This window comes from Pseudomonas sp. CFBP2511 (assembly GCF_030209255.1).
Lineage (GTDB): Bacteria > Pseudomonadota > Gammaproteobacteria > Pseudomonadales > Pseudomonadaceae > Aquipseudomonas > Aquipseudomonas avellanae.
In genome coordinates this window covers 57,672-114,918 of the sequence record NZ_JARVSI010000020.1, presented here as the reverse complement: position 1 = coordinate 114,918, position 57,247 = coordinate 57,672, and the positions used below count along the sequence as shown (strand labels likewise).

52 protein-coding genes and 1 tRNA gene (1 of these 53 running past the window's edge) are annotated in these 57,247 nt (G+C 58.8%); 17 read left to right on the top strand and 36 right to left on the bottom strand.

The annotated features are described in order from the left end of the window. Positions 1-602 carry the 3' portion of an AI-2E family transporter gene (locus tag QRN38_RS17120; protein ID WP_003380104.1) on the top strand. The gene continues 463 nt to the left of window position 1, outside the view, so 602 of the gene's 1,065 nt are visible here — the last part of the coding sequence; its start codon lies off the left edge, out of view; it ends in the stop codon at positions 600-602. Between the two features lie 56 nt (positions 603-658). Here QRN38_RS17120 and nuoN read toward each other — a convergent pair whose 3' ends face one another. The 23 genes from nuoN to QRN38_RS17005 all read right to left on the bottom strand — a co-directional run bounded on the left by nuoN (position 659) and on the right by QRN38_RS17005 (position 27,302). Further along, positions 659-2,128 carry an NADH-quinone oxidoreductase subunit NuoN gene (gene nuoN / locus QRN38_RS17115; protein ID WP_003380105.1) on the bottom strand — a complete coding sequence of 490 codons (1,470 nt, stop codon included), beginning with the start codon at positions 2,126-2,128 and terminating at the stop codon, positions 659-661. Positions 2,129-2,135: 7 nt separating this feature from the next. Next, on the bottom strand, positions 2,136-3,668 hold the full coding sequence (gene nuoM, locus QRN38_RS17110) for an NADH-quinone oxidoreductase subunit M (RefSeq protein ID WP_057419081.1): 1,533 nt from the start codon (positions 3,666-3,668) through the stop codon (positions 2,136-2,138). A gap of 39 nt (positions 3,669-3,707) precedes the next feature. Next, positions 3,708-5,561 carry an NADH-quinone oxidoreductase subunit L gene (nuoL, locus tag QRN38_RS17105; protein WP_005619065.1) on the bottom strand — a complete coding sequence of 618 codons (1,854 nt, stop codon included), beginning with the start codon at positions 5,559-5,561 and terminating at the stop codon, positions 3,708-3,710. Further along, positions 5,558-5,866 carry an NADH-quinone oxidoreductase subunit NuoK gene (gene nuoK, locus QRN38_RS17100; RefSeq protein WP_003380111.1) on the bottom strand — a complete coding sequence of 103 codons (309 nt, stop codon included), beginning with the start codon at positions 5,864-5,866 and terminating at the stop codon, positions 5,558-5,560. The genes nuoL and nuoK overlap by 4 nt, the downstream gene beginning before the upstream one ends. After that, positions 5,863-6,372 carry an NADH-quinone oxidoreductase subunit J gene (nuoJ, locus tag QRN38_RS17095; RefSeq protein ID WP_003380113.1) on the bottom strand — a complete coding sequence of 170 codons (510 nt, stop codon included), beginning with the start codon at positions 6,370-6,372 and terminating at the stop codon, positions 5,863-5,865. Before nuoJ ends, nuoK begins: the two co-directional genes overlap by 4 nt. A gap of 10 nt (positions 6,373-6,382) precedes the next feature. Continuing rightward, positions 6,383-6,931, bottom strand: a complete 549-nt coding sequence (gene nuoI, locus QRN38_RS17090; protein WP_057419080.1) for an NADH-quinone oxidoreductase subunit NuoI — start codon at positions 6,929-6,931, stop codon at positions 6,383-6,385. Between the two features lie 11 nt (positions 6,932-6,942). Continuing rightward, positions 6,943-7,950 carry an NADH-quinone oxidoreductase subunit NuoH gene (gene nuoH, locus QRN38_RS17085; protein ID WP_003411662.1) on the bottom strand — a complete coding sequence of 336 codons (1,008 nt, stop codon included), beginning with the start codon at positions 7,948-7,950 and terminating at the stop codon, positions 6,943-6,945. Continuing rightward, entirely contained in the window at positions 7,947-10,664 is a 2,718-nt protein-coding gene (nuoG, locus tag QRN38_RS17080) for an NADH-quinone oxidoreductase subunit NuoG (protein ID WP_057419079.1), read from the bottom strand. The genes nuoH and nuoG overlap by 4 nt, the downstream gene beginning before the upstream one ends. A 137-nt stretch (positions 10,665-10,801) precedes the next feature. After that, positions 10,802-12,160, bottom strand: coding sequence for an NADH-quinone oxidoreductase subunit NuoF (gene nuoF / locus QRN38_RS17075; RefSeq protein ID WP_011104514.1), 1,359 nt, complete (start codon positions 12,158-12,160; stop codon positions 10,802-10,804). Next, entirely contained in the window at positions 12,157-12,654 is a 498-nt protein-coding gene (gene nuoE / locus QRN38_RS17070; RefSeq protein WP_003380120.1) for an NADH-quinone oxidoreductase subunit NuoE, read from the bottom strand. Before nuoE ends, nuoF begins: the two co-directional genes overlap by 4 nt. A 2-nt stretch (positions 12,655-12,656) precedes the next feature. Then, positions 12,657-14,438: an NADH-quinone oxidoreductase subunit C/D gene (gene nuoC / locus QRN38_RS17065; protein ID WP_057419078.1), complete on the bottom strand. Its 1,782-nt coding sequence runs from the start codon at positions 14,436-14,438 to the stop codon at positions 12,657-12,659. Between the two features lie 74 nt (positions 14,439-14,512). Continuing rightward, positions 14,513-15,187 (bottom strand): NuoB/complex I 20 kDa subunit family protein, encoded by a 675-nt coding sequence (locus QRN38_RS17060; RefSeq protein ID WP_002554012.1) that lies wholly within the window; start codon positions 15,185-15,187, stop codon positions 14,513-14,515. 10 nt (positions 15,188-15,197) lie between these two features. Beyond that, entirely contained in the window at positions 15,198-15,611 is a 414-nt protein-coding gene (locus tag QRN38_RS17055) for an NADH-quinone oxidoreductase subunit A (RefSeq protein WP_002554011.1), read from the bottom strand. A 474-nt stretch (positions 15,612-16,085) separates the two neighbouring features. Continuing rightward, entirely contained in the window at positions 16,086-17,411 is a 1,326-nt protein-coding gene (gene aceA, locus QRN38_RS17050) for an isocitrate lyase (protein ID WP_005619058.1), read from the bottom strand. Between the two features lie 276 nt (positions 17,412-17,687). Continuing rightward, positions 17,688-18,434, bottom strand: coding sequence for a secretin N-terminal domain-containing protein (locus tag QRN38_RS17045; RefSeq protein WP_057419076.1), 747 nt, complete (start codon positions 18,432-18,434; stop codon positions 17,688-17,690). Positions 18,435-18,611: 177 nt separating this feature from the next. After that, positions 18,612-19,043: a GNAT family N-acetyltransferase gene (locus QRN38_RS17040; RefSeq protein ID WP_005767420.1), complete on the bottom strand. Its 432-nt coding sequence runs from the start codon at positions 19,041-19,043 to the stop codon at positions 18,612-18,614. Beyond that, positions 19,036-20,202, bottom strand: coding sequence for a ribosomal protein uL16 3-hydroxylase (locus QRN38_RS17035; protein WP_007246030.1), 1,167 nt, complete (start codon positions 20,200-20,202; stop codon positions 19,036-19,038). The genes QRN38_RS17040 and QRN38_RS17035 overlap by 8 nt, the downstream gene beginning before the upstream one ends. Before the next feature lie 60 nt (positions 20,203-20,262). Further along, positions 20,263-21,633 (bottom strand): adenylosuccinate lyase, encoded by a 1,371-nt coding sequence (purB, locus tag QRN38_RS17030; protein ID WP_003380132.1) that lies wholly within the window; start codon positions 21,631-21,633, stop codon positions 20,263-20,265. 131 nt (positions 21,634-21,764) lie between these two features. Further along, complete coding sequence (gene hflD / locus QRN38_RS17025) at positions 21,765-22,385, bottom strand: high frequency lysogenization protein HflD (protein WP_005767416.1); 621 nt, start codon at positions 22,383-22,385, stop codon at positions 21,765-21,767. After that, positions 22,385-23,515 (bottom strand): tRNA 2-thiouridine(34) synthase MnmA, encoded by a 1,131-nt coding sequence (mnmA, locus tag QRN38_RS17020; protein ID WP_007246032.1) that lies wholly within the window; start codon positions 23,513-23,515, stop codon positions 22,385-22,387. Before mnmA ends, hflD begins: the two co-directional genes overlap by 1 nt. A 60-nt stretch (positions 23,516-23,575) precedes the next feature. Next, positions 23,576-24,022 (bottom strand): NUDIX hydrolase, encoded by a 447-nt coding sequence (locus tag QRN38_RS17015; RefSeq protein WP_007246033.1) that lies wholly within the window; start codon positions 24,020-24,022, stop codon positions 23,576-23,578. A 125-nt stretch (positions 24,023-24,147) separates the two neighbouring features. Beyond that, complete coding sequence (locus QRN38_RS17010; RefSeq protein WP_005767410.1) at positions 24,148-26,379, bottom strand: NADP-dependent isocitrate dehydrogenase; 2,232 nt, start codon at positions 26,377-26,379, stop codon at positions 24,148-24,150. 632 nt (positions 26,380-27,011) lie between these two features. Continuing rightward, complete coding sequence (locus QRN38_RS17005) at positions 27,012-27,302, bottom strand: cold shock domain-containing protein (protein ID WP_057417638.1); 291 nt, start codon at positions 27,300-27,302, stop codon at positions 27,012-27,014. Positions 27,303-27,516: 214 nt separating this feature from the next. Between QRN38_RS17005 and clpS the strand changes: the two genes are divergently transcribed. Together clpS and clpA are read left to right on the top strand one after the other, a co-directional pair. Next, positions 27,517-27,879, top strand: a complete 363-nt coding sequence (gene clpS / locus QRN38_RS17000) for an ATP-dependent Clp protease adapter ClpS (protein ID WP_003380148.1) — start codon at positions 27,517-27,519, stop codon at positions 27,877-27,879. 30 nt (positions 27,880-27,909) lie between these two features. Further along, the gene (clpA, locus tag QRN38_RS16995) at positions 27,910-30,183 is read left to right on the top strand and encodes an ATP-dependent Clp protease ATP-binding subunit ClpA (RefSeq protein WP_003380149.1); all 2,274 of its coding nucleotides are present in this window, start codon (positions 27,910-27,912) and stop codon (positions 30,181-30,183) included. Between the two features lie 116 nt (positions 30,184-30,299). Here clpA and infA read toward each other — a convergent pair whose 3' ends face one another. The 3 genes from infA to aat all read right to left on the bottom strand — a co-directional run bounded on the left by infA (position 30,300) and on the right by aat (position 32,077). After that, positions 30,300-30,518 (bottom strand): translation initiation factor IF-1, encoded by a 219-nt coding sequence (infA, locus tag QRN38_RS16990; protein ID WP_002553999.1) that lies wholly within the window; start codon positions 30,516-30,518, stop codon positions 30,300-30,302. A gap of 101 nt (positions 30,519-30,619) precedes the next feature. After that, positions 30,620-31,327 carry an arginyltransferase gene (locus QRN38_RS16985; protein ID WP_005767401.1) on the bottom strand — a complete coding sequence of 236 codons (708 nt, stop codon included), beginning with the start codon at positions 31,325-31,327 and terminating at the stop codon, positions 30,620-30,622. Positions 31,328-31,387: 60 nt separating this feature from the next. Beyond that, on the bottom strand, positions 31,388-32,077 hold the full coding sequence (gene aat / locus QRN38_RS16980) for a leucyl/phenylalanyl-tRNA--protein transferase (protein ID WP_024667416.1): 690 nt from the start codon (positions 32,075-32,077) through the stop codon (positions 31,388-31,390). A 477-nt stretch (positions 32,078-32,554) separates the two neighbouring features. Here aat and ftsK point away from each other — a divergent pair, with 477 nt between their 5' ends. The 6 genes from ftsK (at position 32,555) to cysG (ending at position 40,066) form a co-directional block, all read left to right on the top strand. Continuing rightward, positions 32,555-34,960, top strand: a complete 2,406-nt coding sequence (ftsK, locus tag QRN38_RS16975) for a DNA translocase FtsK (RefSeq protein WP_010200894.1) — start codon at positions 32,555-32,557, stop codon at positions 34,958-34,960. Between the two features lie 76 nt (positions 34,961-35,036). Next, positions 35,037-35,660 carry an outer membrane lipoprotein periplasmic chaperone LolA gene (gene lolA, locus QRN38_RS16970; RefSeq protein WP_005767395.1) on the top strand — a complete coding sequence of 208 codons (624 nt, stop codon included), beginning with the start codon at positions 35,037-35,039 and terminating at the stop codon, positions 35,658-35,660. Positions 35,661-35,677: 17 nt separating this feature from the next. Further along, on the top strand, positions 35,678-37,000 hold the full coding sequence (locus QRN38_RS16965) for a replication-associated recombination protein A (RefSeq protein WP_007246036.1): 1,323 nt from the start codon (positions 35,678-35,680) through the stop codon (positions 36,998-37,000). Next, complete coding sequence (crcB, locus tag QRN38_RS16960; RefSeq protein WP_057417639.1) at positions 37,000-37,374, top strand: fluoride efflux transporter CrcB; 375 nt, start codon at positions 37,000-37,002, stop codon at positions 37,372-37,374. Before QRN38_RS16965 ends, crcB begins: the two co-directional genes overlap by 1 nt. A gap of 16 nt (positions 37,375-37,390) precedes the next feature. After that, positions 37,391-38,671 (top strand): serine--tRNA ligase, encoded by a 1,281-nt coding sequence (serS, locus tag QRN38_RS16955; RefSeq protein ID WP_007246037.1) that lies wholly within the window; start codon positions 37,391-37,393, stop codon positions 38,669-38,671. Next, complete coding sequence (cysG, locus tag QRN38_RS16950) at positions 38,672-40,066, top strand: siroheme synthase CysG (protein WP_005618952.1); 1,395 nt, start codon at positions 38,672-38,674, stop codon at positions 40,064-40,066. 51 nt (positions 40,067-40,117) lie between these two features. Here cysG and QRN38_RS16945 read toward each other — a convergent pair whose 3' ends face one another. The 7 genes from QRN38_RS16945 to QRN38_RS16915 all read right to left on the bottom strand — a co-directional run bounded on the left by QRN38_RS16945 (position 40,118) and on the right by QRN38_RS16915 (position 44,320). Further along, positions 40,118-41,116, bottom strand: a complete 999-nt coding sequence (locus QRN38_RS16945; RefSeq protein ID WP_005767387.1) for a glutathione S-transferase family protein — start codon at positions 41,114-41,116, stop codon at positions 40,118-40,120. A gap of 108 nt (positions 41,117-41,224) precedes the next feature. Further along, on the bottom strand, positions 41,225-42,226 hold the full coding sequence (locus QRN38_RS16940) for a glycosyl transferase family protein (RefSeq protein WP_057417640.1): 1,002 nt from the start codon (positions 42,224-42,226) through the stop codon (positions 41,225-41,227). Next, positions 42,223-42,558 (bottom strand): TusE/DsrC/DsvC family sulfur relay protein, encoded by a 336-nt coding sequence (locus QRN38_RS16935; RefSeq protein ID WP_005767383.1) that lies wholly within the window; start codon positions 42,556-42,558, stop codon positions 42,223-42,225. The genes QRN38_RS16940 and QRN38_RS16935 overlap by 4 nt, the downstream gene beginning before the upstream one ends. After that, positions 42,555-42,854, bottom strand: a complete 300-nt coding sequence (gene tusB / locus QRN38_RS16930; RefSeq protein WP_057417641.1) for a sulfurtransferase complex subunit TusB — start codon at positions 42,852-42,854, stop codon at positions 42,555-42,557. The genes QRN38_RS16935 and tusB overlap by 4 nt, the downstream gene beginning before the upstream one ends. Beyond that, entirely contained in the window at positions 42,854-43,216 is a 363-nt protein-coding gene (gene tusC, locus QRN38_RS16925; RefSeq protein ID WP_007246041.1) for a sulfurtransferase complex subunit TusC, read from the bottom strand. Before tusC ends, tusB begins: the two co-directional genes overlap by 1 nt. Position 43,217: 1 nt before the next feature. Next, the gene (tusD, locus tag QRN38_RS16920; RefSeq protein WP_005767378.1) at positions 43,218-43,610 is read right to left on the bottom strand and encodes a sulfurtransferase complex subunit TusD; all 393 of its coding nucleotides are present in this window, start codon (positions 43,608-43,610) and stop codon (positions 43,218-43,220) included. A gap of 122 nt (positions 43,611-43,732) precedes the next feature. Further along, positions 43,733-44,320, bottom strand: a complete 588-nt coding sequence (locus QRN38_RS16915; protein WP_007246043.1) for a hypothetical protein — start codon at positions 44,318-44,320, stop codon at positions 43,733-43,735. Between the two features lie 283 nt (positions 44,321-44,603). Between QRN38_RS16915 and QRN38_RS16910 the strand changes: the two genes are divergently transcribed. Both QRN38_RS16910 and QRN38_RS16905 read left to right on the top strand, forming a co-directional pair. Beyond that, entirely contained in the window at positions 44,604-45,905 is a 1,302-nt protein-coding gene (locus tag QRN38_RS16910) for an MFS transporter (protein ID WP_057417642.1), read from the top strand. A 15-nt stretch (positions 45,906-45,920) separates the two neighbouring features. Continuing rightward, positions 45,921-46,700 carry a substrate-binding domain-containing protein gene (locus QRN38_RS16905; protein ID WP_057417643.1) on the top strand — a complete coding sequence of 260 codons (780 nt, stop codon included), beginning with the start codon at positions 45,921-45,923 and terminating at the stop codon, positions 46,698-46,700. Here the strand turns inward: QRN38_RS16905 and QRN38_RS16900 are convergent. Continuing rightward, the gene (locus QRN38_RS16900) at positions 46,686-47,594 is read right to left on the bottom strand and encodes a LysR family transcriptional regulator (protein ID WP_007246046.1); all 909 of its coding nucleotides are present in this window, start codon (positions 47,592-47,594) and stop codon (positions 46,686-46,688) included. The genes QRN38_RS16905 and QRN38_RS16900 overlap by 15 nt on opposite strands. A gap of 156 nt (positions 47,595-47,750) precedes the next feature. Continuing rightward, positions 47,751-47,838 (bottom strand) — tRNA-Ser (locus QRN38_RS16895). A 121-nt stretch (positions 47,839-47,959) separates the two neighbouring features. On the opposite strand from QRN38_RS16895, the gene QRN38_RS16890 reads away from it, so the two are divergent. The 6 genes from QRN38_RS16890 to QRN38_RS16865 all read left to right on the top strand — a co-directional run bounded on the left by QRN38_RS16890 (position 47,960) and on the right by QRN38_RS16865 (position 55,564). Further along, positions 47,960-48,631 (top strand): Bax inhibitor-1/YccA family protein, encoded by a 672-nt coding sequence (locus QRN38_RS16890; protein ID WP_002553978.1) that lies wholly within the window; start codon positions 47,960-47,962, stop codon positions 48,629-48,631. Between the two features lie 476 nt (positions 48,632-49,107). Next, positions 49,108-50,535, top strand: a complete 1,428-nt coding sequence (locus QRN38_RS16885; RefSeq protein ID WP_054090602.1) for a serralysin family metalloprotease — start codon at positions 49,108-49,110, stop codon at positions 50,533-50,535. Positions 50,536-50,594: 59 nt separating this feature from the next. Further along, positions 50,595-50,978 (top strand): protease inhibitor Inh/omp19 family protein, encoded by a 384-nt coding sequence (locus QRN38_RS16880; protein WP_081025328.1) that lies wholly within the window; start codon positions 50,595-50,597, stop codon positions 50,976-50,978. Between the two features lie 80 nt (positions 50,979-51,058). Beyond that, positions 51,059-52,858, top strand: a complete 1,800-nt coding sequence (locus tag QRN38_RS16875; RefSeq protein WP_057417791.1) for a type I secretion system permease/ATPase — start codon at positions 51,059-51,061, stop codon at positions 52,856-52,858. Further along, positions 52,855-54,192: an HlyD family type I secretion periplasmic adaptor subunit gene (locus QRN38_RS16870; protein WP_054090601.1), complete on the top strand. Its 1,338-nt coding sequence runs from the start codon at positions 52,855-52,857 to the stop codon at positions 54,190-54,192. Before QRN38_RS16875 ends, QRN38_RS16870 begins: the two co-directional genes overlap by 4 nt. Before the next feature lies 1 nt (position 54,193). Further along, complete coding sequence (locus QRN38_RS16865; protein WP_007246049.1) at positions 54,194-55,564, top strand: TolC family outer membrane protein; 1,371 nt, start codon at positions 54,194-54,196, stop codon at positions 55,562-55,564. Here the strand turns inward: QRN38_RS16865 and solA are convergent, their stop codons facing one another. Continuing rightward, positions 55,565-56,740: an N-methyl-L-tryptophan oxidase gene (gene solA / locus QRN38_RS16860; RefSeq protein WP_057417790.1), complete on the bottom strand. Its 1,176-nt coding sequence runs from the start codon at positions 56,738-56,740 to the stop codon at positions 55,565-55,567. Positions 56,741-57,247 lie beyond the last annotated feature (507 nt).

The window sequence follows — 57,247 nt, the reverse complement described above, 5'->3', positions numbered from 1 at the left end:
GGCAGGGTACGTTCGATTTCGTGGTGAGCGTGTTCATCATGCTGTACCTGCTGTACTTCTTCCTGCGCGATGGGCAGGAGCTGGTGCGCAAGATCCGTACTGCTTTCCCGTTGGGCGAGCAGCAGAAGCGTCGTCTTCAGCTCAAGTTCACCCGAGTGGTGCGGGCCACCGTCAAAGGCAACGTAGTGGTTGCCGTGACGCAAGGTGCGCTGGGCGGCTTCATCTTCTGGGCGCTGGATATTCCAAGTGCCTTGCTCTGGGCGGTGATCATGGCTTTCCTGTCCCTGTTGCCGGCAGTCGGTGCAGGGATTGTCTGGGCGCCGGTGGCTCTTTACTTCCTGCTCAGCGGCATGATCTGGCAGGGCGTGGTACTGGGATTGTTCGGGGTGTTCGTGATCGGCCTGGTGGATAACGTGCTGCGTCCGATTCTGGTCGGCAAGGACACCAAGATGCCGGACTATCTGATCCTCATTTCCACCTTGGGCGGCATGTCGGTCTTTGGCCTGAACGGCTTTGTGATCGGCCCTCTGATCGCTGCACTGTTCATTTCCAGTTGGGGATTGTTCAGCGGCGCCAAGAAACCGGTGAAGCTGCCGGGCTAGTTTTCCAGAGGCAAAAAAAACCCTGCTCAATGGCAGGGTTTTTTGTTTCTGGATGATCAGCCTGCTGCGTGCAGACCGGCATTGACCACCAGATCGAGCAGCGGTTGTGGATACACACCCAGTACGAAGGTGAGGATCGCGACCGCCAGCAGCATGACGCCGCCAGTGCGCTGTGCCCAGTTGATCGCTGCGTCGTGACGCGGCAACTTGTTGTCGACCAGGTACATGGTGACCATGACGCGCAGGTAGTAGAAGACGCCAATGGCGCTGCCGATCACCAGGGCTCCGATCAGCCACCACAGTTGTGATTCAACGCCGGTGGCAATGATGTAGAACTTGCCGATGAAGCCTGCAGTGAGCGGAATACCGGCCAGCGACAGCATCATCAGGGTCATGACTGCGGTCAGGTACGGACGACGCCAGAACAGCCCGCGGTATTCGAACATCGCATCGGCATCACGTCCGCTGTAAGGCGAAGACATCATGGTAATCACGCCGAAGCTGCCCAGCGAGGTCAGCACGTAGGTCGCCAGATAGACGCCAATCGCCTCGACTGCCATGCCTTTGCTGGCCACCAGCGCAATCATCAGGTAACCGAAGTGTGCAATGGACGAATAACCCAGCAGACGCTTGAGGTTGGTCTGGGTCAGCGCCAGCAGGTTGCCGACCAGAATCGATGCCACGGCAATCACCGCCAGCACGTCGTGCAATACACCACTGCTGGCCGCCGGAGAAATCTGGAACAGACGCACCAGTACAGCAAACACGGCCACCTTGCTCGCAGTGGCCAGGAACGCTGCGACCGGAGCAGGGGCGCCTTCGTAGACGTCTGGCGTCCACAGGTGGAACGGCACCAGCGACAATTTGAAGGCGAGGCCGACAACCATCATGCCCAGACCGACCGTGGCGATCGGGCTTGGCATGCCGGTAGCAGCGATGGCCTTGCCGATGCCCTCAAAGCTCAGAGAACCTGCTTCTGCGTACAACAACGCCATGCCGAACAGCAGAAATGCCGAGCCAGCGGCCGACAGCACCATGTATTTGATGCCGCCTTCCAGAGAGCGCTTGTTGAAGAAAGCATAAGCCACCAGCCCGTAGACCGGCACCGACAGCAACTCCAGGCCAATGAACAGGCCAGCCAGATGCTGAGCGCTGACCAGCACCAGACCGCCGGCGGCGGCCAGCAGGATCAGCAGATAAAGCTCTTCGCGGTTGCCCGGATAGCCAACCTTGCCATCACCCAGGTAGGCGTGCGCCATGGTCACGCAGGCCAGCGTCGAGGCCAGAATGATCGCCATGTACAGGCAGGCAAAGTTGTCGATGTGCAGCAGCGGTGTCACCACCAGCGGTGCAACTTTGAGGGCCGGGTAAATCGACAGAAGAGCCAGGTTGAGGCCTGCTACTGAAAGCAGGAACGTTTGCGAGTGATTGCGGCGCCATGCAATCGCCAGCATCACCACAACAACGGTGAGGCTGGTAATCAGCAGTGGCGCAAGCGCAATAAAGTGTTGAATCGTCAGGTCCATAGCGCTCTTACCGGGCCGAAGCGAGTTGAGTGAAGGCAGTGCCTAGCCATTGCTGCACGCCGTGCATGGTCGCTGCCGAAGTGTCGAGGAACGGCTGCGGGAAAACCCCCAACACGACCAGCAACACGGCAAGGCCCAGCACCATGATCATTTCCCGTCCGTCCATGCCTTTCAGAACTTCGTCGGACTTTGCCGGGCCGAAGTAGGCGCGGTGGATCATGATCAGCGAGTAGACAGAACCGAACACCAGACCGGAGGTGGCAATCGCCGTGATCCAGGGCGCGCTGGCGAAGCTGCCCAGCAGAATCAGGAACTCGCCGACGAAGTTGCCGGTGCCCGGCAGACCCAGAGAGGCGGCTGCAAAGAACAGGCTGATGGCCGGGATGTAGGCAATGCGTGACCACAGGCCGCCCATTTCGCGCATGTCACGGGTATGCAGGCGCTCGTAGAGCTGGCCGCTGAGGATGAACAGTGCGGCGGCCGACAGACCGTGAGCAATCATCTGGATCAGCACGCCTTGCAGCGCTTGCTGGCTGCCGGAGTAGATACCGATCAGTACAAAGCCCATGTGCGACACGCTGGAGAACGCAATCAGACGCTTTATATCGGTCTGCGCGAAAGCCAGGAATGCACCATAGAAGATACCGACCAGACCCAATGCCATCGCAATTGGCGCAAACTCGGCCGACGCGTTCGGGAACAACGGCAACGCGAAACGCAGCAGGCCGTAGGCAGCGGTCTTCAGCAGAATACCCGCAAGGTCAACGGAGCCGGCAGTAGGTGCCTGAGCATGCGCATCCGGCAGCCAGGAGTGCAGCGGTACGACCGGCAGTTTGACCGCGAAGGCAATGAAGAAGCCCAGCATCAGGATGTATTCAGTACCAGGCGCCAGTTTGGTCTTCAGCAGGTCGGCGTAGGCAAAGGTGATCACGCCGGTCTGATTAAAGTGCACCAGTACCAGACCCAGAATCGCCACCAGCATGATCAGGCCGCTGGCCTGAGTGAAGATGAAGAACTTGGTCGCCGCGTAGATACGTGTCTTTTTGCCGTCCGAGGAGCTATGACCCCAGAGCGCGATGAGGAAATACATCGGCACCAGCATCATTTCCCAGAAGAAGAAGAACATGAACAGGTCGATGGCCAGGAACACGCCAACGACGCCACCCAGAATCCACATCAGGTTAAGGTGGAAGAAACCCACCTTGCGCTGGATTTCCTTCCACGAACACAGCACCGACAACACGCCGAGCAGGCCGGTCAGCAGGACCATCAACAGCGACAGGCCATCGAGTGCCAGATGCACGTCGATACCGAAGCGGGTGATCCATGGGTGGTGAAATTCCAGCGCCCAGGTCGGATCGGCACCAGGCACCGGCGCGTAACCGAAATTACCGGTAGCCCACAGCCACAGGCCGAGGGCCAGTTCAAGGGTCATTGTCAGCAGCGCGATCCAGCGTGGCAGGGTAGAGCCGAAGCGCTCACCCAGCCAGCACAGCAGGCCGCCGATAAAGGGGATCAGGATTAGCCAAGGCAGAATCATGACGGGCTCAATTCCTTTCGCAAATTCGCAAGGTTCATGTCAGACCGCAACCAGAACGACGGCACCGAGTACCAGAACGGCACCCACGGCGATCGAGGCAGCATACCAACGCAGCTGGCCGGTCTCGGTACGGCTCATGGTGTCATGACCGCCTTTGACCAGACGTGGGATCAAGCCGATGGTGCGGTCGAACGGATCGCTACGCAGCACATGACTGATCGCCAGATAGGGTTTGACGAAAAGCTTGTCGTAGATCCAGTCGAAGCCCCAGGCCGCGAACCACCAGGCCGAGAGGAAACGGCCCGGACCGCTGTTGGCGATAGCCGTTGCCAGACGACGCTTGCCGAGAAACAGCAACGCGGCCAGCAGGATACCGGCCAGGGCGATGGCACCCGAGGCTATTTCCAGGCTGTGCTTGGCTTCGCCACCGGCGTGGCCCACGCTTTGTGGCAGAACACCGGCCAGTGGCGGGGTGATCAGCGCACCGATGAACGTCGACAGCACGATCAGCACCGACAGCGGCAACCAGTGGGCAATACCGTGACCGGCGTGCGCTTCGGTTTTGGCTTCACCGTGGAACGCGATGAAGATCAGGCGGAAGGTGTACAGCGAGGTCATGAATGCACCCGCCAGACCGGCATACAGCAAGCCGTTGTTACCGCTGGCAAACGCTTCCCAGAGGATCTCGTCCTTGGAATAGAAACCTGCAGTCAGCAACGGCAGTGCGGACAGGGCAGCACCACCGACGATGAAGCTGGCGTAGGCCAGAGGCAGTTTCTTCCACAGGCCGCCCATCTTGAAGATGTTCTGCTCGTGGTGGCAGGCAACGATGACCGCACCGGACGCAAGGAACAACAGAGCCTTGAAGAAAGCGTGAGTCATCAGGTGGAAGATCGCGCCTTCCCAGGCACCGACGCCCAACGCCAGGAACATGTAACCTATCTGGCTCATGGTCGAGTAGGCGAGGATACGCTTGATATCGGTCTGTACCAGCGCTGCGAAACCTGCCAGCACCAGCGTGACGCCGCCCACGATGCCGACCAGGTGCAGAATGTCCGGTGCCAGCGCGAACAGGCCATGAGTCCGCGCGATCAGATAGACGCCCGCGGTAACCATGGTTGCTGCGTGGATCAGTGCCGAAACCGGGGTCGGACCGGCCATTGCGTCTGCCAGCCAGGTTTGCAGCGGCAACTGTGCAGACTTGCCAACAGCACCACCAAGCAGCATCAGCGTTGCCAGCACGATCCAGAAATCGCCGACCTTGAAGTGTTCTGGTGCCTTGACCAGCAGTTCCTGCACGTTGAGTGTGCCCAACTGCTGGAACAGGATGAACAGGCCTATGGCCATGAACACGTCGCCGATTCGCGTTACGATAAACGCCTTGAGTGCTGCGTTACCGTTGTTGCGGTTGCTGTAATAGAAACCGATCAACAGGTAGCTGCACAGGCCCACGCCTTCCCAACCGAAGTACAGGAACAGCAGGTTGTCGCCCAGAATAAGGAACAGCATGCTGGCAATGAACAGGTTGGTGTAAGCGAAGAAGCGCGAGTAACCGGCCTCGCCGCGCATGTACCAGGACGCAAACAGGTGGATCAGAAAGCCCACGCCAACCACCACGCCCAGCATCGTGACGGACAAACCGTCCAGATACAGCGCAAAGTTGGGCTGGAAGCCATCAACGTCCATCCAGCGCCACAGCACTTGGGTGTAGTGACCACCTTCTGGCGGCGCTACATTGAATTGCCAGATGACCCAGGCCGTGACGATGGCTGACAGGCCGATAGAGCCGACGCCAATCAGCGCCGCGAGGTTTTCCGAGATGCGTCCGCGAGAGAACGACAGCAACAGAAAGCCGATGAGGGGGAATACGAAAGTCAGAAAGAGAAGATTCATCCGCGCATCTCGCTGGCAGCATCGATATCGAGAGTGTGGAAGCGGCGATACAGTTGCATCAAGATCGCCAGGCCGATACTGGCCTCGGCTGCCGCAAGGCTGATCACCAGGATGAACATGACCTGCCCATCCGGTTGCGCCCAGCGACTGCCGGCAACTACAAACGCCAGAGCAGCGGCGTTCATCATGATTTCCAGGCTCATCAACACAAAGAGAATGTTGCGGCGCACCATCAGGCCGACCAGACCCAGGCAGAACAGGACCCCGGCAACCGCCAGACCGTGTTCAAGAGGGATAGCATTCATTGGCTTGGCTCCTTGGCCTCGTTGCGGCCCAGATGGAATGCCGTGATGGCTGCAGCGAGCAGCAGCATCGAGGCGAGTTCCACCACCAGCAGATAAGGCCCGAACAGGCTGATGCCGACCGCCTTGGCGTCGACCGTGGTGTGACCGATGGCAGCGCCGGTCGGATTGGCGAACAGGACGTACAGCAGCTCGGCCAGCAACAGCGTGCCGAGAATCACCGGGCCAATCCATATGCCGGGTTTGAGCCAGGCGCGCTCCTGCTGAACCGAGGCCGGGCCCAGGTTCAGCATCATGACCACGAAGACGAACAGGACCATGATCGCGCCCGCGTAGGCGATGACTTCCAGTACCCCGGCAAATGGCGCGCCGAGGCTGAAAAAGGTCATGGCTACAGCGATCAGCGAAATGATCAGGTAGAGCAGGGCATGCACCGGATTGGTGTTGGTGATCACCCGCAGGGTGGACACAACAGCGATTCCGGATGCGAAGTAGAAAGCGAATTCCATCTTTACTTCCTTAAGGCAGCAAGCTCTTGACGTTGATCGGCTCGGCTTCATTCTGTGCGGCGCCCTTGGGCTTGCCGCCGATGGCCATACCGGCCACGCGATAGAAGTTGTAGTCAGGGTTCTTACCGGGACCGGAGATCAGCAGATCTTCCTTCTCGTAGACCAGATCCTGACGCTTGAAGTCGGCCATCTCGAAGTCCGGCGTAAGCTGGATTGCGGTAGTCGGGCAGGCTTCTTCGCACAGGCCACAGAAAATGCAGCGCGAGAAGTTGATACGGAAAAAGTCCGGATACCAGCGCCCGTCCTCTGTCTCGGCCTTTTGCAGTGAAATACAACCCACCGGGCAGGCCACGGCGCACAGGTTGCAGGCCACGCAGCGTTCTTCTCCGTCAGGGTCGCGAGTCAGAACGATACGGCCACGGTAACGCGGTGGCAGGTAGACCTGTTCTTCGGGGTATTGCAGGGTGTCGCGTCTGCGGAAGCCGTGACCGAACACCATCACCATGCTGCGCAACTGGGTACCAGTACCCTTAACGATGTCGCCAATATATTTGAACATGGGTCAAATCCTCACTGAACCGAGCCTGCCGGTGTGTTCAACAACACAATCGCAGCAGTCACCAGCAAATTGATCAGGGTCAGCGGCAGACAGAACTTCCAGCTGAAATCCATGACCTGGTCATAGCGCGGGCGCGGAATGGAAGCGCGCAGCAAAATGAACAGCATGATGAAGAACGCGGTTTTCAAGGCGAACCAGAAGAACGCAAGCGATGGCAGAATATCGAACGGACCATGCCAGCCACCGAAGAACAGCGTGACCAGCAGCGCCGAGATCAGGATGATCCCGATGTACTCGCCCACGAAGAACATGCCCCATTTCATGCCGGCATATTCAATGTGGTAGCCATCAGCCAGTTCCTGCTCGGCTTCCGGTTGGTCGAACGGGTGACGGTGAGTCACCGCGACGCCTGCGATGAAGAAGGTACAGAAGCCGAAGAACTGCGGAATGATGAACCACAGGTTCTGCGCCTGATACTCAACGATGTCGCGCATGTTGAACGAGCCGACCTGAACCACAATGCCCATCAGCGCCAGGCCCATGAACACTTCGTAGGATACGGTTTGCGCCGAGGCGCGCAAGCTGCCCAGCAGGGCAAACTTGTTGTTGCTCGACCAGCCCGCGAACAGTACGGCATACACCGACAGACCGGCCATGGCGAAGAAGAACAGCAGGCCGATGTTCAGGTCCGCCACGCCCCAGGTCGGGGTGATCGGGATGACCGCAAAGGCGATCAACAAGGCGCTCATGGCAACCACCGGCGCCAGGGTGAAGATCACCTTGTCGGCGAACGGTGGGGTCCAGTCTTCCTTGAAGAACATCTTCAGCATGTCGGCTGCGATCTGGAACATGCCGAACGGACCGACGCGGTTCGGACCATAACGGTCCTGCCACCAGCCCAGCAGACGACGTTCCACAAAGCTCAACAGCGCACCGCAGACCACGACGGCCAGCAACACCACGATGGCCTTGACCACTGCAATGATTGCGTCGATCACATCAGGGGTAAACCAGGTCATTGCGCTGCCTCCTGCAGACCGTCAACGGATTTGCCGAACAGTGCTGGCGGAATGCCAGGCAGTCCTGCCGGCAATGCTACAAGGCCCGCGCCCAGTTCTTCACTGATGCGCAACGGCAAGGTCAGCGTTTCGCCGCCGATGCTCAAGGAGAGCAGGGCTCCGTCGTTGACGCCGAGACGATCGGCTTCGGATTTGGCCACTGCGACATAGGCCTGCGGAATGCGTTCCTGAACCGGCGCGGCCAGGGACGAGGTTTCGTCGCTGCCGAACAGGTGGAAGAACGGCACGACCTGCCAGGTACCGCGCTCTGGAGAGAAGGCGCGTGGCACGCTGGAGAACCACGAGAGGCCATCGCCTTGGCTTTCGATCAGGCGAGTACCCGGGTCGCCGGCACGCAGATGACCACCGACTTCGTCCTGAAACTTGTTCCAGGCCTGCGGCGAGTTCCAGCCCGGCGACCAGGCGAATGGCACCTGTTGACGAGGCTCGGCCGAGCCCGAGTAGCCTTCCATGGAGAACGAGAAAGCTGTGTCGATGTCTTGCGAGGTGCGCGGCTCATGCACGCTGATGTTGGCTCGCATCGCGGTACGGCCGCTATAACGCAGCGGTTCGCGAGCCAGTTTCAGGCCCTTGATACGGAACGAGGCAGACGGCGCAGCGTTGACGATACCGGCCAGTTGCGCAGTGCTGCCGGCGCAGGCTTCGGTGACGTGATCGAGTTGCGTCCAGTCAACAGGCTTGTTCAGCAAAGTCGCGCGCAGGGCATGCAGCCAGCGCCAGCCTTCGTGAACCAGAATGCTGGCATCGAGGTAGGTCGGATCGAACACCTGGAAGAAGCGTTGGGCGCGGCCTTCCTGGCTGACCAGCGTGCCATCGCCTTCGGCGAAGCTGGCAGCCGGTAGAACCAGATGCGCACGATCACTGGTTGGGGTTTTCTGATGGTCGGCGACAATCACGACTTTCGCAGCGCTCAGCGCAGCGTCGACGATTTTGGCGTCTACACGGCGATACAGATCGTTTTCCAGCACCACGATGGCGTCGGCTTTGCCGGAAATCACTGCCTGCAGTGCGGCATCGACGGAATCGCCACCAAACATCGCCAGACCCATGCTGTTGGCTTCCGGCACGATCAGGCTGATAGAGCCTTGCTTGTCACGCAGCTTCAAGGCCTTGGCAATGTTTGCCGCCGCTTCGATCAGCGCTGTCGACCCCAGCGAACTGCCGGAAATGATCAGCGGACGTTTGGCAGCAAGCAGGGCATCGGCAATACGTTGCGCCAGTTCCAGCGCCTCGCTGTCCAGGCCTTCGACGGCCGGTGCGCTGGCATCCAGTGCGTGGGCAACCGCGAAGCCGATGCGCGCGAGGTCATCGGGCGCGGCGTGTACGCATTCTTCTGCGATGTCGTCGAGTCGGGTTTCAGCCAGGCTGGCGATGAACAGCGGGTTCAGTTCATGCTGACCGATGTTCTTCACAGCAGCATCGAGCCACGGCTGGACTTTCATCGCCGCCGCCATGTCTTCTGCCTTGCCCTTGACGGCCTGGCGCAAGCCCAGCGCCATGCGCGCGGCGGTCTGGGTCAGGTCTTCGCCGAGCACGAAAATGGCGTCGTGATCTTCGATGTCACGCAGGGTCGGAATCGGCAGCGGGCTGTCGTTGAGCACCTTGAGGATCAGGCGCACACGTTCCAGCTCACCGGCCTCGATGCCACTGTAAAAGTGTTCGGCCCCGACCAGTTCACGCAGTGCGTAGTTGCTTTCCAGGCTGGCGCGAGGCGAGCCGATGCCGACAATGTTACGACCGCGCAACAGGTCTGCGGCCTTGTCCAGGGCTTCATCCAGGCTCAGTTTGACCTGACCGTCGACCAGCAACGGCTGACGTGGACGGTCGGTGCGGTTGACATAGCCATAGCCAAAACGGCCACGGTCGCACAGGAAGTACTGGTTGACCGAACCGTTGTAGCGGTTTTCGATGCGGCGCAGTTCACCGTAACGTTCGCCCGGGCTGATGTTGCAACCGCTGGAGCAGCCGTGGCAGATGCTCGGCGAAAACTGCATGTCCCATTTGCGGTTGTAGCGCTCGGAGTGAGTCTTGTCGGTAAACACACCGGTCGGACAGACCTCGGTGAGGTTGCCGGAAAACTCGCTTTCCAGCGTGCCGTCCTCGACGCGGCCGAAGTACACGTTGTCGTGCGCGCCGTAAACGCCCAGATCGGTGCCGCCCGCGTAGTCTTTATAGAAGCGCACGCAGCGATAGCAGGCGATGCAGCGGTTCATCTCGTGCGCGATGAACGGCCCCAGTTCCTGATTCTGGTGGGTACGCTTGGTGAAACGATAACGGCGCTCGTTGTGGCCGGTCATCACGGTCATGTCTTGCAGATGGCATTGACCGCCTTCCTCACAGACCGGGCAGTCGTGGGGGTGGTTGGTCATCAGCCATTCGACGACACTGGCACGGAAGGCCTTGGATTCATCATCTTCGATGGAGATCCAGGTGTTGTCGGTGGCTGGCGTCATGCAGGACATGACGATACGACCACGGGTGTCGTTCTCGTCGGTGTACTGCTTGACCGCGCATTGGCGACACGCGCCAACGCTGCCAAGGGCGGGGTGCCAGCAGAAATAAGGGATGTCGAGGCCCAGCGACAGACATGCCTGTAACAGGTTGTCTGCGCCATCGACTTCGAGCGCTTTGCCGTCTACGTGGATAGTAGCCATGGTTCAAAGGTCTTCGTTGGCCCGTTGTCAGCGGGCGTGGCTAATGGAATCTCGGTAGTACCCGTATCGTTCAGCCCGCGAGGGCGTCAGCAGGTACGAGGACGGCGGCCCGAACAGCCGCCGACCGGTGTGTCTTGTTATGCGCCGACCACGGTCGGACTTTTACCCGGAACAAGCATGGCTGCGCTGGCGGGCGCAATACCGGCTTCGAACTCCGAACGGAAATACTTGATCGCACTGCCCAACGGTTCAACGGCACCTGGTGCATGAGCACAGAACGTCTTGCCAGGGCCGAGGAAGTTGACCAGGCCGAGCAGGGTTTCGATATCACCCGGCTGGCCGTGACCGTTCTCGATGGCACGCAGTATTTTCACGCTCCATGGCAGGCCATCGCGACATGGGGTGCAGAAGCCACAGGACTCCTGAGCGAAGAACTCTTCCATGTTGCGCAGCAGCGATACCATGTTGACCGAGTCGTCGACGGCCATTGCCAGGCCGGTGCCCATCCGGGTGCCAACCTTGGCGATACCGCCTGCGTACATCTGCGCGTCCAGATGCTCCGGCAGCAGGAAACCAGTCCCTGCACCTCCGGGCTGCCAGCACTTGAGCGTGAAGCCGTCGCGCATGCCGCCGGCGTAGTCTTCGAACAGTTCGCGGGCCTGAACACCAAACGGCAGCTCCCACAGGCCAGGGTTTTTCACCTTGCCGGAGAAGCCCATCAGCTTGGTGCCGTGATCTTCACTGCCTTCGCGAGCCAGCGACTTGTACCAGTCGTTGCCGTTGTTGACGATGGCCGGCACGTTGCACAGGGTTTCGACGTTGTTGACACAGGTCGGCTTGCCCCACACGCCTACCGCAGCAGGGAAGGGCGGCTTGGAGCGGGGGTTGGCGCGGCGACCTTCGAGCGAGTTGATCAGTGCGGTTTCTTCACCGCAGATGTAACGACCCGCGCCGGTGTGCACGAACAGCTCGAAATCGAAGCCGGTGCCAAGAATGTTCTTGCCCAGCAAACCGGCGGCCTTGGCTTCAGCCACGGCACGGTTCAAGTGCTTCGCTGCCGTCACGTATTCGCCACGCAGGAAGATATAGCCGCGATAGGCTTTCAGGGCGCGGGCACTGATCAGCATGCCCTCAATCAGCAGATGGGGCAGTTGCTCCATCAGCATGCGGTCTTTCCAGGTGTTGGGCTCCATCTCGTCCGCGTTGCATAGCAGGTAGCGGATGTTCATGGATTCGTCTTTGGGCATCAGGCCCCACTTCACGCCGGTGGGGAAGCCCGCACCGCCGCGACCCTTAAGGCCGGAATCCTTGACCGACTGAACGATATCGTCAGGGGCCTGCTGGGTCAGCGCCTTGCGCGCCGCCGCATAGCCGTCTTTGGTCTGGTACTCGTCGAGCCAGACCGGCTCGCCGTCATCGCGCAAACGCCAGGTCAGCGGATGGGTTTCTGCCGTGCGCGCAATGCGGTTGGCAGGGCCGAAGGACGTGATGGTCATAGGTAACCCTCCAGCATTTTGGCAACGGTAGCAGGCTGTACATCGCCGAAAGTGTCGTCATCGACCATGACGGCCGGGGCTTTGTCGCAGTTGCCCAGGCAGCAGACCGGCAGCAGCGTGAAACGACCATCGGCGGTGGTTTGCCCCAGGCCGATGCCCAGTGAGGTCTTGATCTCGTCCACCACGTTTTCGTGGCCGCCGATGAAGCACACCATGCTGTTGCAGACGCGAATGATGTGCCGCCCAACAGGTTGGCGGAAGATCTGACTATAGAAGGTGGCAACGCCTTCGACGTCGCTGGCAGGTATGCCCAGCAGATCGCCAATGGCGTAGATGGCACCGTCGGGTACCCAGCCACGTTCTTTCTGAACGATTTTCAGGGCTTCGATGGACGCCGCACGCGGGTCTTCGTAATGGTGCAGCTCGTGCTCGATGGCCGAGCGCTCGGTTTCGCTCAAGACGAAACGGTCAGTCTGAATCAGCGGGCTATTCATGCTTAGCGGTCCACGTCGGCCATAACGAAATCGATACTACCCAGATACGCGATCAAGTCCGCGACCATGCTGCCCTGGATCACCGAAGGGATCTGCTGCAGGTGCGGGAAACTTGGGGTGCGGATCCGGGTACGGTAGCTCATGGTGCCGCCGTCGCTCGTCAGGTAATAGCTGTTGATACCCTTGGTCGCTTCGATCATCTGGAAGGATTCGTTAGCCGGCATGACCGGACCCCACGAAACCTGCAGGAAGTGCGTGATCAGGGTTTCGATGTGTTGCAGCGTGCGCTCTTTCGGCGGCGGGGTCGTCAGCGGGTGATCCGCCTTGTACGGGCCTTCCGGCATGTTGCGCATGCACTGGTCGATGATCTTGATGCTCTGGCGCATCTCCTCGACGCGGACCATGCAGCGGTCATAGGCATCGCCGTTCGCGGCCAGCGGGACTTCGAACTCGAAATTCTCGTAGCCCGAGTAAGGACGGGCCTTGCGCAGGTCGAAGTCGCAGCCGGTGGAACGCAGGCCAGCACCGGTGACGCCCCATTCCAGGGCCTCTTTGGTGTTGTAGGCAGCGACGCCGACGGTACGGCCTTTGAGAATGCTGTTCTGCAGGGCGGCCTTGGTGTATTCGTCGAGGCGCTTTGGCAGCCAGTCGACGAAGTCCTTGACCAGTTTTTCCCAGCCGCGTGGCAGGTCGTGAGCAACCCCGCCGATGCGATACCAGGCCGGATGCAGGCGGAAGCCGGTGATGGCCTCGATCACGGTGTAGGCTTTCTGGCGGTCGGTGAACGTGAAGAACACCGGCGTCATGGCGCCAACGTCCTGAATGTAGGTGCCCAGGAACAGCAGGTGGCTGGTGATACGGAAGAACTCGGCCATCATGATGCGGATGACGTCGACTTTCTCTGGCACCTTGATGCCCGCCAGCTTTTCGACCGAGAGCACGTACGGCAGGTTGTTCATCACGCCGCCGAGGTAATCGATACGGTCGGTGTACGGGATGAAGCTGTGCCAGGACTGACGCTCGGCCATTTTCTCGGCACCACGGTGGTGGTAACCAATGTCCGGAACGCAGTCGACGATTTCTTCGCCGTCCAGTTGCAGGATGATGCGGAATGCACCGTGAGCAGAAGGGTGGTTCGGCCCCAGGTTGAGGAACATATAGTCCTCGTTCTGGCCGGAGCGCTTCATGCCCCAGTCTTCCGGGCGGAAGCGCGCGGCTTCTTCTTCCAGTTGCTGTTTGGCGAGGGTCAGGCTGTAAGGGTTGAACTCGGTTGCGCGGGCAGGGAAGTCCTTGCGCAGCGGGTGACCTTCCCAGGTAGGCGGCATCATGATGCGGCTCAGGTGCGGGTGGCCCGGGAAGTCGATACCGAACATGTCCCAGACTTCGCGCTCGTACCAGTTGGCATTCGGCCAGATGCTGGTGATGGTCGGCACGCTCAGGTCGCTTTCGGACAGCGCCACCTTGATCATCACGTCGCTGTTTCGCTCGATCGACAGCAGGTGATAGAAAACGGTGAAGTCGGCACCCGGCAGGCCCCGGCGATTAGTGCGCAAACGCTCGTCAACGCCATGCAGGTCGTAGAGCATGGAGTAAGGCTTTGGCACGTTACGCAGGAACGTCAGGATTTCGAACAGTCGGGCGCGCTCGACCCACAGCACAGGCATGCCGGTGCGCGTCGGCTGGGCAGTGAAGGCCTCGGCGCCAAAACGGTTATTCAGTTCAACGACGACATCTTGGTCGTCAGCCTTGTAAGGCGGGATGTACAGAGCGTTGTCTGCAGTCATAGGTCTCAATCACTTCGGTCAACGTACAGAATCAACCCCGGTTCCTGTCTTTTTTATAAGAAGAACGGGCTGTATCAGACTTCGTCGGGGCTGCGCAGGTTGGTCACCTGAATACGCTGTTCGCGGCGCTGTTCCTTTTGCGATGGCATCTCGGCGCGGTATACGCCTTGATCACCGACGACCCAGGAAAGAGGGCGACGCTCCTTGCCGATGGATTCCTGCAGCAGCATCAGGCCTTGCAGAAAAGCTTCGGGGCGGGGCGGGCAGCCGGGCACGTAGACATCCACGGGAAGGAATTTATCCACCCCCTGGACCACTGAGTAGATGTCGTACATGCCACCGGAGTTGGCACACGAACCCATGGAAATGACCCACTTGGGTTCGAGCATTTGCTCGTAGAGACGCTGGATGATCGGCGCCATCTTGATGAAGCAGGTACCGGCAATAACCATAAAGTCCGCCTGCCGTGGCGATGCCCGGATGACTTCGGCACCAAAGCGTGCGATGTCATGGGGCGCCGTGAAGGCGGTGGTCATTTCCACATAGCAGCACGACAGACCGAAGTTGTAGGGCCACAGAGAGTTTTTACGCCCCCAGTTGACCGCACCGTTCAGCACGTCTTCCAGCTTGCCCATGTAGATGTTTTTGTGGACTTGGTCTTCTAACGGATCGGAAACGGTTTCCCGCTTGCCGATGGGGTACTGCTCGTTAGGAGCGTCCGGGTCGATCCTGGTGAGATTATATTGCATCGCCAAAGCCTCATTGTTTCAGCTTCGCTTGCCGATTACGGCGACCTTCAGGAGCCCAGTCAAGAGCGCCAACCCGCCATAGGTAGACAAGACCTGCCAACAGAATTGCTATGAAAACGAGAGCTTCGACGAATCCGGTCCAGCCGCTTTCGCGGACGGACACAGACCAGGCAAAGAGAAAAAGGGCTTCGATGTCAAAGATCACGAAAAGCATCGCGACCAGATAGAATTTTGCGGAGAGCCGCAGACGCGCACTGCCGGTAGGCAGCATGCCGGATTCGAAAGGTTCGTTCTTGCTGCGGCCCCAGGCCTTGCTGCCGAGCAGGCTGGACAGGCCGAGCATGAAGGCGCAGAGGCCGACAACACCCAAAAGGAAAATGGCGAAGCCCCAATTATGGGCAATCAGACCTGTCGATTCGGGCATGCTGGCAGTCCTTATTAGAGAGCAAAGGTCTCTGTGCTTGATAAAGAGTCGAGGCAGTGACGAAATGTCGCAGTGCGGTCAACGAATTGATTTTATGTGCAAACAGTTGGCAAGTAAATTTTCTACATCAAATTTATTCAAGGAATTAATCGCAGGTGGGCCCTTCAAGCCTCTGCAGAGCCTGTGGGGCGGGCATTAGCAGGGTTTTCGTTAATTATGTTTCTGGAGCACGAAAAGGGCCTAAAGGTAATTTGAATGATAATTGATATCATTTGAGCGCCTTTAATAGTTCGTCACGGGAGGGTGGGGTCCTAGTTACAGGCTGCGTTACAAGTGACGACCGTTTAATCATGTGTCATTTGTAGCATCCGGACGCGAACTTCGGGTTGTCTGAAATCAATACAGGCAATATCCGACACAAAAAACAGACCGTCCTTACGGACGGTCTGTTTTTTCAACGCATTGCGCGGTGTGTCAGTGGAATTGCTCTTCTTCTGTGGAGCCAGTCAGCGCGGTGACCGATGACACGCCGCCCTGGATCACGGTGGTCATGTCATCGAAATAGCCGGTGCCCACCTCCTGCTGGTGGGCCACAAAGGTGTAGCCTTTGGCCGCGTCGGCGAACTCCTGTTCCTGTAGCTTCACGTACGCCGTCATGTCGTTGCGGGCGTAGTCATGCGCCAGGTTGAACATGCTGTGCCACATGTTGTGGATGCCTGCCAGGGTGATGAACTGGTGCTTGTAACCCATGGCCGAAAGCTCGCGCTGAAACTTGGCGATGGTCGCGTCATCGAGGTTTTTCTTCCAGTTGAAAGAGGGCGAGCAGTTGTAGGAGAGCAACTGATCCGGGTACTCCTTCTTGATCGCTTCAGCGAAGCGACGCGCCTCGTCCAGATCCGGTTTGGCGGTTTCACACCAGATCAGGTCGGCATAAGGTGCATAGGCCAGGCCGCGAGAAATCGCCTGATCCAGGCCCGCGCGGACCTTGTAGAAGCCCTCGTGAGTGCGCTCGCCGGTCACGAACGCCTTGTCGTAAGGGTCGCAGTCCGAGGTCAGCAGGTCGGCGGCGTTGGCGTCGGTGCGCGCCAGAATAATCGTGGGCACACCGGCGACGTCGGCCGCCAGGCGCGCAGCCACCAGTTTCTGGATCGCCTCCTGAGTCGGAACTAGCACCTTGCCACCCATGTGCCCGCATTTCTTAACCGAGGCCAACTGATCTTCGAAGTGCACACCCGCTGCACCGGCCTCGATCATGTTTTTCATTAGCTCGTACGCATTCAGCACGCCACCAAAGCCTGCCTCGGCATCCGCCACGATGGGTGCGAAGTAGTCGATGTAGCCTTCGTCGCCCGGCGTTTTACCGGCTTTCCATTGAATCTGGTCAGCACGTCGGAATGAGTTGTTGATGCGCTTGACCACCGTCGGCACCGAGTCGACCGGGTACAGCGACTGATCCGGGTACATGGATTCGGCAGAGTTGTTGTCGGCAGCCACTTGCCAGCCGGAAAGGTAAATCGCCTGAATGCCGGCCTTGACCTGCTGCACGGCCTGACCGCCGGTCAGAGCGCCCATGCAGTTGACGAAGTCCTTGTCCGGTCGAAAAGAGGGCCTGGCACCTTGGGTCACCAGATTCCACAGTTTGTCCGCACCCAGTCTTGCGAAGGTGTGCTCGGGTTGAACCGAGCCACGCAAGCGGACTACATCGGCTGCAGAGTAGGTACGGGTGACGTTTTTCCAGCGCGGATTTTCGGCCCAGTCTTTTTCGAGAGCCGCTATTTGTTGTTCGCGTGTCAGTGCCATTTGGATACCCCAAGAAGTAGGTCTTGATCAGAAGTCCTGCTCCGCCAAAAAGCCTCGTTTACCGAAGGCACTGTAGATGGCTGCTCGCTGCTCAGAGAGCGACGATCGAAGGGTTTTTGCGAAGCCTTCGATCAGCGGGAGCGAGGCAATCATGCATCGGGGGGTAGGGGGCGTCAAACGTTTTGTAGTGCTTTTTTACTTTCACTACATAATTGTAGGGCAAGACTGGTGAGTCACTAAAAGTCCCGAAGGTACTGGCTTTCGTGCCAGTCCAGGCTATTCGAGGCTTTCGACCTTCACGCGCAAAATCATGTCGCTGCGACCCTGAGTCGAATAGCGTTGGGCAAAGCCTCTCTGATCGGCAGCGGATTGATCGCTATTGCTCGCCAGTGTGATCCACTCGCCGAGACGGCCGCTCACCTGGCTGTCGGTACTTTGCACCTTGATGGCGTCAGGGCGTTCCTGGCTCATGCGGTCATGGTTGGTGCTGATGGTCAGGTGAACGGTGTCGCCGGTCACGCTGGCCGTGACATAGAACCCTTGGGTGACATTGCGGTATTCAGTGTTGCTCTGTGAGTAGCCGTAGGAGTCTGTGGACGAAGACGTCAGCGGGACGCTCTGTCCGACCTGAATCAATGCCGGCGTACCTTCGCTGGTCTGAACCTGCTGCACGCCGCCGCCGTCGCGGCTCGCGGTGCCGTAATCGATAACGCGTGAGCCATTGCTGCTGCTCGTGGCGTTTTCGCTGGTGTCGACGCTGATCAGCAAGCGCTTTGGCGCGGTATCCAGTTGCGATATCAGGCTGCGAAGTTCTTCGATCTTGCGCGAATCTGCATTGACGATCAACTGATTGCCATAGGCGCTGACTGAACCGTCGGCACCCAGAAAAGATTTGGCCACCGGTAGCAGATCAGCGCTGGTGCGGTAGTTGAGTGGGACCACTTCGGTCGCAGCGAGGGTCTGAGCGCTGAATGCGATCAGTACTGAGGTGAGCACTATGTTAAGCAGGTTACGGATTGACATGTTCATTCTCCGCGGTAAGCGCGTAAAGCATGAGTTAGCCACTGTATCGGCCATAAGGGATCAGGCTGAATGGCCCGCCACAAAAAAGCCCTGCCGTTTTTCGTTTCGACCTTGGCGGCGTCGAGCGGAAGAGGGCAGGGCGATCATTATGTAGTGCCGTGAAAAGCGCCTACATACTCAGTTTTCAGGTGTTTCGCGGCGCATCTCGACGTGCGGTAAACCGGCTTCGAGAAACTCGTCACTGACCACGGTAAAGCCGAAGCGCTGGTAAAACTCGACAGCCTGCACCTGAGCGCTGAGCTTCAACGGCTTGAGCCCGCGTTGCTCGGCTTCGTGAATCACCGCGCTGAGCAATGCCTCGCCGACCTTCAGGCCACGCCAGTCCTTTAGCACAGACAGGCGACCAATTTCACCATCGGGCAGCAGGCGGGCGGTGCCTACTGCGTATTCCCCTTCATATGCGAGAAAGTGCACAGCCCCGGCGTCCTCGGCATCCCATTCCAGTTCGGGTGGCACGGACTGCTCGGCAATAAATACCGAATCGCGTATGCGCCGGATATCGGCGTTGTTCTTCTGCCATTGGGCGACAGCTACAGTGACTTTATTCATCGGCGAATCCCAGGCTTCCTTGTTTTACGAGTTCGCAAAGCAGATTGCGTCCATCGTCATCGGCCAACCATTGGCCGAGGTTTTCACTGTGCAATGCGTCGGCGGCACAGATCAGTTTCAGCAGCTCACGCAGGCTGCCCGGCAACAAACGGCTCTGACCACTGGCAAACAGTAGCAGATCGTCGTCGACTTCAGACCAGGCCAGCCTTGCACTCGGGTTGCGAATCAGTACAGCGCCCTGTTCGAGGCTGTCGAGCAGGTCGGCCTCTTCCAGCTCCGGGCCGGTGACCAGTTCCGGGTAGCGTGGCTCGGTCATGAACTGGCCAAACCAGGTGAGCAGCAGGCGTTCGTCGCTCATGTGCTCGGCCAGCAGCGCTTTGAGGCGGTCGAGTGCGTCGTGCTGGATCTGATGCGGATCGCTGACCGGCTGCGCATCAGCGTCGGTGTAGCGCTCTTCGTCTGGAATGAACTGGCTGAGGAAGTCGGTGAAGTGGGTCAGCACTTCCGCAGCGCCAGGGGCGCGGAAGCCAACCGAATAGGTCAGGCAATCGTCAACAGCGACGCCGCAATGGGCCAGGCGTGGCGGCAGATAAAGCATGTCACCGGGTTCCAGCGTCCACTCTTCGGTTTTTTCGAATTCGGCAAGGATGCGCAGGTCGGCGTGCTGCAGCAACGGGCTTTCGGCATCGCACATCTGGCCGATCTGCCAATGGCGCTTGCCGTGGCCTTGCAGCAGGAACACGTCGTAATTATCAAAATGCGGGCCGACGCCGCCGCCAGGTGCGGCATAGCTGATCATCACATCGTCAATACGCCAGCTTGGCAGAAAACGGAAGTTTTCCAGCAGTTCACTGACTTCCGGAACGAACTGGTCCACGGCCTGCACCAGCAGGGTCCAGTCGCGCTCGGGCAACTTGCTGAATTCGTCTTCGGCGAACGGGCCGCGACGCAGCTCCCAGGGGCGTTCGCCGTTTTCGATGACCAGGCGTGACTCGACTTCTTCTTCCAGAGCCAGGCCGGCCAGTTCGTCTGCATCGATCGGGCTTTGAAAGTCCGGCAAGGCCTGACGGATCAGAAGCGGTTTTTTCTGCCAGTAGTCACGCAGGAAAACGCGTGCACTGATGCCGCCCAGAAATTGAAGAGGAATATCAGGATTCATGTGTAAGCCCTTGAAATGAAAACGCCCGGCACAGCCGGGCGTGTGCAATTTTTTTGCGTGTCAGATGCGCTTGGCCTGGGCTGCCGCATTGCCGATGTAATTGGCTGGCGTGAGCTTCTTCAGCTCTGCCTTGGCTTGGGCAGGCATATCCAGACCGTCAATGAAAGTTTGCAGTGCTTCAGGGCCGATGCCCTTGCCGCGTGTCAGTTCTTTCAATTTTTCATACGGGTTTTCGATGTTGTAACGACGCATTACGGTCTGGATCGGTTCGGCCAGCACTTCCCAGCAGGCGTCCAGATCGGCCGCAATGCGTTGCTCGTTCAATTCCAGCTTGCTGATGCCTTTGAGGCTGGCTTCGTAGGCAATCACGCTGTGTGCAAAGCCAACGCCCAGATTACGCAACACGGTGGAGTCGGTCAGGTCGCGCTGCCAGCGGGAGACAGGCAGCTTGCTCGCCAGGTGCTGGAACAGCGCATTGGCGATACCCAGGTTGCCTTCGGAGTTTTCGAAGTCGATCGGGTTGACCTTGTGCGGCATGGTCGACGAACCGATTTCGCCAGCGATGGTGCGCTGCTTGAAATAGCCCAGGGAGATGTAACCCCAGATATCGCGGTCGAAGTCGATCAGGATGGTATTGAAGCGCGCAACGGCGTCGAACAGCTCGGCAATGTAGTCGTGCGGCTCGATCTGCGTGGTGTAGGGGTTGAAGCCCAGGCCCAGTTCGTCTTCGATGAAGGCGCGTGCATTGGCTTCCCAGTCGATATCGGCATAGGCAGAAAGGTGGGCGTTGTAGTTGCCGACCGCGCCGTTGATCTTGCCCAGCAAAGGCACTGCGGCGATCTGGGTGATCTGGCGTTCCAGGCGGTAAACCACGTTGGCCAGTTCCTTGCCCAGCGTAGTTGGGGAGGCTGGCTGGCCGTGGGTGCGCGAAAGCATCGGCACGTCGGCGAAGCGGATTGCCAGTTCGCGGATTGCGTCGGCAATCTGGCGCATCAGCGGCAGCATCACGGTGTCGCGGCCTTCGCGTAGCATCAGAGCATGGGACAGGTTGTTGATGTCCTCGCTGGTGCAGGCAAAGTGAATGAACTCGCTGACGTTCTCCAGTTCCGGCAGCTTGGCAGCCTGTTCCTTGAGCAGGTATTCCACGGCCTTGACGTCGTGGTTGGTGGTGCGCTCGATTTCCTTGACGCGCTCGGCGTGCTCCACCGAAAAGTCTTCAGCCAGAGTATTGAGAATGGCATTGGCTTGCGCGGAGAAGGCCGGAACTTCGGTGATCTGTGGGTGAGCCGCCAGGCGCTGGAGCCAGCGGACTTCAACCATCACGCGGAAACGGATCAGGCCGTATTCGCTGAAAATAGGGCGCAAGGCTTGGGTTTTGCCGGCGTAGCGGCCGTCAACAGGGGAAACCGCAGTGAGCGAAGAAAGCTGCATGGGATGCTCTCGGACAGTCTGGCAACGAAAAGGGCGCACATCATACATGAAAAGTCAGCAGGACCGGAGTCCGCTGACTCGCGTAGAGCGCGTCGTGCCTGAGGTGGTGAGGGTTACTGGTGCACGGCGGATCAGCCGTGCAGCAACGGATAGAGTTCTTTCAATAGCTTGCGACGGCTGAACACCAGCTGCCAGCGATGACCGCCAACTTGCCGCCACAGCCGCGCAGAGCGAATACCTGCCAGCAGAATGGCACGGATCTTCGACGCGTTGTTCGGTTGCTGCAGGTTGCGCATGTCGCCCTGCACCTGAATACGCTGGCGCAGGGTGCTCAGGGTGTCTTCGTAAAGTGCGCCGGTCGCGGCGATCACGTTTTCGTGAGCGATGCCGAAATGTTCGACCTGCGATTGAATCACCGGGATGCGTTTGCCAATGATTTCGAGCAGGTCGTCGCGCTTGGCCAGTTGTCGCTCCAGGCCGAGCATCGACAGGGCATAGCGCAGCGGCTCGCGCTGCAGTGTCGCCGGGTCGCGCTCCAGAGCGCTGGCCATGGCGCGATAGCCCTCATGCAGATTGAGGTCATCACCGCCGTAGACGTCCAGCGTGTCTTTCGGGTCGACCACCAGCAGGCTGCCGAGCATGCAGCTCAGTGCCGCTTCGCTGACCTGGCCGGTCTTGGCGATCCGATCAACCAGCACGGCGGCTTGAAATACGCCACCCAGAGCGATCAGTTGTTCCTGAATCGGGGTCATCAACGCTTGTCCTTGCTGGTCCAGGGTTCGGCAATTTCGATCACGCCGCCGCCCAGACAGATTTCGCCATCGTAGAACACCACGGACTGGCCGGGCGTTACAGCGCGTTGCGGGTCATCGAATGTGGCCCGGTAGCCGCCAGCGGTTTTTTCCAGCATGCACGGCTGGTCGCTCTGGCGATAACGGACTTTTGCGGTGAGTTTGCGCGGGCTGCTCAGGTCGATCGGGTTGACCCAGTAGATTTCCGAAGACACCAGCGCCCGCGAAAACAGCCACGGATGATCATTGCCCTGGCCAACGATCAGTTCGTTGTTGTCCAGGTCCTTGACCAGCACGTACCACGGGTCGTCGCTGGCGTCCTTGAGGCCGCCAATGCCCAGGCCCTGGCGCTGACCGATGGTGTGGTACATCAGGCCACTGTGGCGACCGATGACTTCGCCTTCGGTGGTCTTGATGTCGCCGGGTTGGGCGGGCAGGTATTGGCGCAGAAAATCGGTGAAGCGGCGCTCGCCAATGAAGCAGATGCCGGTGGAATCCTTCTTCTTGGCCGTCGCCAGGCCGTGTTTCTCGGCAATGGCGCGCACTTGCGGTTTTTCCAGCTCGCCTACCGGGAACAGCGTCCGGGCGATTTGTTCGCCACCGACGGCATGCAGGAAGTAGCTCTGGTCCTTGTTCGGATCCAGGCCCTTGAGCAGCTCGGTACGCCCGTCGATATCGCGACGGCGCACATAGTGGCCGGTTGCAATCAGATCGGCGCCCAGCATCAGGGCATAGTCCAGAAAGGCTTTGAACTTGATTTCCCGGTTGCAGAGGATGTCCGGGTTTGGCGTGCGTCCGGCCTTGTACTCTTCGAGGAAGTGCTCGAAGACGTTGTCCCAGTACTCGGCGGCGAAGTTGGCCGTGTGCAGCTTGATACCGATCCTGTCGCACACAGCCTGGGCGTCTGCCAGGTCTTCGCGGGCGGTGCAATATTCCGTTCCGTCGTCTTCTTCCCAGTTCTTCATGAACAAGCCTTCCACCTGATATCCCTGCTCCATGAGCAGTACGGCGGAAACGGAAGAGTCCACGCCGCCGGACATGCCGACTATGACGCGCTTCATTTCTGAGTTCGAGGGGGCTGGATCACGCATGGGGGTTCAACGGCTGACCTGTAAAAGGACGCGATTCTATCAGGCTGAGGGCGTCGAGTCTCACGCCTTGTCGCGCAGCAGGTCGAGACTGAAATGTTCGGCGTCGAGGTAATCGTCGAGGCAGCGCATTACCAGTTCGCTGCGCCAGCGCTCCTGTTGGGCCAGCAACTCGTCGCGAGTCAGCCAGATCGCGCCGAGTATGCCGTGGTCCAGCTGATACTCACAATTGTGGCGCAGGGCTTTGGCGGCGAAGCAGATTCGCTGATAGGTCACGCCATTGCTTGGCGCGGTGTACAGGTAAATACCCACCACGCTGGTCAGTTCGACGTCCCAGCCGGTTTCTTCCAGGGTTTCCCGCACTGCCGCACATTGCAGGCTCTCATTCGGGTCGAGATGCCCGGCAGGTTGATTGAGTACGGCGCGGCCGCCTTTCATTTCCTCGACGAACAGGAAACGGCCCTGATCCTCGACGATGGTGGCGACGGTAACATGGGCTTGCCAGGTCATGGGTTGATCCTCTGCTTGCAGTCTATGGGGTGCCGGTGTTTCAAGCGCTTGAATGCAAAAGCCCCGACACGCAGGCCGGGGCTTTTGGTTGGGCAACGAGGTAAAGCGTCGCGCCGGTTTGCCGTTTACGCTTTCAACGCATCGATAGCTGCGTTGAGCGTTGCGCTAGGGCGCATGGCTTTGCTGGTCACTTCCGGGTTGGCGAAATAGTAACCGCCAATGTCCACTGGCTTTCCTTGAACGGCATTCAGCTCGGCAACGATTTTTTCTTCGTTGTCGGTCAGGGTCTTGGCCAGAGGCGTGAACTGCGCTTTGAGGTCTGCGTCGTCATTCTGAGCAGCCAGTGCCTGAGCCCAGAACAGGGTCAGGTAGAAATGGCTGCCGCGGTTGTCGATACCGCCGACCTTGCGCGAAGGCGACTTGTTGCGATCCAGGAACTCGCCAGTGGCCTGGTCGAGGGTTTTGGACAGAACCAGTGCTTTCGGGTTGTTATACGCGTTACCCAGGTGCTCCAGCGAGGCCGCCAGGGCCAGGAACTCGCCCAGCGAATCCCAGCGCAGGAAGTTTTCTTCAACGAACTGCTGAACATGCTTGGGAGCCGAACCGCCGGCGCCGGTTTCGAACAGGCCGCCACCGTTCATCAGCGGAACGATCGACAGCATCTTCGCGCTGGTGCCCAGTTCCATGATCGGGAACAGGTCGGTGAGGTAGTCGCGCAGCACGTTACCGGTCACCGAAATGGTGTCCTTACCGGCGCGAGTGCGCTCCAGGGTCAGCTTCATGGCGTCGACTGGCGAAAGAATCTGGATGTCCAGGCCCGACGTATCGTGGTCGCCCAGGTACTTGCGGACTTTCTCGATCATCACGCTGTCGTGGGCGCGGGAAGCGTCCAGCCAGAAGATGGCCGGCGTGTTGCTGGCGCGAGCGCGGTTGACCGCCAGTTTGACCCAGTCCTGGATCGGCGCGTCTTTGGCCTGGCACATGCGCCAGATATCGCCCGCTTCGACGTTCTGTTCCATCAGCAGGTTGCCTTGGCCGTCGGTCACACGAACCACACCATTGGTCTGGATGTGGAAAGTCTTGTCGTGGGAGCCGTATTCTTCGGCTTTCTGCGCCATCAGGCCAACGTTCGGTACGCTGCCCATGGTGGTAGGGTCGAAAGCGCCATTTTTCTTGCAGTCTTCGATGACGGCTTGATAGATGGTGGCGTAGCAACGATCCGGGATCACTGCTTTGGCATCGTGCAGTTGGCCGTCTGTGCCCCACATCTTGCCCGAGTCACGGATCATGGCCGGCATCGATGCGTCGACGATCACGTCGCTCGGTACGTGCAGGTTGGTGATGCCCTTGTCGGAGTTGACCATCGCCAGCTGTGGACGAACCGCGTAGACCGCTTCGATGTCAGCCTTGATTTCCGCCTGTTTCTCGGCAGGCAGGGCGCTGATGCGCTCGTAAAGGTCACCGATGCCGTTGTTCAGGCTGAAGCCGATCTGTTTCAGCGTGTCAGCGTGCTTGGTCAGCGCATCCTTGTAGAACTCGGCGACGATCTGACCGAACATGATCGGGTCGGAGATCTTCATCATGGTGGCTTTCAAATGCACCGAGAACAGAACGCCTTGCTTGCGGGCGTCCTCGATCTCGGCGGCAATGAAGCTGCGCAGTGCTTTGGCGCTCATGACCGAGCAGTCGACGATCTCGCCGGCCTTCAGGGCCGTTTTTTCTTTCAGGACGGTGGTGGTGCCGTCCTGAGCGACCAGTTCGATCTTTACAGTGCTGTCAGCTTCGATCTGCGCGGCTTTTTCGCTGCCGTAGAAGTCGCCGTTGCTCATGTGCGCAACGTGGGCCTTGGAGTCGGAAGCCCAGGCGCCCATTTTGTGCGGGTGCTTGCGCGCGTAGTTCTTGACCGACAGTGGGGCACGACGATCGGAGTTGCCTTCGCGCAGAACCGGGTTTACAGCGCTGCCCTTGGTCTTGTCGTAACGCGCGCGGGTTTCTTTTTCCGCGTCAGTGGCAGGGTTTTCCGGGTAGTCGGGGATGTTGAAGCCCTGCTCCTGAAGCTCCTTGATGGTCGCTTTCAGTTGTGGGACCGAAGCGCTGATGTTAGGCAGCTTGATGATGTTGGCTTCTGGCGTGGTGGCCAGTTTGCCCAGCTCGGCGAGATGATCCGGCACTTGTTGATCGGCGCCAAGCGACTCCGGGAAGCTGGAAAGAACACGGCCCGCCAGAGAGATGTCGCGCGTTTCCACGTCGATATCGGAGGAGGCTGTGAAAGCTTCGATGATAGGCAGCAGCGAGTAGGTGGCGAGGGCCGGAGCTTCGTCGGTGAAGGTGTAGATGATCTTCGAGCGGTTGGACATTCGTATTAACTCTCTGTTTTGCTGAGCATGCACAAAATCTCGATACGCGCAGGGTATGCACTCTTGCCCACGGTTCGGCCATGAGCCCAGGTCGAGGTTTATTCGCGGTGATGTTGGGTGCATCAGTCGAGCGTCAAGCTGTCAGGCCAGGTAGCGACCCGACGCATAAGAAGGTTGAGGGTCTGGTTTCAGACGGGTCAGCCTTTATGACTCTGCGGTCACGGCGCGAGTATATCAAACCATTGGCACCAAGCATTAATGCTATGCGTGCTATCGAATAATGAATATCCGCCGTTGGTCGAAGGTGCCGATGGGCAGGCATGCATTCAGGGGTGCGACATGCGTCAGGCAGGCCCGCTGGATGGCAGGTTATTCAAGGGAGGGGAGAAACAGTGACATTCTGTTACGGGTTCCGCACTTCGAGCGATGGTGGCGCGCTTTTGGTCGGGGCATCCGCGGTGCAATAACCGCTAATTCGATACCCTGGGGAGTCACGACGGTTTGAGGAGAGCAAAACTGCAGCGTCTTCAAGGTCCGGCATAATCTCATTGCGCACTGTAGGCAATCCTGCCAGCTGAGCCGACGATCAGGGATCAGCTGTCACATGTCATACTATTTCTGAATGACAGGCTTCAAGCGTGTGCGTGTTCAGGTACATGCGCATGCGCGCTCTTTACCGGTTCGCCTGTTTTGACCAGAGATGACTGGATATTCACCGCATGCAAACCTTTTGGCCCTTGAATGATCTCAAATCTGACCGACTGGCCGGCTTTGAGGGTTTTGTAGCCGTCCATCTGGATGGCCGAATAATGAGCGAACAAGTCTTCATTAGGCTTGCCATCTTCAGGCTTGCCGTCTTCGAGTATGAATCCATAACCTTTTGCATTGTTGAACCACTTGACTTTTCCGTTAAGCATCGCCATATCCCTCTGCAAAGGACTCCCTCAGGAGTATCGTCCACTTCAATCCGCCTCACCGAAAAATTTTGGTTGACTGCGCGGACCCTTTTTACCCAATGTGGGCTCTATTGTTTGTAACACCGTTTAGCTGATAGTCAAGGTCATGCGGCAGTCCATTTAAAAACCGGTCAGACTGCGACTAGTTGCTCAATCCGCCCTCAAACGAACATTTCTTTCCATGCATGCATTCAGCAAGATTCGACTAACATTCAATCAGGATGGTCCGCAGTCACACGAGGACGACTCGGCAGGCATCGCGGTGCAGGACGCCAAACCGACCCTGCAGGCGCCACCGATGTACAAGGTGGTTTTGTTCAATGATGACTACACCCCGATGGATTTCGTCGTCGAAGTGCTCGAGGTGTTTTTTAACCTGAATCGTGAGCTGGCCACCAAAGTCATGCTGGCCGTCCATACAGAGGGACGGGCAGTCTGCGGATTGTTTACCCGCGACATCGCCGAGACCAAGGCAGCGCAGGTCAATCAATACGCCAGGGAGAGCCAGCATCCGCTACTCTGTGAGATCGAGAAGGACGGTTAAACGCCGACCACTTGGGTATGAGGTGAAGCTATGTTAAACCGTGAGCTCGAAGTCACCCTCAATCTTGCCTTCAAGGAGGCACGTTCGAAGCGTCATGAGTTCATGACGGTCGAGCATCTCCTGCTGGCTCTATTGGATAATGAGGCTGCAGCCACTGTCCTGCGTGCCTGCGGCGCAAACCTCGATAAACTCAAGCATGATCTGCAGGAGTTCATCGACTCCACCACGCCGCTGATCCCCGTCCACGACGAGGACCGCGAGACTCAACCGACGCTGGGTTTTCAGCGCGTTCTGCAACGCGCTGTCTTCCACGTGCAAAGCTCTGGCAAGCGCGAAGTGACTGGCGCCAACGTGCTGGTCGCAATTTTCAGTGAGCAGGAAAGCCAGGCCGTATTTCTGCTCAAGCAGCAGAGTGTGGCCCGGATTGATGTCGTCAACTACATTGCCCACGGTATCTCCAAGGTTCCAGGGCATGGCGAACACTCTTCTGAAGGTGAGCAAGATATGCAGGACGACGAGGGCGGTGAAGCATCTTCCTCAGGCAATCCTCTGGATGCCTATGCCAGCAATCTGAACGAATTGGCGCGTCAGGGGCGCATAGATCCACTGGTCGGCCGCGAAAGCGAAGTCGAGCGTGTGGCGCAGATTCTCGCTCGTCGGCGCAAGAACAACCCGCTGCTGGTCGGAGAGGCCGGGGTGGGTAAAACCGCCATTGCCGAGGGTCTTGCCAAGCGTATCGTCGACAATCAGGTGCCTGACCTGCTTGCCAACAGCGTTGTCTATTCGCTTGACCTGGGTGCCTTGCTGGCCGGGACCAAATACCGTGGTGATTTCGAGAAGCGCTTCAAGGCGCTGCTCAATGAGCTGCGTAAGCGTCCGCAGGCGATCCTGTTCATCGACGAGATCCACACGATCATTGGTGCCGGTGCGGCGTCCGGCGGGGTGATGGATGCCTCGAACCTGCTCAAGCCGATGCTGTCTTCCGGCGAGATTCGCTGCATCGGTTCAACGACGTTCCAGGAGTTTCGCGGGATTTTCGAGAAGGACCGTGCCTTGGCACGTCGCTTCCAGAAAGTCGATGTGTCCGAGCCTTCGGTCGAAGACACTATCGGAATCCTGCGCGGCCTGAAAAGCCGTTTCGAGCAGCATCACAGCATCGAATACAGCGATGAAGCCTTGCGCGCCGCCGCTGAGCTCGCCTCGCGCTACATCAATGACCGTCATATGCCCGACAAGGCCATTGATGTGATTGACGAAGCGGGTGCCTATCAGCGTCTGCAGCCGGTCGAAAAACGCGTCAAGCGCATCGATGTTCCGCAGGTTGAAGACATTGTCGCCAAGATCGCTCGTATTCCTCCGAAACACGTCAACAGTTCCGACAAGGAACTGCTGCGTAACCTGGAACGCGATCTCAAACTGACAGTGTTTGGTCAGGATGCGGCGATCGATTCGCTGTCTACGGCCATCAAGCTGTCGCGCGCAGGGCTCAAGTCGCCGGACAAGCCGGTCGGTTCCTTCCTGTTCGCCGGGCCTACCGGTGTCGGCAAGACCGAAGCTGCTCGTCAGCTGGCAAAAGCCTTGGGTGTCGAGCTGATTCGTTTTGACATGTCCGAGTACATGGAGCGTCACACCGTTTCTCGCTTGATCGGTGCGCCTCCAGGCTACGTCGGTTTCGATCAGGGCGGTCTGCTGACGGAAGCCATTACCCGGCAGCCGCATTGCGTGCTGCTGCTCGATGAAATCGAGAAAGCGCATCCGGAAGTCTTCAACCTGCTGTTGCAGGTGATGGACCACGGTACGCTCACCGATAACAACGGGCGCAAGGCGGACTTCCGCAACGTGATCGTGATCATGACTACTAACGCCGGTGCTGAATCCGCGGCGCGGGCTTCGATCGGTTTCACGCATCAGGACCACTCGTCTGATGCCATGGAAGTGATCAAGAAGAGCTTCACGCCGGAGTTCCGCAACCGTCTGGATACGATCATTCAGTTTGGTCGTCTCAGCCACGAAGTCATCAAGAGTGTGGTGGACAAGTTCCTTACCGAGCTTCAGGCTCAACTGGAAGACAAGCGCGTACTGCTCGAAGTCTCCGAGGCGGCAAGAAGCTGGCTGGCGCAGGGCGGTTACGATGCAGCGATGGGCGCACGCCCGATGGCTCGCCTGATTCAGGACAAGATCAAACGGCCGTTGGCTGAAGAGATCCTGTTTGGCGAGTTGTCAGAGCATGGCGGCGTCGTGCACATCGACATCCGTGATGGCGAGATCACGTTCGATTTCGAAACCACGGCAGAAATGGCCTGACGCCGTAAACCTTGCCCCGTATTGTTGATTGATGCGGGGCAGGTCGGCAGCAACAACTGATAAAACACGCAAACAAAAACGCCCGGCTTATGCCGGGCGTTTTCGTTGATGCCTGTTTAACGAGCGCGGTAGGTGATGCGCCCTTTGCTCAGGTCATAGGGCGTGAGTTCTACACGCACCTTGTCGCCGGTCAGAATACGGATGTAATTCTTGCGCATCTTGCCGGATATATGCGCGGTTACGACGTGCCCGTTTTCCAACTCCACACGAAACATGGTGTTGGGCAGGGTGTCGACGACAGTGCCTTCCATTTCGAAGCTGTCTTCTTTCGACATGCAGTAAAGCCCTCGGTATACAAATGAGTGGCCCGGTGCAAGTGGCGCCAGGCAAAAGCGGCGTGCATTGTGCCCGAAAAAACCAGTTTAAGCCAAGGGGTTCAATACAGAGTGACCCATCTTTGATTGGTCAGTAGCTCGATGGGGCGATATTGGGTCTTGTAATTCATCTTTTTGCAGTTCTTTATCCAGTAGCCCAGGTACACCGCTTGCAGTTGCAGCCGGGTGGCTTCGCCGATCTGCCACAAAATCGCGTAGCGGCCCAGGCTGCGGCGCTCTTCGTCAGGTTCGTAGAAGGTGTAGACCGCAGAAAGGCCGTTGGGCAGCAGGTCGGTAACGGCGACTGCCAGCAGGCGTTGGTCAACACGAAATTCGTAAAAGCGCGAAAACGGCAGATCGCGAACCAGAAACGTCGAAAACTGCTCACGACTAGGGGGGAACATGTCGCCATCGGCGTGGCGCTGTTCGATGTAGCGCTGGTAAAGATCGAAATACTCCTGAGTGAACACCGGTTTGGCGCTGCTTACCTGAATGTCGGCATTACGCTTGAGGATGCGCTTTTGCTGTCTGTCAGGTACGAACAGGTTCACAGGGATGCGCGCGGGCACGCAAGCGCTGCAATTCTGGCAGTGAGGGCGGTAAAGATGATCGCCGCTACGGCGAAAGCCCATGTCCGACAGGTCCGCATAGACCTGTACATCCATCGGCTGGCTGGGGTCCAGGAACAGGGTCGTCGCCTGCTCCTCGGGCAGGTAACTGCAGGTGTGGGGTTGAGTGGCATAAAACTTCAGCCTTGCCAGCTCTGTCATGATCGCCGCCTAATCGCCGCTTAAAAGGTAAATCCATACCGATGAGTGTATGCCAGCCTGTCAAACTCGCCTAGATAACCAGTCGGCGTCGGTCGGCTGGTCCAGATGGCGGGCCAGGTAATCGGCAAAAGTCTGGCGAGGAATCGAGCGTGCGCCAAAGCTGTGCAGGTGTTGAGTAGGCATCTGGCAGTCGATCAGTACAAAACCCCAGTCGGTCAAGTGCTCTACCAACGTGGCAAAGCCGACTTTGGAGGCGTTGTCTGCGCGACTGAACATCGACTCTCCGAAAAACAGCTGACCCATCGCCAGGCCGTAAAGCCCGCCGACCAACTCTTCCTGATCCCAGACTTCGACGCTGTGCGCATGGCCGCGGCGGTGCAGCTCCAGGTAGGCGTCCTGCATCGAGCCGGTGATCCAGGTTTCATTGGCGTAACTGCGAGGCGCCGCGCAGGCCTTGATCACGCGGGCAAAGTCCGTGTCGAAGGTCACGCGATAACGAGACTGGCGCAGTACCTTGCCGAGGCTGCGCGAGATGTGCAGCTCTTCGGGCAACAGCACGGTGCGCGGATCAGGTGACCACCACAGGATGGGCTGGCCCTCCTGGAACCACGGAAAGCAGCCATGCCGATAGGCCTTGATCAGGCGGTCGGCCGACAAGTCTCCACCGGCTGCCAGCAGCCCGTCGGGTTCACGAAGGGCTTTCTCCAATGGGGGGAAATCCAGGTTGTTGCGGTTTAACCAGGTCAGCATGGCATCACGACTTTGCGGAAGGGGAGGGCGCACAGGCCTGAAGATGCAACTCTGTACGGCGGGCGTGGTCACAAGCGGTTGTCATTATGGCGCGTACCTTGTACTTGCGGTAATGCGCCCGCATGGCGGCGATGGCCCGGCCTGAAAAGTTGCGAGTAGTTGCCAGAAACACGTCATAAGCCTTTGTCACAAAACGGAATGCATGCTCAAATTGGACGTTATCAGCGAATACGCAGGCATGTCTGGTCTTTCCGGCGTTGCAGAGGTGTCTGAGCCCGGTCTGGCGCGTTTTCGTACAGACCCCGCTGTGTGTAAAGCCGTACAATGCCTGCTTTGGGTATTATCATTCAAGCGTCTGTCCAACGGGTTTCCCGGTGTCTGTCATCCCTGTCCACACGGGGGCAGTCAGTGCCGTCCGACAGCCGTTACTGGTCAATCAACGAGATGTTCGCGCTCCAGCGCAGGAATTAAAGCGTTTTGAAGAAATCCACCCCAGCACCCAGCGCTGTTCCGCTATGGCGGCAGCAATTGCACTACCGGCTCAAGGAAGGGGCCCTGATCGCCTTTGGCGCACTGTGCCTGTACCTGATGATGGCCTTGCTGACCTACGACCAGAGCGACCCTGGCTGGAGCCATACCAGCAGCAATGCCGGGCAGGTTCAGAACGCCGCAGGGTGGGCCGGTGCGTTCTGTGCCGACATCCTGTTCATGATTCTGGGCTATTTCGCCTACATATTTCCGTTGCTGCTGGCGATCAAGACCTGGCAGGTGTTTCGTCATCGTCATGAACCCTGGCAGTGGAGCGGCTGGCTGTTCTCGTGGCGCCTGATCGGGCTGGTCTTCCTGATACTGGCGGGTGCTGCGCTGGCACACATTCATTTCCACTTCTCGGCGGGTTTTCCGGGCTCGGCGGGCGGTGTGCTGGGCGAAGTGTTGGGCGATCTGGCCAAGAGGGCGCTGAACATCCAGGGCAGTACCTTGCTGTTCATTGCCCTGTTCCTGTTCGGCCTGACAGTGTTTACCGATCTGTCGTGGTTCAAGGTGATGGACGTCACCGGCAAGATCACCCTGGACCTGTTCGAGTTGTTTCAGGGCGCGGCGAACCGTTGGTGGACTGCCCGTGCCGAGCGCAAGCAGATGGTTGCGCAGTTGCGCGAGGTCGATATGCGCGTGAACGATGTCGTGGCGCCTGTCGCCCCGGACCGTCGCGAGCAGGCCAAGGCCCGAGAGCGCATCATCGAGCGCGAAGTGTCGCTGAGCAAGCACATGACCGAGCGCGAAAAACACGTGCCTGCGGTCATCGCCCCAGCACCTTCGAAGCCGGCAGAGCCAAGCAAGCGCGTCCTGAAGGAAAAACAGGCCCCGTTGTTCGTTGACAGCGCCGTCGAAGGCACCTTGCCGCCGATCTCGATCCTTGATCCGGCGGAAAAGAAGCAGCTCAACTATTCGCCGGAGTCTCTGGCGGCGGTCGGTCATCTGCTGGAAATCAAGCTCAAGGAGTTCGGTGTCGAGGTCTCGGTGGATTCGATTCATCCAGGCCCGGTCATCACCCGTTACGAGATTCAGCCGGCCGCTGGCGTAAAGGTCAGCCGTATCTCCAACCTGGCCAAGGACCTTGCACGTTCGCTCGCCGTGACCAGCGTGCGTGTGGTCGAGGTGATTCCGGGCAAGACCACCGTGGGTATCGAAATTCCCAACGAAGACCGCCAGATCGTGCGGTTCTCCGAGGTACTGTCGACCCCCGAATACGATAACGCCAAGTCGCCTGTGACCCTCGCGCTGGGCCACGACATCGGCGGCAAGCCGGTGATTACCGATCTGGCAAAAATGCCTCACCTGTTGGTGGCCGGTACGACCGGTTCCGGTAAGTCGGTGGGTGTGAACGCGATGATCCTGTCGATCCTGTTCAAGTCCGGCCCGGAAGATGCCAAGCTGATCATGATCGACCCGAAAATGCTCGAGCTGTCCATCTACGAAGGCATTCCACATTTGTTGTGTCCGGTGGTGACCGACATGAAGGACGCTGCCAACGCCCTGCGCTGGAGCGTTGCCGAGATGGAGCGCCGCTACAAGCTGATGGCGAAGATGGGCGTGCGTAACCTGTCGGGCTTCAACCAGAAGGTCAAGGAAGCGCAGGATGCCGGAGAGCCGCTGGCCGACCCGCTGTACAAGCGCGAAAGCATCCACGACGAAGCGCCGCTGCTGACCAAGCTGCCGACCATCGTGGTGGTGGTGGACGAATTTGCCGACATGATGATGATCGTCGGCAAGAAGGTCGAAGAGCTTATTGCGCGTATTGCGCAGAAGGCTCGTGCGGCCGGTATCCACCTGATTCTGGCTACCCAGCGTCCTTCGGTTGACGTGATTACCGGTCTGATCAAAGCCAACATCCCGACGCGCATGGCGTTTCAGGTGTCGAGCAAGATCGACTCCCGCACCATCATCGATCAGGGTGGCGCCGAGCAATTGCTGGGTCACGGTGACATGCTCTACATGCCACCGGGCACCAGTCTGCCAATTCGCGTCCACGGTGCATTCGTTTCCGACGAAGAAGTGCACCGTGTGGTGGAAGCATGGAAGCTGCGTGGCTCTCCTGACTACAACGACGATATTCTCGCCGGTGTGGAAGAGCCCGGCAGCGGCTTTGATGGCGGCAGCAGTGAGGGCGGTGAAGACAGCGAAAGCGATGCCCTTTACGATGAAGCCGTGAAATTCGTCCTCGAAAGCCGTCGTGCATCGATTTCTGCCGTGCAGCGCAAACTCAAGATTGGTTACAACCGTGCCGCGCGCATGATCGAAGCGATGGAAATGGCAGGCGTTGTGACCTCCATGAACACCAACGGCTCGCGTGAAGTCCTGGCCCCCGGGCCAGTGCGCGACTGAGTTTTACCACCCCGGTTTGCATCGACAGCGTGCACGGCGCGCTGTCGCATCATCATCGACTTCAAAGAGGAATCCCATGCGTCTTATCCGCATGCTGTTGGCCACCGCACTGACCTTCTCCGTCATCCCGGCTCATGCTGACGGCAAGGACGTGGCACGTCTGACCCAACTGCTGGAAAAATCCCAGACGCTGACCGCACGCTTCTCGCAGTTGACGCTGGACGGTGGCGGTACGCAGTTGCAGGAAACCACAGGCGAAATGGCCTTGCAGCGCCCAGGCCTGTTCAACTGGCACACCGACGCGCCTCAGGAACAACTGATGGTTTCCGACGGCAAGAAGGTCTCGCTGTGGGACCCTGATCTTGAGCAGGTCACGATCAAGAAGCTTGATCAGCGCCTGACGCAGACCCCGGCATTGCTGCTGTCCGGTGACGTGTCGAAGATCAGCGAAAGTTTTGATATCACCGCGAAAGAAGCTGGTGGTGTGATCGATTTCATGCTCAAGCCCAAGACCAAGGACACGCTGTTCGACAGCCTGCGCCTGTCGTTTCGCAACGGCATCATCAATGATATGCAGTTGATCGACAGCGTCGGGCAGCGCACCAACATTCTGTTCACCGGCGTCAAAGCCAACGAGTCGATTGCTGCCAGCAAGTTTCAGTTCCAGATCCCCAAGGGCGCTGATGTCATTCAAGAGTAAAAGGGCCTATTCCTGACATGGACCTGTTCAGTCGCGAACCGATAGCTCAGCCTCTGGCTGCACGTTTGCGTGCTACCAATCTGGATGAGTATGTCGGTCAGGAGCACGTACTGGCCCACGGCAAGCCTCTGCGCGAGGCGCTGGAACAGGGCGCGCTGCACTCGATGATCTTCTGGGGCCCGCCCGGCGTCGGCAAGACGACGCTGGCCAGGTTGTTGGCCAAGGTTTCGGATGCACATTTCGAGACTGTTTCGGCGGTGCTGGCCGGGGTCAAGGAAATTCGCCAGGCCGTGGAAGTCGCCAAGCAACAGGCCGGGCAATACGGCAAGCGCACGATTCTGTTTGTCGACGAAGTGCATCGCTTCAACAAGTCGCAACAGGATGCGTTTCTGCCTTACGTTGAGGACGGCACGCTGATTTTCATCGGCGCGACCACTGAAAACCCTTCGTTCGAACTCAATAACGCCTTGTTGTCACGGGCTCGCGTCTACGTGCTCAAAAGCCTCGACGAGGCGGCGTTGCGCAAACTGGTCAATCGCGCCCTGACCGAAGACCGCGGGCTCGGCCAGCGCAAGCTGACCTTGAGTGACGAAGGATTCGCGATGCTTATGGCCGCTGCTGATGGTGACGGCCGGCGCATGCTCAACCTGCTGGAAAACGCGTCCGATCTGGCCGAGGATGGCAGCGAGATTGATATCGAGTTGTTGCAGAGCCTGCTAGGCGACAGCCGACGCCGCTTCGACAAGGGCGGCGAGGCGTTTTATGACCAGATATCGGCCCTGCACAAATCCATTCGCGGCTCCAACCCGGATGCCGCCCTGTACTGGTTTGCGCGCATGATCGACGGCGGGTGCGACCCGCTGTACCTGGCGCGGCGCGTGGTGCGTATGGCCAGTGAAGACATCGGCAATGCCGATCCGCGCGCGCTGCCATTGTGCATGTCGGCGTGGGATGTGCAGGAACGACTCGGCAGCCCCGAGGGTGAGCTGGCGGTTGCGCAGGCCATTGTCTACCTGGCCTGTGCGCCGAAAAGCAACGCGGTCTACATGGCATTCAAGGCTGCGATGCGCGAAGCGGGCGAACACGGATCGCTGGAGGTTCCGTTGCACTTGCGCAACGCGCCGACCAAGCTGATGAAACAACTCGGTTACGGTGAAGAATATCGTTACGCCCACGACGAGCCGGAAGCTTACGCTGCAGGCGAAGACTACTTTCCGGACGAACTGGAGCCACGCCAGTATTATCAACCCGTGCCGCGCGGCCTTGAGCTCAAGATCGGTGAGAAGCTCAGGCATCTGAACGCGCTGGACACCGCCAGCGCTCGCCAGCGGAGAAAGTGATGATTCAAACCATTCTTGCGGTGTCGATCGCCGGGATCGCTGGTACATTATTGCGCTTTGCAGCAGGTACCTGGGTAAGCGCCAACTGGCCACGATATTTTTATGCGGGGACGCTGGCAGTCAACATTGTCGGCTGCCTGATTATCGGTGTGCTGTATGGCCTGTTTTTGTCACGGCCTGAAGTGCCCGTCGAAATTCGTGCCGGCTTGATTGTCGGCTTTGTAGGCGGTCTGACGACCTTTTCATCCTTTTCACTGGATACGCTGCGCCTGCTGGAAAGCGGGCAAGTACCGCTGGCTCTGGGCTATGCCGGTATCAGTGTATTCGGCGGGCTGCTCGCAACCTGGGTTGGCCTGTCCCTGACCAGACTTTGATAGACGAGAGAACGATATGCTCGATTCCAAACTGTTACGTACTCAACTTCAGGACGTAGCGGATCGCTTGGCTTCCCGTGGCTTTACACTGGATGTGGCGCGCATTGAATCGCTGGAAGCCCAGCGTAAGGTGGTGCAGACCCGCACCGAACAGCTTCAGGCCGAGCGCAATGCACGTTCCAAGTCCATCGGTCAGGCCAAGCAGCGCGGTGAGGACATTGCGCCGTTGATGGCGGATGTCGAGCGTATGGGCAACGAACTGAGCGAAGGCAAGGTCGAGCTGGACGCCATCCAGGCCGAACTGGACGCGCTGGTGCTGAGCATTCCGAACCTGCCTCACGAGTCCGTCCCTGTGGGTGCCGACGAAGAAGGCAACGTCGAAGTCCGTCGCTGGGGCACGCCGACGGCGTTCGACTTCGAGGTCAAGGATCACGTTGCGCTGGGCGAGAAATTCGGCTGGCTGGACTTTGAGACCGCAGCCAAACTGTCCGGCGCACGTTTTGCGTTGTTGCGTGGCCCGATCGCACGTCTGCACCGCGCATTGGCGCAGTTCATGATCAACCTGCACATCAACGAGCATGGCTACGAAGAGACCTACACGCCTTATCTGGTGCAGGCACCTGCACTGCAAGGCACGGGTCAGTTGCCGAAGTTCGAGGAAGACCTGTTCAAGATCTCGCGTGAAGGCGAAGCTGATCTGTACCTGATCCCGACGGCTGAAGTGTCGCTGACCAACATTGTGTCGGGCGAGATTCTCGATGCAAAACAGCTGCCGCTCAAGTTCGTTGCGCACACGCCGTGCTTCCGCAGCGAAGCGGGCGCGTCGGGCCGTGACACCCGAGGGATGATCCGTCAGCACCAGTTCGACAAGGTCGAGATGGTCCAGATCGTTGCACCGGACGATTCCATGGCGGCCCTTGAATCGCTGACTGGTAACGCCGAACGCGTTCTGCAATTGCTGGAGCTGCCGTATCGCACGCTCGCGCTGTGCACCGGCGACATGGGTTTCAGCGCCGTGAAGACGTACGACCTGGAAGTGTGGATCCCGAGCCAGGACAAGTACCGCGAAATCTCTTCGTGCTCCAACTGCGGTGATTTCCAGGCGCGTCGCATGCAGGCTCGCTGGCGCAACCCGGAAACCGGCAAGCCGGAACTGGTTCACACCCTCAACGGTTCGGGGCTGGCGGTAGGTCGTACCCTGGTGGCCGTGCTGGAAAACTATCAGCAGGCGGACGGTTCGATCCGCGTGCCGGAAGTGCTCAAACCGTACATGGGCGGCCTTGAGGTTATCGGTTAAATGGAGTTTTTGCCGCTGTTCCATAACCTGCGTGGCAGCCGCGTGCTGGTGGTCGGCGGCGGTGAAATTGCCTTGCGTAAATCACGTCTGATCGCTGATGCCGGGGCTGTACTGCGCGTGGTTGCGCCGGAAATAGAAACCCAGTTGCGCGAGCTGGTTGCACACAGCGGCGGCGAACTGATTCTGCGTGGCTACAGCGAAAGCGATCTTGACGGCTGCGTGCTGATCATCGCCGCCACGGACGACGAGCCGCTAAACGCTCAGGTTTCTCGCGATGCCCGGCTACGCTGCGTGCCGGTTAACGTGGTGGATGCTCCGGCGCTGTGTACCGTCATCTTCCCGGCTATTGTCGACCGTTCACCGTTGGTGATTGCCGTGTCCAGCGGCGGCGATGCGCCGGTGCTGGCACGTCTGATCCGGGCCAAGCTGGAAACCTGGATTCCCTCCAGCTACGGGCAGCTCGCCGGGCTTGCCGCGCGTTTTCGCAATCAGGTCAAAGGCCTGCTCCCTAACGTGCAGCAACGCCGGGCGTTCTGGGAAGAGGTTTTTCAGGGGGCCATTGCCGATCGTCAACTGGCCGGGCAGGGTGCCGAGGCCGAGCGCCTGCTGATCGCCAAGATCGCTGGCGAGCCACCGGCGCAAACCGGTGAGGTGTATCTGGTCGGCGCAGGTCCTGGCGATCCGGATTTGCTGACCTTTCGCGCTTTGCGTCTGATGCAGCAAGCGGACGTGGTGTTGTATGACCGCCTTGTCGCACCGACGATCCTTGATCTGTGCCGTCGCGATGCCGAACGTGTCTACGTCGGCAAGCGTCGTGCAGAGCATGCTGTGCCTCAGGAGCAGATCAATCAGCAACTGGTTGCACTGGCCAAACAAGGCAAACGTGTCGTGCGCCTGAAAGGGGGCGATCCGTTTATCTTCGGCCGTGGTGGCGAGGAAATCGAAGAGCTGGCGGCGCACGGTATTCCGTTTCAGGTGGTTCCGGGTATTACCGCTGCCAGCGGTTGCGCGGCGTACGCAGGCATACCGCTGACGCACCGCGATCATGCGCAGTCGGTACGGTTCATCACCGGGCACTTGAAAAACGGTACGACGGACCTGCCGTGGTCTGATCTGGTGGCGCCCGCTCAGACGCTGGTGTTTTACATGGGCCTGATTGGCTTGCCGGTCATTTGCGCAGAGCTGATCAAGCATGGCCGCTCTGCCGACACACCTGCCGCGCTGGTTCAGCAGGGCACCACGGTCAATCAACGGGTGTTCACCGGCACCCTGGCCAATCTGCCGCAGCTGGTTGCCGAGCATGAGGTTCATGCGCCGACGCTGGTGATTATCGGCGAAGTGGTCAAGTTGCGTGAGAAGCTGGCCTGGTTCGAAGGCGCTCAGGCCACGCTCTGAGGCTGTAAGGGGATAGCCCGTTGGGGCTATCCCTCTCGTTTTGCTGATGTGTTACTTGCTCCAGGCACCTTCACCTGACAATCGCTCGCGGTCGTGACCTGCTTGCAGATCAAGTGCCGGCCCCTTGGGAATGATTCCGGTCGGGTTGATGGTGCGATGGCTAGCGTAGTAGTGGCCTTTGATGTGCTCAAAGTCTACCGTTTCTGCAATGCCTGGCCATTGGTAAAGCTCGCGCAGCCAGTTGCTGAGGTTGGGGTAGTCCGCGATGCGCCGCAGGTTACACTTGAAGTGGCTGTAGTAGACCGCATCGAAGCGCACGATGGTTGTGAACAGACGTATGTCGGCTTCGGTGAGGTGTTTTCCCGTCAGATAGCGCTTTTCGCCCAGCAGGTTTTCCAGCACATCCAGTTCAGCGAACACGTCATCGAAGGCTTCCTCGTACGCACCTTGCGACGTTGCGAACCCTGCGCGGTAGACCCCGTTGTTGACCTTCGGGTAAATCTGCTCATTGAGTTCGTCAATGCTCGACTGCAACGCGGACGGGTAGAAATCAAGGGTATTGCCGGTCAGTTCGTCGAACGCAGCATTGAACATGCGGATGATTTCCGCAGACTCATTGCTGACGATGCGCTGCTGTTGTTTGTCCCACAGCACCGGAACGGTCACGCGACCGGTGTATCGAGGGTCATCGGCCGTATAGCGCTGGTGAAAGAACTGAAAGTCATCCAGCGCGTCGCCGCTTGAGCCTTTCTGCTGATCAAAGGTCCAGCCATTTTCCAGCATCAGCCAACTGACCACTGAGACATCGATCAGCTTTTCCAGGCCCTTGAGCTTGCGCAGGATCAGCGTGCGATGCGCCCATGGGCACGCCAGAGACACGTAGAGGTGATAACGGCCCGCTTCGGCAGCAAAACCACCTTCACCGGATGGCCCAGCTTGCCCGTCGCGCGTGACCCAGTTGCGTCGCTGAGCATTTTCGCGCTGAAACGCGCCATCTTTGCTGCTTTCGTACCACTGGTCTTGCCAGCGCCCATCGACCAGAAGGCCCATGTCTGACTCCCGTTGCTGAATGATGAAACTTGGAGATCAGTACAGGCGCGTCAGTTCGATCTGAAAAGCGCAAGATTATGGGCGCTGGTCATCGTCACAGCCGATAGATCACGGGGTCTTGTCGCGGCGATCCCAGAACGTTTGCGCTTGCTGGAAAGCGTCTTCGCGCGCGACGCCCAGGCCACGCAGGGCGAGTGCCATGGTCGAGATCAGCGCCAGTTGCGGGTAACTGTCTTCGCTTTCGCCGCGCCACAGGGCCAGCAATTGCTGCGGATCAAGTGTTGCCGGTTTCACATGACGACGCGGCGAAAGCGCCGGCCACTCTTCGTCCCAAGGCTGCCCACCGGTGGTGCCGTACAGGTGGCTGATGGTGTCGGGGTTGATCTCGATTTCGCCGCCGTCACCCTTGACCACAATGGCATTATCGCCCAGCAGGCTGCTGGCATCGCGATGCACGCCCTGATAGCCCGGATGAAAGATGCTTTGCAGGCCGCAACGCGCCTGCAACGGGTTGAGAATGCGTGCCAGCGAATGAATGGGGGAGCGCAGGCCCAGCGTGTTGCGCAGGTCGATCATGCGCTGCAACTGCGGTGCCCAGTCCGCGAGCGGTATGAACGCCAGATTGCCTTGTGCCAGTGCGCTTTCCACCGCTGACCAGTGACGGCACAGAGGAATGTTCAGCAAGCCCAGCAATTGCTCGGTGTACAGGCGGCCAGCGGTGTGAGCGCCGCCGCCGTGCAGGAGGATCTTCACGCCGTTCTGCGCCAGACACTTGGCCGCCAGCAAGTACCACGGCAAGTGACGTTTCTTGCCTGCGTACGTTGGCCAGTCGATATCGACCTGCATGGCCGGGGCATTCAGGCGTTCACGCACCGCTTCGGTAAAGCCCGCCAGTTCCTCGGGGCTTTCTTCCTTGTGGCGCAGCAGCATCAGAAAGGCGCCAAGCTGGGTGTCCTCAACTTTTTCATCGAGCAGCATGCCCATCGCCTCTCGCGCTTCTTCGCGCGTCAGGTTGCGTGCGCCACGTTTGCCTTTGCCCAGAATGCGGACGAAAGGGGCGAAGGGGTGTTCTTCAGGTGTTTCGGTAACCAGCGGGGCGTAGTCGTTCATATGCAATTGGTCGGCTTTGGCAGGCCCGCCAGCTTGGCGGCAAGTTTGGCTGGGGTGCCGTTGAACAAGCGGTTGAGGTGCAGGCTGTTGCCTTTTTCCGTGCCCAGTTTGAGTGCGGTGTATTTGATCAGCGGCCGGGTGGCGGGCGAAAGCTGAAACTCGGCGTAGAAATCCCGAAGTAACAAGAGGATTTCGGTGTGTTCGGCACTCAGCGCGATACCTTCTTCAGTAGCGAGCGCATGAGCAATGTCCATCGACCAGTCGTCGAGGTGCTTGAGAAAGCCGTCCTTGTCCAGTTCAATGCTGCGCCCGTCAATCATCAACTGTTTCATAGCCAGGTGTTGACCTTGTCGAAGCGCAACGAAAGCTCGACGAAAGCCGGGTAGTCGATGCTGTTCACTCCCGCAGGCAGTTGCAGGTCTCGTGCCTTGAGGTCTTCATCAAGGACGAACAGTTTCACCGAGTCGATCAGGGGCTGCAGGTTCTGTCTTTGAGCGCTGGCTGGCATCAACGCATACGCGGCATCGCCGCACAGCAACAGGCCGTCATGTGTGCCCAGCAGGCGCAGGCAGCTTTCCAGACGGGTGTCGGCAAAGGGCGAATGAGAAACAATGTGCAAGGTAGCCATCAGATCGTAATCACCTCGTCGTAACGGTCAAAAAGTGCCGACAAATCGGACCGTGCGGCTAACTGACGGATCTCCTCACTCAGCGCGCTGGCAGGAATGCTGCGTTCTGTCAGGCTTTGCCCGCAGGCGTACAGATCGTCGACACCAAACATCGACAGTGCCTTCAGGTTCGCGGTCAGGTCTTTCTGTTGCAGGGCAGCAGGCACTTGTTGCGGCAGTAACTGAAATACGCCGTCATCCAGAAACAGCAGGCCGACCGGCAGGTCGAACGCACCGCCCGCCAGCGCGATGTCCAGTGCTTCCCGAGCGCCCGGACCTGACCAGGGTGACTGACGGCTGACAATCAATAGTGATCTCGGCATCTCATGGCCCCCCAAAACAGATCAGACGGTCAGCGGATTGCACTGCATCGTGCAATTGACCCAGCCCGGACAATTCCCACGGCGCCAGCAGATTTGCCGCTGGCCGCTGATAACGCTCGGCTTCTTGAGTATCAAGCACGCCGCGACGCAGTGCAGCCGCGATGCACACCACGCCATCAAGGCTGTGCTCGGCGATGAAATCGCGCCACTGCAGCGCCAGATCTTCCTCATCCTGGGGCGTCACGACATTGGCCGACGCGCTGTACACGCCGTCCTGATAAAAAAACAGCCGGACAATCTCATGCCCGCCTGCCAGCACCGCCCTGGCAAACAGCAAGGCCCGTCGCGAGGAGGGCGCATGCGCGGCGGAAAAAAGCGAAATGGCGAATTTCATGATCGGCTCTGCCAATAAAACATGCGCAATGATAAAGAATTCATGTGCGGGCGTGTGGGTTTGGCGAGATGAAGAAGGCGTTCATGCAATGAACGCCCGTTTTTCATGTGCGTGCAAGTCGGTCAGGCTATCTGTTCTACACGACATTTCTGACACAGCGGATAGGTATTCAGGAAAGCGCTGATCTTTTCCTTCATCACCTCGAAGGATGGCCCGTAGAGATAAAGCGCTGTATCGGACGGCCCTTGCCAATAGCTGTAGATCTCGCCATTGCCTTCGATCAAACGGGTGATTTCGTTATGAACGAAAGTGGGTTCGCATTGCTCGTAGACTTCATCCGCCAGATCGGTGCCATTGAGATAAAGGCCCAAGCCCTCCAGGTTGCCGAACCTTGTGACCCCTTCATCCCTATTCCGCCTCAGGGCAGAACCTTTTGGTGTACCCATCGAATTGAATACCCCGATCAGCAGCTCGATATTTTCAGGGGTCGGATTGGACAGCAGCACTTCGATGTCGCAGTAGGCGACCTCACCTTCTTCGGTTGTGCCCGTTCCGCCTCCGCAAACCTCCCCTAAACCATGATTGCGTAGCACTTCGTCCAGGGGGTCTTCAAAAAGCTCACCTCTGTGCACGGGCTGCAAGCGGGCATTGAGTGTCACAACAAGCACTTCTGGTTCTAGCGGTTCTGGTTTGAGCACGTCAGTCTGCATCTTATTTCCTCGGGCGTAATCGTCAGTGCCTTGGCCCGGCACGTATGAATTAAAAGCATGAGTTCTTGGGGGAATGTCGCGAGTCAGATTACACGTTTCAAAAACAATCGGCGTTGCATGAACGGCCCGATCAATGCGCAGATGTGCAGATGTCTTGACGGTATTGATAACAAATAAACATCAATCGATGAAAACATAGCACTTATCGTTTCAAAGTGTGTCCGGCAGACTCCTCGATCACAAGCGCTGACAAGCACTCTAACAAGATCGCTGGAGAACACCCATGAATGGCTCATCCCCTCATAAAGCTGCGTCCGCCCGGTCTCGGGCCGGAGCAGTGTTTCGCGTCACGTCAGGCAATTTCCTCGAACAATTCGATTTCTTCCTGTTCGGCTTCTACGCCACCCAAATCGCCTCGGCCTTCTTTCCCGCGACCAGCGACTTCGCCTCGTTGATGATGACCTTTGCGGTCTTTGGCGCGGGTTTCCTGATGCGCCCCTTGGGTGCGGTGATTCTTGGCGCTTATATAGACGACGTCGGCCGCCGCAAAGGCTTGATCGTGACCCTGTCGATCATGGCCAGTGGCACGCTGCTCATTGTGCTGGTGCCCGGCTACGCGACTATCGGGCTCTGGGCACCGGCACTGGTCTTGCTGGGGCGCCTGCTGCAGGGGTTCTCTGCCGGAGCCGAGCTGGGCGGGGTGTCGGTGTATCTGGCCGAAATGGCCACGCCGGGTCGCAAAGGCTTCTATACCAGCTGGCAATCCGGCAGTCAGCAGGTGGCGATCATTGTCGCGGCTGCGCTGGGTTACGCCCTCAACCAGTGGATGGCCCCTGCTGCGGTGGCTAACTGGGGATGGAGAATTCCATTCGCCATCGGTTGCCTGATCATCCCGTTTATTTTCCTGCTGCGTCGCAGCCTTCAGGAAACCGAAGAGTTCGCCACCCGCTCACACCGCCCGAGCATGCGCGAGGTCTTCGCGACCCTGTTGCAGAACTGGCGTGTGGTCATCGCCGGGATGCTGATGGTTGCCATGACGACTACCACGTTTTACCTGATCACCATCTATGCGCCGACCTTTGGCAAAACCGTGCTGAACCTGAGTACCGCCGATGCTCTGCTGGTGACCTTGCTGGTCGGCGTGTCCAATTTTATCTGGCTGCCCATCGGCGGCATGCTGAGCGACCGTTTCGGGCGCAAGCCGCTGCTGGTGGCAATGACCTTGCTGACCATCATCAGTGCTTATCCGGCGCTGTCGTTTCTCGCTCAGGCGCCCAGCTTCAGCCATATGCTGGAAGTGTTGCTGTGGTTCTCGTGCCTCTACGGCTTGTACAACGGCGCGATGATCCCTGCGCTGACTGAAATCATGCCGGTGGAGGTTCGCGTTGCCGGTTTTTCCCTGGCCTACAGCCTGGCGACCGCGGTTTTCGGTGGCTTCACTCCGGCCATATCCACATGGCTGATCCACCTGACCGGCGACAAGGCTGCGCCTGCGTACTGGATGACTTTCGCTGCGGTGTGCGCCCTGGGCGCGACACTGGTGCTGTACCGGCACATTTCAGCTCGCCCGCAATTGGCCGTGTAATCAAGGAACATGAACATGAACTCATCGCGTAAACATCAACTGGCTGTGCTTTTTCTAGGCTGCGTCGCCGTGAGCGCTGCGGCTCAGGCCGAACAACTCAAGGTCATGACGTCCGGCGGGTTTACCGCTGCGTACAAGTTGCTCGGGCCGCAATATGCGGCGTCTTCCGGGGATTCACTGGACACCATTCTCGGCCCGTCGATGGGCAAAGCGCCTGAGGCCATTCCCAATCGCCTGGCCAGTGGTGAGCATGCCGACGTGGTGATCATGGTCGGCTATGCGCTGGACGACCTGATCAAACAGGGCAAGGTAGACCCCGCATCGCGTGTCGAACTGGCCGATTCGCGTATCGGAATGGTCGTGAAACAGGGCGCTGCCAAGCCTGCTATCGGCACCGACAGCGAGCTGAAAGATACGCTGCTCAGGGCCAGGTCGGTCGCGTATTCGGACAGCGCCAGTGGCGTGTACGTCGAAAAAGAGCTCTTTAAAAAGCTGGGCATTCAGCAAGAACTCGCGCCCAAGAGCAAGATGATCGAGCGCATTCCGGTGGCCTCGGTGGTTGCCAAAGGCGATTACGAAGTGGGCTTTCAGCAGGTTGCCGAGTTGCTGCCGGTTCCCGGCGTGACCTTCGTGGCGAAGATTCCCGAAGACGTTCAATCGGTCACTCGTTACGCCGCAGGCATACCGGTCAACGCCGAGCACCCGAAACAGGCGAAGGCTTTGCTCGATTACCTGGCATCCCCAAAGGCGCAGGCCACCGTGCAGGAAACCGGGCTGGACTCAGTTCCCCGCTGACCGGAACGGCATTTTCCGGACCAGTTGCTCCAGCTCCAGGGCCGCAGGTGTGAGCGTGCGGCCGCGACGCTTGATCAACCCGACGTTGCGGATTACCTCAGGTTCAACCAATGGGACGCTCACCAGAAACGGGTGAGCGGTCATTGGCATGGCAATCGAGGGTACCGCCGCCACGCCAAGCCCCGCTTCAACAAGACCGATCATCGTGGTGACGTGCCGTGTTTCGCAGATACTTTCCTTGTGCGGTCGTGATCGTGCCAGCGCCTGATCCAGCACCAGCCGGTTGCCCGAGGTGATGTCCAGCGCGATGTAATCGTGGCTGTACATCTCTTCCCAACTGACACTTTCGCGAATCGCCAGCGAATGATCCCGGCGGCACGCCATCACGTAGCGCTCCTGCAAAAGCAGTTCAAAATCCACTTCCGGCGCCAGGTTGCCGCTGAAACTCACCCCGAAATCGGCTTCGCCAAGGGCAACGGCACTGTTGACCTCGTTGGCGCTGGCGTCCAGCACCTTGACCCTGATCTTCGGGTAATCCTCGCGAAAGGCGCTGATCACCTGCGGCATGAAGTAGTACGCCGCCGAGGGCACGCAAGCAATCGTGACGCTGCCCATCCGCGTGGAGCCGACTTCGCCGATCGTCATCAGAGCAATGTCCAGGTCATCCAGTATTCGTTCGACCTGCGGCAGAAATGCGCGGCCTACAGTGGTCAGGCTGACCTTGCGAGTGGTGCGCTCGAACAGCTTCACATTCAGCGCCGATTCAAGTTTTTCTATGCGGCGGCTGAGCGCTGGCTGGGTGATCCGCACTGATTCCGCAGCCTTGCGAAAACTGCCGTTTTCGACAACGGCACGAAAGGCTTGCAGATCGTTGAGATCAAAGTTGATAGACATTGCGTGGCCAGTGGATTGATACGGTGTGGGCATCAATTTATCAGGTCGGGCCGGGCGGCTCGTCAGGGACGCACGGGGAGGGGGGCTCGCAAAACTCAGGGCCAAACCCCAGAAACGACAAAGCCCTGAATAATCAGGGCTTTGCGCTACCAAATATGGCGGAGGCATAGAGATTCGAACTCTAGGACCTGTTACAGTCGGCAGTTTTCAAGACTGCTGCCTTAAACCACTCGGCCATACCTCCACTACGTTGCGGGCGCCATAATACCGGAATGAAACAAGCTGTCAAACTCTGTGACTAGCCAGTTGCGGCGGCTCTGTTATGATCTTTGCAACTCAACATTTCAACAGGAAGGAGTTTCGCCATGCGCGAACAGGATTACAGCCTTAAAACCGGCATGCAGGCCGACCAGCTCGAGGTTAGTCGTGTCCTGCGCAATACTTATGGTCTTCTTGCTCTGACGCTGGCTTTCAGCGGTGTCATGGCGTTTGTCGCGCAGCAGATGCGCGTCGGCTACCCGAACATTTTCGTGGTGCTGATCGGCTTCTACGGTCTGTTTTTCCTGACCAACAAGCTGCGTGATTCGGTCTGGGGCCTGGTTTCTACCTTTGCCCTGACAGGTTTCATGGGTTTCCTGCTGGGCCCGATCCTCAACCGTTATCTGGGCATGGCCGGTGGCGCTGAAGTCGTCAGTTCCGCATTTGCGATGACCGCACTGGTTTTCGGCGGTCTGTCGGCCTACGTGTTGATCACCCGCAAGGACATGAGCTTCCTGGGTGGCTTCATCACCGCAGGCTTCTTCGTGCTGCTTGGCGCGGTAGTGGCCAGCATGTTCTTCCAGATCAGCGGCCTGCAACTCGCGATCAGCGCAGGTTTCGTACTGTTCTCGTCGGTCTGCATTCTGTTCCAGACCAGCGCGATCATTCAGGGTGGCGAGCGTAACTACATCATGGCAACCGTCAGCCTGTATGTGTCGATCTACAACCTGTTCATCAGCCTGTTGCAGATCTTCGGCATCATGAGCCGCGACGACTGATCCACACGATCAAGGTGGCCTGAACGTTCAGGCCACCTCGCTGCACGCAAAAGCCCCGAATTTTCGGGGCTTTTGCTTTTCTGTGTTTTGAACGACGTCAGATCTTTCGGTGCTGGCGTTATGCCGGTCTTTCAGCGTGTTTGCGAAGGCGACAGGGTCAACCTGACGATGCCCGTTTCGTCCTGCCTGAGGCACCGAATTTTTTGACCGATCAGTCATTTTTATCAAGATTGTTACAGTTTTATCAGCCGCTTATCGTTTTTCTATTATCACTGAAAAAAATACCAGGCTATTCCCCAATGCCTGTAGGCACTTTCCTACTTTAGGCCAATTGACATCATCCAGGAGGGGTGGACACATTTTTTCAAGATGTGTCAGTTTTGTTACGCAACACATGGCGAGTGACAGGATTTTCTCGCTGTAGGTGGAGTCCTGTCACACCTAAATTCGTTCTATCAGCAATACAAGGAAGTGTCATGACGAAAGTCAAAGAAAATGCTGCAATTCAACTCTCCGCCGCTACCAGCACCTCATTCGATCAGATCAATACGTTTGCGCACGAGTATGACCGTGGAGGTAACCTCACGATCAACGGCAAGCCTTCGTACTCGGTCGATCAGGCTGCTAATTTCATTCTTCGCGATGACCACGCCTGGTCGGACCGCGACGGTAACGGCACCATCAACCTCACGTACACATTCCTGACGGCCAAACCTGCCGGGTTCGACAATTCTCTGGGGACTTTCAGTGCGTTCAATGCGCAACAGAAAGCCCAAGCGGTATTGTCGATGCAATCCTGGGCAGACGTTGCCAAGGTCAGCTTTACCCAAGCGGCTTCCGGCGGCGACGGGCATATGACCTTTGGTAACTACAGTGATGGCAGCAATGGCGGGTCGGCGTTTGCCTACCTGCCGAGCGGCGGCCGTACAGATGGTCAGTCCTGGTACCTGATCAGCGATTCTTACCGGCAAAACGTCTCCCCGGACAACGGTAACTATGGTCGTCAGACCCTGACCCACGAAATCGGCCACACCCTGGGCCTGTCTCACCCTGGCGACTACAACGCTGGTGACGGCAACCCGACCTACAAGGACGCAACCTACGCAGAAGACACGCGCGGCTACAGCGTCATGAGCTACTGGAGTGAGTCCAATACCGACCAGAACTTCGTCAAGGGCGGCGCTCCGTCGTATTCCTCGGCACCGTTGCTGGACGATATTGCGGCTGTTCAGCAACTCTACGGCGCGAACCTGAGCACGCGGGCCACTGATACGGTCTACGGCTTCAACTCCACTGCCGGGCGCGATTTCTACAGCGCCACATCCGCCTCTTCCAAGGTGGTGTTTTCGGTGTGGGATGGCGGGGGCAAGGATACCCTCGACTTCTCCGGCTTCACCCAGAACCAGAAAATCAACCTGAACGCGGCCTCGTTCTCTGACGTCGGCGGCATGGTGGGTAACGTCTCCATTGCCAAGGGCGTTGTGGTGGAAAACGCAATTGGGGGTTCGGGCAACGATCTGTTGATCGGCAATGCTGCCGCCAACGACCTCAAAGGCGGTGCCGGCAACGACATCATCTACGGGGGTGGCGGCGCAGACAGCCTCACCGGCGGCGCAGGCGCAGACATTTTCGTGTTTGGCGCCAGTTCCGATTCCAACCGTGCCGCTCAGGACACGATTCGCGATTTTGTCAGCGGTCAGGACAAGATCGACGTATCGGCTATCTCCACGCTGAGCGCGTTGCAGTTCGTCAACGCCTTCAGCGGTCATGCTGGCGAAGCGATCCTGAACTACAACCAGAGCAGCAACCTGGGTAGCCTGGCGATCGACTTCACCGGTCAGGGCGCTGGGGACTTTCTGGTGGGAACTGTTGGTCAAGCATTTGCCACTGATATCGTGGTTTAATCTGTAACAATCATGGGCGACTCTCAGCAGCCGCCCATGATCTGGAATGTACCCCCATCATGAATATCAATTACTTTGTTCGAATCGTGCCAGTTGCCGTTGTGCTGCTGGTGGGGATTTCCGGAGCAAGCATGGCCATGAGTTTAAAACTGCCCAACCCTGCCGAACTCAGCGGTCAATGGCGACTTTCTCTTCAGGGGAAGGCGGACGATGCCTGTGAGCTGCAACTGAATACCGAAGCACCACAACTGACCGGTGATGTGGCCTGCGCTGCAAAATGGTTGCATGAACCACCTGCCGGCTGGTTTCCGACGCCGGATGGTCTGGCGCTCATTGACAACCAGGGCAATCGGCTGATTCACCTCAACAGGATGGACGAGCAGACCTATGAGGCACGCCTGCCCGGCGGAGAATTACTGATCCTTGGACGGTTCGCCGATTAAGCGTTTCATGGACCTGAGCGCGTTATTTGATAAACACCATGGATTTCATCCGTCGCAAGCAAGACCATCAAGGAACAACCATGAGTGCGTTGCCCCATAGCGCCCAGCCACCGCTCTACAAAGCGCTGGCAGACTACAAGAGCGCGTTGATCGGTGTGGGTTGTTTTACCGCGCTGATCAACGTGTTGATGCTCGCTCCATCGATTTACATGTTGCAGGTCTATGACCGCGTATTGACCTCACAGAACCAGACCACACTGGCCATGCTGACCCTGATGGTGGTCGGGTTCTTCGCCTTTATCGGCGTGCTGGAGATGATTCGCAGCTTTGTGGTGATCCGCATCGGCAGCGAGTTGGAGCGACGTTTCAACTTGCGCGTTTATCAAGCCGCGTTCGAGAGCAACCTGCATGCCGGGCAGCGCCAGGCCGGACAGGCGCTGGGCGACCTGTCCTTCATCCGGCAGTTTCTCACCGGCCCTGCGTTGTTCGCGTTCTTCGACGCCCCCTGGTTTCCCGTCTACCTGGCGGTCATTTTTCTTTTCGACCCCTGGCTTGGCGTGCTGGCCAGTGTTGGTACGGTGTTGCTGGTAGGGCTGGCCTGTCTGAATGAGTGGCTGACCCGCAAACCGCTGGCCGAGGCCAGTGGCTATTCGCAGCAGTCGTCGCAACTGGCGACCCGTCATCTGCAGCAGGCCGAGGCCATTCAGGCGATGGGCATGCTCGAAGCGTTGCGTCGTCGCTGGTTCAATGTGCACGGGCGCTTTCTGGCCCTGCAGAACCGCGCCAGCGACACCGGAGCGGTGATCAGTTCGATCAGCAAGGCGCTGCGCCTGTGCCTGCAATCACTGGTGTTGGGGCTGGGAGCGTTGCTGGTGATTCGTGGCGACATGACCGCAGGTATGATGATCGCCGGCTCCATTCTGATGGGGCGGGTACTCAGCCCTATCGATCAACTGATTGCAGTCTGGAAACAATGGAGTTCTGCACGTCTGGCCTATGGGCGTCTGGACCAGTTGCTCAAGACCTACGCGGAGCCCGTGCCGCGCATGGCGCTGCCCACGCCGCGTGGTCAGATCAGTGCGGAGCAGGTCAGCGCTGCGCCTCCGGGTCGAACCTCGCCTACGGTTCAGCAGGTGAGCTTCCAGTTGCAGGCAGGGGAGGTGCTCGGCGTGCTGGGCGCATCGGGTTCCGGCAAATCGACCCTGGCCCGGGTGCTGGTCGGGGTATGGCCCGCACTGGGCGGAACGGTGCGTCTGGACGGAGCCGACATGCACCGTCTGGACCGTGAGGCGCTGGGGCCACACATTGGTTATCTGCCGCAGGACATCGAACTGTTTGGCGGCAGCGTGGCAGAAAACATCGCGCGCTTTCGCGAGGGCGACGCGAGCGCGGTGGTGGCGGCTGCGCAACTGGCGGGTGTGCATGAACTGATCCTGCGCCTGCCGCAAGGTTATGACACGCGGCTGGGCGATGATGGCGGCGGTTTGTCCGGCGGTCAGAAACAGCGCGTTGCGTTGGCCCGCGCCTTGTACGGCGACCCCAAACTGGTGGTGCTCGATGAGCCCAACTCCAATCTGGACGCCGCCGGCGAAGCGGCCCTGACCCAGGCAATGGGTGAACTCAAGGCGCGTGGATGCACCGTTGTGCTCGTCACTCACCGCACCCAGTCCTTGAGTCAGACCGATTGCCTGCTGGTGCTGAGCGAAGGTCGCATGCAGGCATTCGGCCCTACGGCTCAGGTGCTGCAAGCCTTGTCCGGCCAGGCATCTTCCGGGCAAGCGTCCACCACGCAAGCAGCACAACCGCAACCCCGCTCGGTACCTGCCGGGCTCTCCATGAGCCGTCAGTACGGCAACCAGAACAGGCAGTCCGACGTATGAACAGCCCTCTCGACACTCATTACGCCGTGCCAGGCAAGGAGCGCGGGGTGCAGTTTTTCGTGCGCGCCGGCTGGATCCTCATGCTCGCGGGGGCGGGCAGTTTCTTTCTCTGGGCCAGTCTGGCGCCACTTGATCAGGGCATTGCCGTGCAGGGCACGGTGGTGGTTTCGGGCAAACGCAAGGCCGTGCAGTCGCTCGACGGTGGCGTGGTGAGCAAGATTCTCGTCAGCGAAGGCCAACTGGTCAAAGAAGGCGAGCCGCTGTTTCGTCTTGATCAGACGCAGGTCCAGGCGGATGTGCAATCGCTGGGCGCTCAATACCGCATGGCCTGGGCCAGCCTGGCCCGCTGGCAAAGCGAGCGCGACAATCTGGATGAGGTGCGCTTCCCCGCAGAACTGATCGCCGCCGGGCAGGGCCAGAATCCTGACCCGCGTCTGGCCCTGGTGCTTGAGGGGCAGCGCCAGTTGTTCAGCAGCCGTCGTCAGGCACTGGCGCGCGAGCAATCCGGTTTGCAGGCGAGCATTGAAGGTGCCGGGCTGCAACTCGCCGGCATGCGTCGCGCGCGTTCGGACCTATTGGCCCAGGCCGACTCATTGCGTCAGCAACTGCGTAACCTGGAACCTCTGGCGCAAAACGGCTTCATTCCGGGCAACCGCCTGCTGGAGTTCCAGCGCCAGTTGTCTCAAGTGCAGCAGAGCCTGGCGCAGAACGCAGGCGAAACCGGGCGCATAGAGCAGGGCATCGTCGAATCGCGGCTGCGCCTTCAGCAGCAGCGCGAGGAATACCAGAAAGAGGTGCGCAGCCAATGGGCCGATGCCCAGGTCAAGGCGCTTACCCTTGAGCAGCAACTGGCGTCGGCAGGTTTCAGTCTGCAGCACAGCGCCATTCTTGCGCCTGCCGATGGCATCGCTGTGAACATGGGCGTGCACACCGAAGGCGCTGTGGTGCGGGCCGGTGAAACCTTGCTGGAGATCGTTCCGCAAGGCACCCGACTGGAAGTCGAAGGGCGTTTGCCGGTGCAGTTGATCGACAAGGTCGCCAGCCATTTGCCGGTCGACATCCTCTTTACCGCGTTCAATCAGAGCCGCACACCTCGGGTGGCCGGCGAAGTGAGCCTGATTTCCGCCGACCAGATGCAGGATGAAAAAACCGGTCAGCCGTATTACGTACTGCGTACCTCGGTGGGTGATGCCGCACTGGAAAAACTTCACGGTCTGGTGATCAAGCCGGGCATGCCCGCTGAAATGTTCGTGCGCACGGGTGAACGTTCGCTGCTCAACTACCTGTTCAAACCTTTGCTGGACCGTGCCGGCTCCGCGTTGACGGAGGAATAGGATGATGCGTTATCCTCTGAAAGCCGCTTTGCTGACGGCCATCCTGCTCGGTACAGCGCCGTTGAGTCATGCGATGGGACCGTTTCAGGTCTACGAGCTGGCGCTGCGCAATGATCCGACCTACCTCGGCGCACTCAAGGAACGCGATGCGGGCCTTGAGAACCGGATCATTGGTCGCGCCGGCCTGTTGCCTCGCGTGTCGTACAACTACAACAAAGGGCGCAACGATTCAAAAGCCACCCTTAAAGGTGGCCGCGAAGACACCACGGATCATCGCCACTACAACAGCTTTGGTTCAAGCCTGACGATCCAGCAGCCGTTGATTGATTACGAGGCCTACGCCAATTACCGCAAGGGCCTGGCTCAGGCACTGTTTGCCGACGAGACCTTTCGCAGCAAGAGTCAGGAATTGCTGGTGCGGGTGCTGACCCTTTACACCCAGGCACTGTTTGCTCAGGACCAGATCAGCATCGCGCGCGCCAAACAGCAGGCGTTCGAGCGCCAGTTTGCGCAGAACCGGCAGATGTTCCAGCAAGGCGAGGGCACCCGTACCGACATTCTGGAAGCTGAATCTCGCAACGAGCTGGCGATTGCCGAGCAGATCGAAGCCAGCGACGAACAGGACGCTGCCTTGCGTGAACTGGCAGCGTTGCTGGGCGAGCCGGGTATCGATGTTGCGCAACTGGACCCTTTGAAGGACAGTTTTCAGGCGTTGGTACTGGCACCTTCAAGTTTCACCGAGTGGCATGCGCTGGCCGCGGCCAATAGCCCGATACTTGCGTCGCAGCGTCAGGCAGTGGAGGTGGCGCGCTATGACGTGGAGCGCAATCGCGCCGGTCATCTGCCGACGGTGAATGCCTTCGCGAGCATTCGCCAGAACGAGTCGGACAGCGGCAACACCTACAATCAGCGTTACGACACTAACACCGTGGGCATCGAGGTCAGTCTGCCGCTGTACGCCGGTGGCGGCACCAGTGCTTCGGTGCGTCAGGCCAACAGTAAGCGTGAACAGGCTGAATACGAGCTGGAAGGCAAGACCCGTGAAACCCTGATCGAGCTGCGTCGCCAGTTCAACGCCTGCGCGTCCGGGGTGAGCAAGCTGCGCGCTTATCAGAAAGCGTTGGTGTCGGCGCAGGCGCTGGTCGAATCGACACGCCAGAGCATTCTGGGTGGCGAGCGCATCAGCCTGGATGCGCTCAACGCCGAGCAGCAGCTCTACAGCACCCGGCGCGATCTGGCGAAAGCCCGTTACGATTATTTGATGGCGTGGATCAAACTGCATTACTACGCCGGTACGTTGCGCGACACCGATCTGGCGCGCATCGACGAGGCCTTCGTGCTGGCGCGCGATGGCCGTGATCGGCAGCGGTAATTAAACAGGGGCGCTGAACCGTGCGAGCGAGAAGGCTGAAAGATCTACATCGCTCTTGCCGTGAATACAGCGTTGCGCGAGGGCCAGCCCCAGCCCGGCTGAATGCTTGAAACCGTGACCGGAGCACGCCGATACGACGGTCACGTTTTTCAGGTGCGGGTGTTCATCAATGATGAAGTGGTAGTCGGGCGTGACGGTGTAGGCGCACACCGAGGATTTGACGACATGCGGGCTAAGGCCTGCAATTTTGCCCTTTATCTGGGTGTCGAACATGTCCTGCTCCTCGCTCGCGGTAACGGTGCGGTCCAGCGTGCTCGGCGCTGAGTCCTCAATGTATTGCTCGGTGGCGACCTTCATGCTGTTTTCGCCGGGCAGAGGCGGGAAGCCGTAACTCACGTCAGCATCACCGGGCCCGTGAATCATGATGAAGCTGGGCGAGCGCGGAGAAAATACCGCGTCTTGCTGTCGTTCGAACCAGAACAGCTTTTGCCGGCACACCCTCAACAGGTCACTGAAAGGTGCACCCAGCAGCTCCGTCGACCACATGCCGGCACTGACCACGACCTTGTCGGCGATTATCGAGCCTTTGTCGGTGGTAATGCGCACCTGTTCGCCGTACGGCTGTAAATGCGTGACGGTCTCGTGGGTCAGCAGCCGTGCGCCGTGTTGCGCTGCCAGCCTGAGCTGAACGCCGATGCAGCGTTCTGGCCGAACAAAACCGCCCTCGGGTTCAAAGTAGCCAATGGCCGTGTCCAGCACCGGTGCGAACTGCGGAAAACGCTCGCGAATGGCGGTAGCCATCAGCACCTGATGCTCCACGCCATAGGCGCGTGCCAGCGCGATGGTCTTGTGGATGAAGTCGTCAGCGTCCGCTGCGTCATAGCTCGGGCTGGAGGTCATCACCAGCACGCCGCACTGCTCGAACAGCGATTCGCCGCTCAGTGCCTCGAGTTCGCGCCAGATGCTGTGTGAACTGCGTACCAGCGGCAGGTATTGCGGGCCTTCGCCAACCGACAGTCGTGTGATGCGGGTATCGCCGTGGCTGGAGCCAAACGTGTGCGGCGGTTCATGGCGGTCGATACCTATGACATCAACGCCTGTCCTGGCCAATTGATAGGCCGTGGCAGCGCCTATGGCTCCCAGGCCGAGCACGGCTACTTTACAACGTTGATCCATGTGCGCTACGCCTCGAAAAATCGTCTATTTCACGCTCGACAGCCAGCCGAATCAATGACCAATGCTGCATAAGGTTATACCGAGTCTTGATATGACTGTCGCGCCGATGCTCTGCGTCCGATCTTGAGTGTGCAGCTTGCTCGGCGTCCTGCCTCGCATCCCCTGGATCAGTGTCAGGGCTCAGCCGTCACTTACGTCGCAATCTGCGTCGTCAGTGCCATCGTGATAAAGAGCGCTTTCGTTCATGTGCAGTGACTAAGAGCAAGGCATGCCGTACCGCACGGAGCGTAGAAGCGGACTTATGTGTAACGGTGAAGGCCGAGGCCTGGGCCACTATGGGTGCCACCCCGTTCGGATTTTTGCAGAACCGCCAAAATTTGCGCTTGCGCTGCTCAGGGTTTTTAAGGTCCGAAATCGATGAAAAGTTGTCCACGGAAATCGTGGGTATGTCTGTGGGTAACTTTTTGAAACCCTTGTTCTACGTGGCCTGTAGCGTTGTGGTTATTT

Bases quoted from the DNA above. Each gene is read 5' to 3' on its own strand.
- nuoN (WP_003380105.1), bottom strand. From the start codon at position 2,128: ATGGACCTGACGATTCAACACTTTATTGCGCTTGCGCCACTGCTGATT.
- nuoM (WP_057419081.1), bottom strand. From the start codon at position 3,668: ATGATTCTGCCTTGGCTAATCCTGATCCCCTTTATCGGCGGCCTGCTG.
- nuoL (WP_005619065.1), bottom strand. From the start codon at position 5,561: ATGAATCTTCTCTTTCTGACTTTCGTATTCCCCCTCATCGGCTTTCTG.
- nuoK (WP_003380111.1), bottom strand. From the start codon at position 5,866: ATGAATGCTATCCCTCTTGAACACGGTCTGGCGGTTGCCGGGGTCCTG.
- nuoJ (WP_003380113.1), bottom strand. From the start codon at position 6,372: ATGGAATTCGCTTTCTACTTCGCATCCGGAATCGCTGTTGTGTCCACC.
- nuoI (WP_057419080.1), bottom strand. From the start codon at position 6,931: ATGTTCAAATATATTGGCGACATCGTTAAGGGTACTGGTACCCAGTTG.
- nuoH (WP_003411662.1), bottom strand. From the start codon at position 7,950: ATGACCTGGTTTACCCCTGATGTGATCGACGCAATCATTGCAGTGGTC.
- nuoG (WP_057419079.1), bottom strand. From the start codon at position 10,664: ATGGCTACTATCCACGTAGACGGCAAAGCGCTCGAAGTCGATGGCGCA.
- nuoF (WP_011104514.1), bottom strand. From the start codon at position 12,160: ATGACCATCACGTCCTTCGGCCCTGCCAACCGCATTGCGCGCACGGCA.
- nuoE (WP_003380120.1), bottom strand. From the start codon at position 12,654: ATGAATAGCCCGCTGATTCAGACTGACCGTTTCGTCTTGAGCGAAACC.
- nuoC (WP_057419078.1), bottom strand. From the start codon at position 14,438: ATGACTGCAGACAACGCTCTGTACATCCCGCCTTACAAGGCTGACGAC.
- QRN38_RS17060 (WP_002554012.1), bottom strand. From the start codon at position 15,187: ATGCAATATAATCTCACCAGGATCGACCCGGACGCTCCTAACGAGCAG.
- QRN38_RS17055 (WP_002554011.1), bottom strand. From the start codon at position 15,611: ATGCCCGAATCGACAGGTCTGATTGCCCATAATTGGGGCTTCGCCATT.
- aceA (WP_005619058.1), bottom strand. From the start codon at position 17,411: ATGGCACTGACACGCGAACAACAAATAGCGGCTCTCGAAAAAGACTGG.
- QRN38_RS17045 (WP_057419076.1), bottom strand. From the start codon at position 18,434: ATGTCAATCCGTAACCTGCTTAACATAGTGCTCACCTCAGTACTGATC.
- QRN38_RS17040 (WP_005767420.1), bottom strand. From the start codon at position 19,043: ATGAATAAAGTCACTGTAGCTGTCGCCCAATGGCAGAAGAACAACGCC.
- QRN38_RS17035 (WP_007246030.1), bottom strand. From the start codon at position 20,202: ATGAATCCTGATATTCCTCTTCAATTTCTGGGCGGCATCAGTGCACGC.
- purB (WP_003380132.1), bottom strand. From the start codon at position 21,633: ATGCAGCTTTCTTCGCTCACTGCGGTTTCCCCTGTTGACGGCCGCTAC.
- hflD (WP_005767416.1), bottom strand. From the start codon at position 22,385: ATGACCCCGATTCAGGAACAACTGATCGCTCTGGGTGGCGTATTTCAA.
- mnmA (WP_007246032.1), bottom strand. From the start codon at position 23,515: ATGCGTGATCCAGCCCCCTCGAACTCAGAAATGAAGCGCGTCATAGTC.
- QRN38_RS17015 (WP_007246033.1), bottom strand. From the start codon at position 24,022: ATGACCTGGCAAGCCCATGTTACCGTCGCCACCATCGTCGAGGATCAG.
- QRN38_RS17010 (WP_005767410.1), bottom strand. From the start codon at position 26,379: ATGTCCAACCGCTCGAAGATCATCTACACCTTCACCGACGAAGCTCCG.
- QRN38_RS17005 (WP_057417638.1), bottom strand. From the start codon at position 27,302: ATGGCGATGCTTAACGGAAAAGTCAAGTGGTTCAACAATGCAAAAGGT.
- clpS (WP_003380148.1), top strand. From the start codon at position 27,517: ATGCATGCATTCAGCAAGATTCGACTAACATTCAATCAGGATGGTCCG.
- clpA (WP_003380149.1), top strand. From the start codon at position 27,910: ATGTTAAACCGTGAGCTCGAAGTCACCCTCAATCTTGCCTTCAAGGAG.
- infA (WP_002553999.1), bottom strand. From the start codon at position 30,518: ATGTCGAAAGAAGACAGCTTCGAAATGGAAGGCACTGTCGTCGACACC.
- QRN38_RS16985 (WP_005767401.1), bottom strand. From the start codon at position 31,327: ATGACAGAGCTGGCAAGGCTGAAGTTTTATGCCACTCAACCCCACACC.
- aat (WP_024667416.1), bottom strand. From the start codon at position 32,077: ATGCTGACCTGGTTAAACCGCAACAACCTGGATTTCCCCCCATTGGAG.
- lolA (WP_005767395.1), top strand. From the start codon at position 35,037: ATGCGTCTTATCCGCATGCTGTTGGCCACCGCACTGACCTTCTCCGTC.
- QRN38_RS16965 (WP_007246036.1), top strand. From the start codon at position 35,678: ATGGACCTGTTCAGTCGCGAACCGATAGCTCAGCCTCTGGCTGCACGT.
- crcB (WP_057417639.1), top strand. From the start codon at position 37,000: ATGATTCAAACCATTCTTGCGGTGTCGATCGCCGGGATCGCTGGTACA.
- serS (WP_007246037.1), top strand. From the start codon at position 37,391: ATGCTCGATTCCAAACTGTTACGTACTCAACTTCAGGACGTAGCGGAT.
- cysG (WP_005618952.1), top strand. From the start codon at position 38,672: ATGGAGTTTTTGCCGCTGTTCCATAACCTGCGTGGCAGCCGCGTGCTG.
- QRN38_RS16945 (WP_005767387.1), bottom strand. From the start codon at position 41,116: ATGGGCCTTCTGGTCGATGGGCGCTGGCAAGACCAGTGGTACGAAAGC.
- QRN38_RS16940 (WP_057417640.1), bottom strand. From the start codon at position 42,226: ATGAACGACTACGCCCCGCTGGTTACCGAAACACCTGAAGAACACCCC.
- QRN38_RS16935 (WP_005767383.1), bottom strand. From the start codon at position 42,558: ATGAAACAGTTGATGATTGACGGGCGCAGCATTGAACTGGACAAGGAC.
- tusB (WP_057417641.1), bottom strand. From the start codon at position 42,854: ATGGCTACCTTGCACATTGTTTCTCATTCGCCCTTTGCCGACACCCGT.
- tusC (WP_007246041.1), bottom strand. From the start codon at position 43,216: ATGCCGAGATCACTATTGATTGTCAGCCGTCAGTCACCCTGGTCAGGT.
- tusD (WP_005767378.1), bottom strand. From the start codon at position 43,610: ATGAAATTCGCCATTTCGCTTTTTTCCGCCGCGCATGCGCCCTCCTCG.
- QRN38_RS16915 (WP_007246043.1), bottom strand. From the start codon at position 44,320: ATGCAGACTGACGTGCTCAAACCAGAACCGCTAGAACCAGAAGTGCTT.
- QRN38_RS16910 (WP_057417642.1), top strand. From the start codon at position 44,604: ATGAATGGCTCATCCCCTCATAAAGCTGCGTCCGCCCGGTCTCGGGCC.
- QRN38_RS16905 (WP_057417643.1), top strand. From the start codon at position 45,921: ATGAACTCATCGCGTAAACATCAACTGGCTGTGCTTTTTCTAGGCTGC.
- QRN38_RS16900 (WP_007246046.1), bottom strand. From the start codon at position 47,594: ATGTCTATCAACTTTGATCTCAACGATCTGCAAGCCTTTCGTGCCGTT.
- QRN38_RS16890 (WP_002553978.1), top strand. From the start codon at position 47,960: ATGCGCGAACAGGATTACAGCCTTAAAACCGGCATGCAGGCCGACCAG.
- QRN38_RS16885 (WP_054090602.1), top strand. From the start codon at position 49,108: ATGACGAAAGTCAAAGAAAATGCTGCAATTCAACTCTCCGCCGCTACC.
- QRN38_RS16880 (WP_081025328.1), top strand. From the start codon at position 50,595: ATGAATATCAATTACTTTGTTCGAATCGTGCCAGTTGCCGTTGTGCTG.
- QRN38_RS16875 (WP_057417791.1), top strand. From the start codon at position 51,059: ATGAGTGCGTTGCCCCATAGCGCCCAGCCACCGCTCTACAAAGCGCTG.
- QRN38_RS16870 (WP_054090601.1), top strand. From the start codon at position 52,855: ATGAACAGCCCTCTCGACACTCATTACGCCGTGCCAGGCAAGGAGCGC.
- QRN38_RS16865 (WP_007246049.1), top strand. From the start codon at position 54,194: ATGATGCGTTATCCTCTGAAAGCCGCTTTGCTGACGGCCATCCTGCTC.
- solA (WP_057417790.1), bottom strand. From the start codon at position 56,740: ATGGATCAACGTTGTAAAGTAGCCGTGCTCGGCCTGGGAGCCATAGGC.